The 57,671-nt window shown below is 64.0% G+C and carries 36 protein-coding genes, 1 tRNA gene, 1 other RNA gene and 3 pseudogenes (2 of these 41 cut by a window edge); 32 read left to right on the top strand and 9 right to left on the bottom strand.

Features of this window, described 5'->3' with window-relative positions; genetic code table 11:
* Both nrdD and nrdG read left to right on the top strand, forming a co-directional pair.
* Positions 1–1,812, top strand: partial view of an anaerobic ribonucleoside-triphosphate reductase gene (nrdD, locus tag CLV65_RS02600; RefSeq protein ID WP_094691800.1) — the 3' portion only. It extends 597 nt beyond the left edge of the window; the window shows 1,812 of its 2,409 coding nt (coding positions 598–2,409); the start codon falls outside the window, past its left edge; its stop codon occupies positions 1,810–1,812.
* Positions 1,813–1,820: 8 nt separating this feature from the next.
* Positions 1,821–2,648: an anaerobic ribonucleoside-triphosphate reductase activating protein gene (nrdG, locus tag CLV65_RS02595; RefSeq protein WP_244569218.1), complete on the top strand. Its 828-nt coding sequence runs from the start codon at positions 1,821–1,823 to the stop codon at positions 2,646–2,648.
* 166 nt (positions 2,649–2,814) lie between these two features.
* On the opposite strand, the gene CLV65_RS02590 is transcribed toward nrdG, so the two are convergent.
* Complete coding sequence (locus tag CLV65_RS02590; protein WP_094691799.1) at positions 2,815–3,990, bottom strand: LysR family transcriptional regulator; 1,176 nt, start codon at positions 3,988–3,990, stop codon at positions 2,815–2,817.
* A 585-nt stretch (positions 3,991–4,575) separates the two neighbouring features.
* On the opposite strand from CLV65_RS02590, the gene CLV65_RS02585 reads away from it, so the two are divergent.
* Positions 4,576–5,688, top strand: a complete 1,113-nt coding sequence (locus CLV65_RS02585; protein ID WP_157847198.1) for a TetR/AcrR family transcriptional regulator — start codon at positions 4,576–4,578, stop codon at positions 5,686–5,688.
* A gap of 143 nt (positions 5,689–5,831) precedes the next feature.
* On the opposite strand, the gene CLV65_RS02580 is transcribed toward CLV65_RS02585, so the two are convergent.
* Positions 5,832–5,904, bottom strand: a tRNA-Gly gene (locus tag CLV65_RS02580).
* Positions 5,905–6,221: 317 nt separating this feature from the next.
* Here CLV65_RS02580 and CLV65_RS02575 point away from each other — a divergent pair.
* The 10 genes from CLV65_RS02575 to CLV65_RS09000 all read left to right on the top strand — a co-directional run bounded on the left by CLV65_RS02575 (position 6,222) and on the right by CLV65_RS09000 (position 17,710).
* Positions 6,222–6,782 carry a DUF3592 domain-containing protein gene (locus CLV65_RS02575; protein WP_094691797.1) on the top strand — a complete coding sequence of 187 codons (561 nt, stop codon included), beginning with the start codon at positions 6,222–6,224 and terminating at the stop codon, positions 6,780–6,782.
* A 73-nt stretch (positions 6,783–6,855) separates the two neighbouring features.
* Positions 6,856–8,322 (top strand): tRNA (N6-isopentenyl adenosine(37)-C2)-methylthiotransferase MiaB, encoded by a 1,467-nt coding sequence (gene miaB, locus CLV65_RS02570; RefSeq protein ID WP_169713397.1) that lies wholly within the window; start codon positions 6,856–6,858, stop codon positions 8,320–8,322.
* The gene (gene miaA, locus CLV65_RS02565; protein WP_094691796.1) at positions 8,306–9,385 is read left to right on the top strand and encodes a tRNA (adenosine(37)-N6)-dimethylallyltransferase MiaA; all 1,080 of its coding nucleotides are present in this window, start codon (positions 8,306–8,308) and stop codon (positions 9,383–9,385) included. Before miaB ends, miaA begins: the two co-directional genes overlap by 17 nt.
* An 89-nt stretch (positions 9,386–9,474) precedes the next feature.
* Positions 9,475–12,510 carry an FtsK/SpoIIIE family DNA translocase gene (locus CLV65_RS02560; protein WP_094691795.1) on the top strand — a complete coding sequence of 1,012 codons (3,036 nt, stop codon included), beginning with the start codon at positions 9,475–9,477 and terminating at the stop codon, positions 12,508–12,510.
* Positions 12,511–12,747: 237 nt separating this feature from the next.
* Entirely contained in the window at positions 12,748–13,392 is a 645-nt protein-coding gene (gene pgsA, locus CLV65_RS02555) for a CDP-diacylglycerol--glycerol-3-phosphate 3-phosphatidyltransferase (protein WP_094691794.1), read from the top strand.
* 12 nt (positions 13,393–13,404) lie between these two features.
* The gene (locus CLV65_RS02550; protein WP_244569216.1) at positions 13,405–13,962 is read left to right on the top strand and encodes a CinA family protein; all 558 of its coding nucleotides are present in this window, start codon (positions 13,405–13,407) and stop codon (positions 13,960–13,962) included.
* Positions 13,963–14,281: 319 nt separating this feature from the next.
* A complete protein-coding gene (locus tag CLV65_RS02545; protein ID WP_094691793.1) occupies positions 14,282–14,857 on the top strand; it encodes a helix-turn-helix domain-containing protein in 576 nt (191 codons plus the stop codon).
* Positions 14,858–14,866: 9 nt separating this feature from the next.
* Positions 14,867–15,100: a DUF3046 domain-containing protein gene (locus tag CLV65_RS02540; protein ID WP_094691862.1), complete on the top strand. Its 234-nt coding sequence runs from the start codon at positions 14,867–14,869 to the stop codon at positions 15,098–15,100.
* 332 nt (positions 15,101–15,432) lie between these two features.
* Positions 15,433–16,659 carry a recombinase RecA gene (gene recA, locus CLV65_RS02535; RefSeq protein ID WP_094691792.1) on the top strand — a complete coding sequence of 409 codons (1,227 nt, stop codon included), beginning with the start codon at positions 15,433–15,435 and terminating at the stop codon, positions 16,657–16,659.
* 40 nt (positions 16,660–16,699) lie between these two features.
* Positions 16,700–17,710, top strand: coding sequence for a regulatory protein RecX (locus CLV65_RS09000; RefSeq protein ID WP_244569215.1), 1,011 nt, complete (start codon positions 16,700–16,702; stop codon positions 17,708–17,710).
* Between the two features lie 161 nt (positions 17,711–17,871).
* On the opposite strand, the gene rnpB is transcribed toward CLV65_RS09000, so the two are convergent.
* Positions 17,872–18,219: RNase P RNA component class A (rnpB, locus tag CLV65_RS02525), an RNA gene on the bottom strand.
* A gap of 223 nt (positions 18,220–18,442) precedes the next feature.
* Between rnpB and hpf the strand changes: the two genes are divergently transcribed.
* From hpf to CLV65_RS02505, 5 genes and pseudogenes are all read left to right on the top strand, one after another.
* Complete coding sequence (gene hpf / locus CLV65_RS02520) at positions 18,443–19,102, top strand: ribosome hibernation-promoting factor, HPF/YfiA family (protein WP_094691791.1); 660 nt, start codon at positions 18,443–18,445, stop codon at positions 19,100–19,102.
* A gap of 280 nt (positions 19,103–19,382) precedes the next feature.
* A pseudogene (secA, locus tag CLV65_RS02515) lies at positions 19,383–21,999 on the top strand (preprotein translocase subunit SecA); the annotation flags it as partial.
* A gap of 221 nt (positions 22,000–22,220) precedes the next feature.
* A pseudogene (locus CLV65_RS09260) lies at positions 22,221–22,409 on the top strand (SEC-C metal-binding domain-containing protein); the annotation flags it as partial.
* A gap of 320 nt (positions 22,410–22,729) precedes the next feature.
* Positions 22,730–23,800, top strand: coding sequence for an anthranilate phosphoribosyltransferase (trpD, locus tag CLV65_RS02510; RefSeq protein WP_094691789.1), 1,071 nt, complete (start codon positions 22,730–22,732; stop codon positions 23,798–23,800).
* Positions 23,801–23,960: 160 nt separating this feature from the next.
* Positions 23,961–24,908, top strand: a complete 948-nt coding sequence (locus tag CLV65_RS02505; RefSeq protein WP_094691788.1) for an ROK family glucokinase — start codon at positions 23,961–23,963, stop codon at positions 24,906–24,908.
* A gap of 191 nt (positions 24,909–25,099) precedes the next feature.
* Here the strand turns inward: CLV65_RS02505 and CLV65_RS02500 are convergent, their stop codons facing one another.
* Positions 25,100–25,618: a hypothetical protein gene (locus CLV65_RS02500; RefSeq protein ID WP_094691787.1), complete on the bottom strand. Its 519-nt coding sequence runs from the start codon at positions 25,616–25,618 to the stop codon at positions 25,100–25,102.
* 84 nt (positions 25,619–25,702) lie between these two features.
* On the opposite strand from CLV65_RS02500, the gene CLV65_RS02495 reads away from it, so the two are divergent.
* The gene (locus tag CLV65_RS02495; protein ID WP_094691786.1) at positions 25,703–26,425 is read left to right on the top strand and encodes a lysophospholipid acyltransferase family protein; all 723 of its coding nucleotides are present in this window, start codon (positions 25,703–25,705) and stop codon (positions 26,423–26,425) included.
* Positions 26,426–26,543: 118 nt separating this feature from the next.
* On the opposite strand, the gene CLV65_RS08900 is transcribed toward CLV65_RS02495, so the two are convergent.
* Positions 26,544–28,937, bottom strand: a complete 2,394-nt coding sequence (locus tag CLV65_RS08900; protein ID WP_211278441.1) for a protein kinase domain-containing protein — start codon at positions 28,935–28,937, stop codon at positions 26,544–26,546.
* Positions 28,938–28,963: 26 nt separating this feature from the next.
* Positions 28,964–30,112: a polyprenyl synthetase family protein gene (locus CLV65_RS02480; protein WP_244569211.1), complete on the bottom strand. Its 1,149-nt coding sequence runs from the start codon at positions 30,110–30,112 to the stop codon at positions 28,964–28,966.
* 174 nt (positions 30,113–30,286) lie between these two features.
* Here CLV65_RS02480 and CLV65_RS02475 point away from each other — a divergent pair, with 174 nt between their 5' ends.
* The 5 genes and pseudogenes from CLV65_RS02475 (at position 30,287) to CLV65_RS02455 (ending at position 38,570) form a co-directional block, all read left to right on the top strand.
* On the top strand, positions 30,287–31,192 hold the full coding sequence (locus tag CLV65_RS02475; protein WP_094691784.1) for a hypothetical protein: 906 nt from the start codon (positions 30,287–30,289) through the stop codon (positions 31,190–31,192).
* Between the two features lie 127 nt (positions 31,193–31,319).
* Positions 31,320–32,915: pseudogene (locus CLV65_RS02470) on the top strand (RNA polymerase sigma factor); the annotation flags it as partial.
* Positions 32,916–32,989: 74 nt separating this feature from the next.
* Positions 32,990–35,362, top strand: a complete 2,373-nt coding sequence (locus CLV65_RS02465) for a DNA gyrase/topoisomerase IV subunit B (protein WP_094691782.1) — start codon at positions 32,990–32,992, stop codon at positions 35,360–35,362.
* A 216-nt stretch (positions 35,363–35,578) separates the two neighbouring features.
* Positions 35,579–36,325: a histidine phosphatase family protein gene (locus tag CLV65_RS02460; protein ID WP_094691781.1), complete on the top strand. Its 747-nt coding sequence runs from the start codon at positions 35,579–35,581 to the stop codon at positions 36,323–36,325.
* A gap of 235 nt (positions 36,326–36,560) precedes the next feature.
* Positions 36,561–38,570, top strand: coding sequence for an SEL1-like repeat protein (locus CLV65_RS02455; RefSeq protein ID WP_244569241.1), 2,010 nt, complete (start codon positions 36,561–36,563; stop codon positions 38,568–38,570).
* A gap of 180 nt (positions 38,571–38,750) precedes the next feature.
* On the opposite strand, the gene CLV65_RS02450 is transcribed toward CLV65_RS02455, so the two are convergent.
* Positions 38,751–41,474, bottom strand: a complete 2,724-nt coding sequence (locus CLV65_RS02450; protein ID WP_094691779.1) for a DNA gyrase/topoisomerase IV subunit A — start codon at positions 41,472–41,474, stop codon at positions 38,751–38,753.
* A 114-nt stretch (positions 41,475–41,588) separates the two neighbouring features.
* Between CLV65_RS02450 and CLV65_RS02445 the strand changes: the two genes are divergently transcribed.
* Entirely contained in the window at positions 41,589–42,884 is a 1,296-nt protein-coding gene (locus CLV65_RS02445; protein WP_094691778.1) for an alkaline phosphatase family protein, read from the top strand.
* Positions 42,885–43,106: 222 nt separating this feature from the next.
* On the opposite strand, the gene sepH is transcribed toward CLV65_RS02445, so the two are convergent.
* Positions 43,107–44,189, bottom strand: a complete 1,083-nt coding sequence (gene sepH, locus CLV65_RS02440) for a septation protein SepH (protein WP_094691777.1) — start codon at positions 44,187–44,189, stop codon at positions 43,107–43,109.
* 176 nt (positions 44,190–44,365) lie between these two features.
* Here sepH and CLV65_RS02435 point away from each other — a divergent pair, with 176 nt between their 5' ends.
* The 3 genes from CLV65_RS02435 (at position 44,366) to CLV65_RS02425 (ending at position 47,712) form a co-directional block, all read left to right on the top strand.
* Entirely contained in the window at positions 44,366–44,659 is a 294-nt protein-coding gene (locus CLV65_RS02435; protein ID WP_094691776.1) for a DUF4193 domain-containing protein, read from the top strand.
* Positions 44,656–45,147: a dUTP diphosphatase gene (gene dut / locus CLV65_RS02430; RefSeq protein WP_094691859.1), complete on the top strand. Its 492-nt coding sequence runs from the start codon at positions 44,656–44,658 to the stop codon at positions 45,145–45,147. The genes CLV65_RS02435 and dut overlap by 4 nt, the downstream gene beginning before the upstream one ends.
* Before the next feature lie 195 nt (positions 45,148–45,342).
* Positions 45,343–47,712, top strand: coding sequence for a RelA/SpoT family protein (locus CLV65_RS02425; RefSeq protein WP_094691858.1), 2,370 nt, complete (start codon positions 45,343–45,345; stop codon positions 47,710–47,712).
* Positions 47,713–47,953: 241 nt separating this feature from the next.
* Here CLV65_RS02425 and CLV65_RS02420 read toward each other — a convergent pair whose 3' ends face one another.
* Positions 47,954–49,360 (bottom strand): DUF349 domain-containing protein, encoded by a 1,407-nt coding sequence (locus CLV65_RS02420; protein WP_094691775.1) that lies wholly within the window; start codon positions 49,358–49,360, stop codon positions 47,954–47,956.
* A 133-nt stretch (positions 49,361–49,493) separates the two neighbouring features.
* On the opposite strand from CLV65_RS02420, the gene hisS reads away from it, so the two are divergent.
* The 4 genes from hisS to CLV65_RS02400 all read left to right on the top strand — a co-directional run.
* Positions 49,494–50,894, top strand: coding sequence for a histidine--tRNA ligase (hisS, locus tag CLV65_RS02415; RefSeq protein ID WP_094691774.1), 1,401 nt, complete (start codon positions 49,494–49,496; stop codon positions 50,892–50,894).
* A gap of 240 nt (positions 50,895–51,134) precedes the next feature.
* Entirely contained in the window at positions 51,135–52,940 is a 1,806-nt protein-coding gene (aspS, locus tag CLV65_RS02410; RefSeq protein WP_094691773.1) for an aspartate--tRNA ligase, read from the top strand.
* 1,522 nt (positions 52,941–54,462) lie between these two features.
* Positions 54,463–57,147 (top strand): DEAD/DEAH box helicase, encoded by a 2,685-nt coding sequence (locus CLV65_RS02405; RefSeq protein WP_094691857.1) that lies wholly within the window; start codon positions 54,463–54,465, stop codon positions 57,145–57,147.
* Between the two features lie 28 nt (positions 57,148–57,175).
* On the top strand, positions 57,176–57,671 hold the 5' portion of the coding sequence (locus tag CLV65_RS02400; protein WP_157847197.1) for a class I SAM-dependent methyltransferase. It continues 353 nt past the right edge of the window; the window shows 496 of its 849 coding nt (coding positions 1–496); the start codon lies at positions 57,176–57,178; its stop codon lies off the right edge, out of view.

Genomic DNA, 57,671 nt, shown 5'->3' with positions numbered 1-57,671 from the left:
TCGCTGCCTGACTTCGGCGACATGCTCGAGCACGGCTTCGCGCTGGGCAACGCGATGATGGATTCCCCCAAGTCCATCATGACCGCATCCACGCAGATCACCCAGATCATCAAGGACATTGCCAGCTCCCAGTACGGCGGCCAGACCGTCAACCGTTGCGATGAGATGATGAGCCGCTACGCCGAGATCGACTACCGCAAGAACCTCGACATGGCCAGCCTCGTCATGCCGGACGGAATGCCGCTCGACGCCGCGCAGCGCCTCGTCGACGCCCTGCGCGAGCGCGAACCCAAGGCGCTGCATCTCGAGGACGGCAAGACCATCGCTCCCGACGTGCCGTTCGACACAACCGTCTCACAGCTCGACCAGATGCGTCAGATCTACGCCAAGTTGCTCACCCGCAAGGCCATCTACGACGCCATGCAGACGATGGAATACCAGATCAACTCCAACCGTGTCTCCAACGGCCAGACGCCGTTCGTCACCGTTGGCTTCGGCCTGGGCACCTCGTGGTTCGCCCGCGAGATCCAGCGCGCCATCCTGCTCGTGCGCATTCGCGGCCTGGGCAAGGACCGTCACACGGCCATCTTCCCCAAGCTCGTGTTCACGATCCGCCACGGCGTGAACGCCGATCCCGGCGACCCGAACTACGACATCAAGCAGCTTGCGCTGGAATGCTCCACGAAGCGCATGTATCCGGATGTGCTCTTCTACGAGAACATCATCAAGATCACCGGTTCCTTCAAGGCGCCGATGGGCTGCCGTTCGTTCCTCCAGGGATGGACCGACCCCAAGACCGGCAAGGACGTCGAGGACGGCCGCATGAACCTGGGCGTCGTCACTGTCAACATCCCGCGCATCGCCTTGGAATCCCATGGCGACAAGGACCGCTTCTGGAAGCTGTTCGACGAGCGCATGGCCGTGGCGCACCACGCCCTGCAGTTCCGCATCATGCGCTGCAAGCAGGCGACCCCGATCAACGCCCCGACGCTGTTCGAATACGGCGCCTTCGGCAGGCTCAAGCCCACCGATTCCGTCGACACGCTGTTCCGCAATGAGCGCGCAACCGTCTCCCTGGGCTACATCGGCCTGTATGAGGCCACGAGCGTGTTTTACGGCAAGGATTGGATGACCGACCACACGTGGGATCCGGACGGCAAGGAATTCGCCCTTGAGATCGTGCGCCGCATGAACAAGCTGTGCAAGAAGTGGGCCAAGGAGGAGGGATATCACTATTCGGTGTATTCCACCCCGGCCGAAAGCCTCACCGACCGCTTCTGCCGCATGGACCAGCAGAAGTTCGGCAAGGTGCCCGGCGTGACCGACCATGACTTCTACACGAACAGCTTCCACTACCCGGTGTGGCTGCGCCCCACCCCGATGGAGAAGCTCGACTATGAGAAGGACTTCCCGTACTACGCGGCAGGCGGCTTCATCAACTACTGCGAGTTCCCCAGCCTCCAGCAGAACCCCAAGGCCCTCGAAGCCGTGTGGGATTACGCCTACCAGATCGGCATCGGTTACTTGGGCACCAACACGCCCATCGACCACTGCTTCGTGTGCGGTTACGAAGGCGACTTCGAACCCACCGAGGACGGCTTCAAGTGCCCTGAGTGCGGCAACTGCGATCCTGACAAGTGCAACGTGACCAAGCGCACCTGCGGCTATCTGGGCAACCCGGTGCAGCGCCCGATGGTGCACGGCCGCCACGAAGAGATCGCGCATCGCGCCAAGCACATGCAGGGCGAGACCGGTCGCGTGACCCTCTCCGACGGCACCAGCCGCACGTGGTGGGACGACAAGGCGGAGTGACGACTCGCATGGATTCCACTTCAGATTCCACTCAACCCGCCATGCAGGGTGACGCCGACGCCGCACAATCGGGAAGGGCGGCCTCCGACACCTTCCACAAGACTGGGGCGGGCTCGGCGTCACGCGCCGAGGCACGGCACAGGGCATCGTGGCATGACTTCGCCGAAGGCGAGGTCGGCCGCGGCCCGTGCGTGCCTTTCGCCCACAGCAACAACCCGGCGGCGGGCCAGTGGGACGGACTCAAGCTCAGCCACGACATCGTGGCGGATTACAAGCGCATGGTCGTCACGGACGGCGAAGGAATCCGCAACTCCGTGTACGTCGCCGGCTGCCCATTCCGATGCGAAGGGTGCTACAACTCGTCCATCTGGGATTTCCAAGCCGGGCATCCCTACACAGACGAGTTGGAGGATGCCATCGTCGCCGACCTGGCGCCCGCCTATATTCAGGGACTTACGCTTCTGGGCGGCGAGCCGTTCCTTAACACCCCCATGCTCCTGCGTCTTGTGCGCCGCGTGCGTGAGGAATACGGTCACTCGAAAGACATTTGGAGCTGGACCGGTTACACGTGGGAGGAGCTCATGAGGCCGGGGGAGACCCCGGACAAGCGTGAGTTGCTCGATGAGATAGACGTGTTGGTGGACGGCCGTTACATCGCCGGTCTCAAGGATTCGCTCCTGCAGTTCCGCGGCTCGTCCAACCAGCGTGTCATTGATGTGCAGGCTTCGCTGGCGCAAGGCACGCCTGTGATTTGGAAGAAACTGCACGACCAGCATCGTTTCATTCCCGACATCTACGGCAAGGATCGCGCGGCAGGCGAGGGGGATGCCTCCTAACAAGGCAGGCAAGGCACGCCCCTCGCCGGCTGGCGGCCGGCACGGCGGGGTCTGCGTGGCACTGTCACGCTGGCACTGCCACGCTGGCACTGTCGCATGGGTGCGTGGGTATGCATGGGCGCGTGCCCTTATTGCGTGGTGCAGTCTGATTGCGTGGTGCGGTCCGTCACACCTTTGTGTCGGTGAGGAGTTGCTCGAGAATTCTGCTGTATTCGCTTGTCGCGGGCTGGGAGTCGGATTTAAGCGTCACCAGATGGAATTCTCGGACCACCGGTCCGTTCTTGTCGACAAGCGGAACTCGGCGGATTATTGCGCCCTGAGGGTTGATTGGTTCGCTTGATTCAAAGAGCGTGTAGCCGCGGCCTATCGCCGTGAGCGCGTGCACCTGACGGGAAGTGCTTGCGTAGACAACGGGCGAGGTGAGCCCGAACAGTTCATGCATGCACTGGTTGAGCACTGATTGGATCATCGTGCGGGTGGGTTCGGGGCGTAGGCGTTCATCCATGTCGGGGGAGGAGGGGATGACGCTGCGCATATTGCTGACGAGCGCGTTCGTGCCGTCGGCGAGCTGCCTGGTGTGCATGGGCGCGTCATCGGACGCGTGATGCGCGGCTTGGGGAAATCGCGAAGGATACGTCATGGAAAGCGATTCGACACCTGCAGGTTCCATGGCTGTTTGCTCGGATGCCCCCTCGTCCTGTGATGTGCCCGACAGCGGTGTCGCGGGCGGTTGCAGGATGCACGGCACGTCGGACAGCGCGGTGCTGGTCACCTCTTCCAAAGGAGGCATGAGCGTGGCGGACGGCAGGGCGGCGAGCACGCTGCGTGCCGTTTCGACGCCGATGTATGTGCGCCGCACGGTGTGCGTCTGGTAGTAGTCGGCGAAGTGCACGGAATTGTCCGCGAAGGCGATGTCAATGCTGTGATTGAGCAGAGACTGTTGCAGCTGCTGGTTGGTGCCATACAGCACGGCGATGTTGGACTGCGGGTGGCGCTGCAGGAATATCTGAGCGGCCGCAACCGGCTCCCAGAACGTCGTCGCGGCGATCATGCCGATTGTGAAGCGGGGCAGTTCCTGCCCGGCGGCGGCCTTGCGCACATCCTTCACCGCTTGCTCGGATGCCGAGAGGATGGCGTTGGCATATTCATACAGTTTCGTTCCCGCGGCGGTGGCGGTGAATTCCCGGCCGTTGCGATGGAGCAGCGGCACTCCCATCTCTGTTTCGAGGGCCTTGATTTTTTGCGATACCGCCGATTGCGAGACATGGTTGTTGCGCGCGGCGGCGGTGAAGCTGTGCAATCGCAGCACGTCGTAGAAGTACTGCAGCTGTTTGAGTTCCATGGCGCGCTCCTTCCGGCAGACGGATACCTCGGGCAGAGGCCGCTAAAGAAAAAAGAGGGGGCGCCCTAGGGATAGGGGGCGCCCCGGATTTCTCGGGGGTGTGTCCAGCATGAAGCATGGACTTGGGCTCGGTGAGTCGGGGATAGATGGGAAGAGAATCGCCTCACGGAACCCGCACGTACCCGGTGTCAGACGGCGTTGGTGAGGGAGAGAAAGGAACCAATCAGATTCGCCGCTGATCACACCACCATTTTATTCAAGGGCGTGGTCAATTGCAAAGCGATTGTCGAAAAGAATGGCGCTCTCGGTGTGTCGTGCGCGCATGCCGTGCTCATATGTGGGCAAGTTGTGCATGTATGCATTCAGGTAACTTTATGCCGCGTGTCACGTTATATCATGGTGGCACGCAAGAGCTTGGCGCGATGTTGCGTTCCCCCTGAATGCTCCGCATATGCAGGTGTTTTGCATGATGCGAAAATCACGGCGTCGCTGTATCTGGGATGGGTTCCGGACAGCATGGAGTGCGCCGGACAACATGGAGTGCGCCAAACCACATGGAGTGCGCCAAACCGGGAGATGGATGGTATGGAGTTTGCACAGATGAATGCACTGCCGTATCACGGCGATGCGGGGCGCTATGCAGCAATGGATGTGACACAGCCGGATCGGGGAGCGGCATCGGTCTTTCCGCTATTGTTCGGTCTGGGCGATGATGAGCCAAAGGAGGGATGCGGCGGTCTTTCCGCTGGGGTGTGGAATTCACTGGGCAGCAATGAAAGACGACGACGGCAAATCGCGCATCGCAAGGAAGGCGGCACGGCAAATCGCAACGCATTGCGTTCGGTCAACATGATCACCGATGCATTCGCGCATCTGATTCGCGAGCAATCGTTCTCACGCATCACCGTGACGGAAGTGATGCGTCGCGCCAACCTCGCGCGCAACACGTTCTATGCGCATTATTCCTCCACCGACGAGCTGCTCAAAGACTTCGTATCGGTGGTCGTGCGGCGCGTGCGTTCCAACTTGCGTGAGATCAGTCCCTATGCAGATCCGCGCAATCCTCACACATACCTGCTGCTGCTCATGGGCAAGGTGGATGACGATTCCCGCCTGCTGCTCGAACGCATCTTTGTGCCCAATGACGCCAACAGGCGCAGCCTAATGGCCGTCATGCGCAACAATTCCGTGCCTGTGCTCTATGAACAGGTGGCACGCACGACGGGTTGCAGCAACGAAGCGTTGCGCCGCTACGTGGACTTCACCAGTGAACTGACGATGACGGTGATTTCCGACTACCTGACCCACAGGCTGCGCGGGAACGAGGAATCCACAGCCGATCGCCTCACCCAGATCTACCAAGCGGCGTATGGGCTGTATTTGGAGCCTGATGAGTCGATCGATGCCAGTGGTATGAGTGACGAAGTGTCTGGCGTCGATGCGGGCGGGGATGTCTTGGATGACGGCGCGGACGATGACGCGGATGCCGGAATTGGCGTGGGTGTCGCAGGCGGCACGGGTGCGAGGGACGGTGACGCCAGTGGCAATGCCAGTGATGCCGATGGTAATGCCGACACTGATGCCGGTGCCGCGGCACAGGGCACGGCGGCTGCACGGTCACATCGGGAGCCGGCCGCTCGGGCGCACGGGGATACCTCGTCGCGCGATCAAGTCAGCCCGCCCGATTGGTTCGACTGATCGACCCTTGCCGAAGTTCGCCTGAGTTTGCCAAGCTTTCGGAACTGCCCGGGGCTTGACTGTCCGGGGCTTGCAGGGGCTGCCTATGCGGGGTTCCTGAGAAAAGAAAAGGCCTTGCGAACCATATCGCAAGGCCGTAGGGGAGCGGACAACGGGACTCGAACCCGCGGTCTCGACCTTGGCAAGGTCGCGCTTTACCAACTAAGCTATGTCCGCGATGCGCATCAGCGCAACGAGAAGAAAGCATAGCATGGATTGCCGATTGCGCAAAACTCGGCGAGTCCCGCGTGTCGCTGCATTGTCTCGTGCATCCGGCATGCCTCGCTCCAATCGTGCAAACACAAGCGAATCCATGCCTGTTATCTGCGTTTTCACTCATCGGGAAACCTGCTGAACCGTGATTCCTTGGACTTCCTGAGCGTGTAACGTGGACTTGCGCATAAGGTGATGCGCAGGCGCGCACGTCGGGCCGCCCATCGCATCGGTGGCATCCGTCATCGCCGCCTCCCCGTAACGCCAACGAAAGGCATGCCATGACTCCCAGCGTCTTCCTGCTGTCCTTGGCGGGCATACTGCTTGCCGCGTCCATCATTTCGTTCATTCCCGCCGTTTACATGCGACGCAGGGATTCCCAGCTTCGAGCGCAGTGCACGAGCCGGGCGCAGGGCCGCGTGAGCGGATACTCCACGAGCAAACAGGTGACGGGTTCCACGTTCCTTCCCGTCGTCGCTTACCGCGTGGACGGCGCCGAATACACCGTCACCGGTCCGACGTTCGCCTCCTACCGGGCGCGCACCCTGAGCGGCGACTGCGCCCACGGGCATCCGCTGACCAACATCACGGACATCCATGACCTTCCCGAGGACCTGTGCGTCTACGAAATCGCCGACGACCCCCATGCCGCGGGCAACGCGATGCGCGAACCGTTCCCAGTCGGCACCGGCGTGGACGTCCACTACGACCCTGCCAAGCCATCGCGCTCCTACGTGATCCGGGTGCCCGCCACGTCGTCGTTCGCGAAGGTCTTCCTGTTCCTTGGAGTGATCGAGCTCGTGGCGTCGGCCATCTTCGCTTTCATCTCGCTGCTGTGGTAAGCGTTCGTGGCGCCGGCGCGAAGCCCCGCGGGCTCTGGCGTTCCGCCGTGAGGTATCGGTATCATCGGGAGACATGAACGAAGACATGATGACCGGTGCCGAACGCACAGGGATTTTCCCCCAGAGCCACGGCGTCCACAATGGCAGCGACAGAGGCAAGGGCGTGTTCTCCATCCACACGCTGGGCTGCCAGATGAACGTGCATGATTCCGAACGAATAGCCGGCGTCCTTGAGGCAGACGGCTATGTGCCGGCCACCGCCGAGCAGGCCGCCCGCAAGGACGTGGACCTGATTGTGCTCAACACGTGCGCCGTGCGCGAAAACGCCACCGAACGCATGTATGGCACGATCGGCCTGTGGGCGCAGCTCAAGCGCACCAATCCCAGGCTTCAGATCGCGGTCGGCGGCTGCATGGCGCAAAAGGACCGCGAGCGCATCGTGCGCCGCGCCCCTTGGGTCGACGCGGTGTTCGGCACGAAGAACATCGCCCAGCTGCCGGGCATGCTCGACGCCGCGAGAGAAGGCGCCGGCTCCCAAGTCGAGGTGTATTCCGACCTGGATTCCGTGCAATATTTCCCCTCCGACCTGCCGGTGGAGCGCGGTTCGCGCATCAGCTCGTGGGTGGCCATATCCGTCGGCTGCAACAACACGTGCACGTTCTGCATCGTCCCGTCGGTGCGCGGCAGGGAACGCGACCGTCGCCCCGGCGATGTGCTGGCGGAGATCCGCCGCTGCGTGGATGCCGGCGCCAAGGAAGTGACGCTTCTGGGGCAGAATGTCAACTCGTATGGCTACGCCAGCGGAGACCGATACGCGTTCTCCAAGCTGCTGCGCGCCTGCGGTTCGATCGAAGGGCTGGAGCGCGTGCGCTTCACGTCCCCGCATCCCGCGGCGTTCACCGATGACGTCATCGACGCGATGGCGAGCACCCCCAACGTCATGCACCAGCTGCACATGCCGCTGCAATCCGGCTCCGACCGCATACTCCGGGCAATGCGCCGCAGCTACCGTTCCGAACGGTTCCTGTCGATTCTCGAGAAAGTGCGCACCGCCATGCCGGACGCCCAGATCAGCACCGACATCATCGTGGGGTTCCCCGGCGAGACCGAGGAGGATTTCCAACGCACGCTGGACGTCGTGCGCCAGGCGCAGTTCTCCAGTGCCTACACGTTCATCTATTCCCCGCGCCCCGGCACCCCCGCCGCTTCGATGGAGCAAGTGCCGCATGATGTGGTGCAGGACCGTTTCGACCGCCTCCATGAAGTGCAGGAATCCATCACCGCCGCGCGCATGAAGGAATTCGAAGGCAAGGACGTGGAAGTGCTCGTCACCGGCCAAAGCGGCAAGAAAGATTCGCAGACCCACCGTGTCACCGGGCGTGAGAAAACCGGCGTGCTGGTGCACGTGGGCGTGCCGGATGGCCAGCCCATCCCGAAGGTCGGCGATTTCGTGACCGCCACCGTCACCCATGCCGCCGCGCACGACCTCATCGCCGATCCGGATCCGTCGAAGGGGCAGACGTATGCCGTCCGTCACTGATGCGAATCCAATCACGGCAGTTGGTTCGGCAGCCTCCGCCGGACCGTCCGGCCGCCGGGTCGTCTCCATCGTCGGCCCCACCGCGAGCGGCAAGACGAGCCTGGGCATCGCGCTCGCCAAGGCGCTGGAACAGGCCGATGGCACGCCTTGCGAAATCGTTAACGCCGACGCCTACCAGATGTACCGCGGCATGGACATCGGCACGGCCAAGCCCACCGCCGCCGAACGTGCCCAAGTGTCCCATCATCTTCTCGATTGCATGGACCCGCAGGACACCATGTCCGTTGCGCTGTTCCAACAGATGGCGCGCCAATGCATCAGCCAGCTGCAAGACAGGGGAGTGCGGCCGATTCTCGTGGGAGGCTCCGGGCTCTATGCCCGCGCCGCCATCGACGACATCAGCTTCCCGCCCACCGACCCGCAGGTGAGGGAACGCCTTGAACGGCAGGCCGACGAGATAGGCGGGCAGGCGATGTTCGACGAGCTGCAGCGGCGAGACCCTGAGGCAGCCGAGCACATGGACCCGCACAACACGCGTCGCACGGTGCGGGCGCTGGAAGTCATCGAACTGACCGGCCGGCCGTATTCCTCCATGCTGCCGCGTTACCGGTATGTGATTCCCTCCGTGCAAATCGGGCTGGACATGCCCCGCGAGCAGCTGGACGAACGCATCGACGCCCGCACCCAGCAGATGCGTGACGAGGGTTTCGTCGACGAGGTCGTCCGCATGCGCCCGCGGCTGGGGCCCACCGCCGCCCGTGCGCTCGGATACCAGCAGATTGCTGATTACCTTGACGGATTGATGAGCGAGGACGAGGCGTTCGCCGACATCGCCCAGCACACCAAGCGCCTTGCGCGCAAGCAGATGGGATGGTTCGGGCGCGACCCCCGCATCCATTGGCTGACCGCGGCGAGCGAAGGGCTGGTGGAACGCGCGGTGCAGATTGTGCATCACGCCGACGCGGGCGATTACGACGCCATCGACTCCCAAGCGGACGAATACGTGCAGCATCACCTGGGCCAGCTGCATACGACGCGTCTGCAGGCGCGTGTGCAATCGTAATAAGGGATGCGTTTGTAAAGATTCGCGTCAGCACGGCCGCGCGGGGTGCCCTCCACAACGGCTCGGGGGTTTGGTATCCTTGAGCCGTTATGGCACGTAGTTCATCTTCCCGCAGGCCGGGGGAATCCGCCCCCAGGCGCTCGTCAAACGCTTCATCCGCTGAGTCCTCGCAGGCTTCGACGCCCAGGTCGGGCGGGCGAAGCTCGCGTCGAGACCCTGCCGAGGACGAGGAGATGACCTATGTCGAACCGTGGTGGCGCAAGGCGCTGCTGGCGGTTCCGCGCGCCCTCGGCTACACGGTCCGCTCCCTGACAGGAGTGGGGGAGTACGACGAGAGCTACCGTCGTGACGGCCTGTGCTTCATGCTGCTGGTGTTCGCCGTGCTGTTCATCGCGTCGGAATGGTTCCGCGTGGACGGCTGGCTGGGACGCGCCCTCCACTATTGCTCGTCAGCGCTGTTCGGCGTCATGTCGGTGGTGCTTCCGGTCCTGTTCGTCATCGTGGCGTTGAGGCTGTTTCGTAACGCGGGCCGTAATTCCAACAATCCACGGGTCCTGTGCGGCTGGGGCCTGCTCATGTGGTCCATCTGCTCCATACTGGATGCGGCGATGGCTTCCGGAGACCGCGAGTTCCATATCGAGACGCTTCAGAAAGCGGGCGGGCTCTTCGGCTTCATCCTGGGCAGTCCCTTGAGCTGGGGGCTGTCGAAACCGTTCGCCATCATCGTGTTCGTCGTGATCGGGCTGTTCGCGATCCTCATGATCGCCAATACCCATGTCGAGGAGCTTCCTGACAAGTTCAGCCAGCTCAAGACCGCGTTCATCGGCGACTCCACGGATGGAGCGGCCGATGGTGACGCTGACGACGGTGAGCAATTCCCCAACGAAGTGCGCGTGGGCGACGGGACGATGCAGTTCGCAGAAGGCGTGCCTTCCCATGACGGCACTGATGAGGACGGCGCCGGCGAGAGCACCCCTGCCCGTCGCGAACCGTTCTGGAAGAAGTGGTTCCGTCGCCGTGGCAAGGACTCGGCGGACGATTCCCTGGATTCCTATGCTGCCGATCAAGCTTTCGACCATGCGGCGGATGCTGACGACATTGACAGGCGCCAGAGTGTGGCTCCGCGACGTGCCGTTGCAGCGGGCGATGATGTACAGGATGTGAGCGGCGAGGATCCCTGGCAGGAATTCGGCGACGGGACTCCGACGGCACAGGGGACAACGGACGAGGACTATGACGACGCCACGCATCCGATGGTGATCCGGGACCAAGGCGTCGAAGGCAGCGCGCGGCCTATCGCCGCCGTTGCGCAGCGCGCTCAGCAAGCCCAGCAGGCGCCGCAGGGTCAGGCGGGGTCCCCGGAACACACGGGAGGCGCATACGGCTCCGACGAAGAGACGAACGCTGACGATGCCGCCGGCCAGGCTGCCGGCATCGTCCAGGCGAACGCCGAATCGGGGAATGGCGCCTCGGTTCCCGAGCATATGCTGCCGCCTTATGTGCTGCCTGATCCGGAGATTTTGGAGCATGGCAAGCCACACGCCGCCCGCACCCAGGAGAACGATCGCATCATCGCCGCGCTCAATTCCACGTTCGAACAGTTCGACGTGGATGCGAAGGTCGTCGGATTCCTCCGCGGACCCTCCGTCACGCAATACGAGGTCGAGCTCGGTCCCGGCGTCAAGGTCGAGAAGGTCACGAGCCTGCGCAAGAACATCGCTTATTCGGTCGCCAGCTCGGATGTGCGCATCATCTCGCCGATCCCCGGGAAATCCGCGATCGGCGTCGAAATCCCCAACGCAGACCGCGAGATCGTGCATCTGGGGGATGTGCTGCGCAGCGACATCATGCGCAACGACCCCAACCCCATGCTGTGCGGCGTCGGCAAAGACATCGAAGGCCGTTTCGTCAAATGCGACCTGACGAAAATGCCTCATCTGCTGGTGGCAGGCGCCACGGGATCGGGTAAGTCGAGCTTCATCAACTCCATGCTCGTCTCGCTCATCATGCGCGCCACCCCCGAGCAGGTGCGCCTGATCCTTGTGGACCCCAAGCGCGTGGAACTGTCGGCGTACGCGGGCATCCCACATCTGCTCACGCCCATCATCACCTCGCCCAAGCGGGCCTCCCAGGCGCTCGAATGGGTGGTCAAGGAGATGGAGTCGCGTTACGACGACCTGAGCTTCTTCGGCTACCGTCATATCAAGGACTTTAACGAGGCGGTGCGCGCCGGAAAGGTGCATGCGCCCGCCGGTTCCAAGCGCAAGGTCGCACCGTACCCGTATTTGGTCGTCGTGGTCGACGAGATGGCCGACCTCATGATGGTCGCCAAGAACGAGGTCGAGGACTCCATCCAGCGCATCACCCAGCTCGCCCGAGCCGCAGGCATCCATCTCGTGCTCGCCACGCAAAGGCCGTCCGTGAACGTCGTGACGGGCCTCATCAAGGCCAACATCCCGTCCCGCCTTGCCTTCGCGACGTCCTCCGCCACGGATTCGCGCGTCATCCTCGACTCCATCGGCGCCGAGACGCTCATCGGCCAGGGCGATGCTCTGTTCCTGCCGATGGGAGCCAGCAAACCCACCCGCGTGCAAGGATCGTGGGTCTCGGAATCCGAGATCCGCAAGGTCGTGGACTTCGTGCGCCACCAGCGCAAGCCCGCATACCGGCAGGACATCACCCAGATGGCCGAACAGGCCGACAAGAAGGAAGCGCAGGCGCAGGCGACCGAGGACATCGGCGGCGACATGGACGAGCTGCTCGAAGCCGCCCGCCTTGTGGTGACCTCGGGATTCGGCTCCACGTCCATGCTCCAGCGCAAGCTGCATCTGGGATTCGCCAGGGCGGGGCGCATCATGGACCTGCTGGAATCCCGCGGTGTCGTGGGTCCCTCCGAAGGCTCGAAGGCGCGTGAGGTGCTCGTCAAGCCCGACGATCTGCCCCAGGTGCTCGCGTTCATACGCGGCGAATCGGATTCGCTGGAGGGCGATGACAGCAGCGCCGACGCCTCGGTGGGCTCGGCTGACGGTTTCGGCGGTGCATCAGGACGGCCGGATGACGAGGAGCCACCGGCGGACGCGTACGCGGACTACGGGTCCTATGGCGGGGCGGATGCGGATTACTGAGTCCTCTTTGCATGCGCGTGGCCGATATGCGTAGTCGCGTGACAGCGTTGCATGGTGGCATGTGACAGCATCGCGTGACAGCGTTGCGCTCTGAAGGTGATAGTGTCTAATCGGTGGTGAAACGACCGCACGGGATTCGAAGAAGAAACCTTCACGAAGAGGAAACCTTCACGAAGAGGAAACCTCGGCCGCTTCGCTCAGGCAGGTTCTCACGGATTTCGCAGGCAGGAGACAACGATGGCACAGCAGCAATCAAATCGTCCGTCCTTGTTGGACGGATGGCGCACCGTTCCCAATTTCGTCACGATGGGCAGGATAGCGCTCGTCGTCGTGTTCCTCATCATGCTGGGGATCGGTGGCCCGGACGGCTCGCGCGGCATCGGTGCGCGGTGGGCTGCGTTCGTGCTGTTCGTCCTCGCGGCAATCAGCGACAAGCTTGACGGGTATCTGGCTCGCAAATACAACAAGGTGACCGAACTGGGCAAGCTGCTCGACCCGATCGCCGACAAGCTGCTTGTGTGCGGTGCGCTGGTGATGCTCGCCGCCTTCGGCGAACTCAACCCGGGAGGCTGGGTCATCACCGCGCTGTTCCTCATCAGGGAGCTGGGCATCACCATCATGCGCTTCTTCGTCATCGATACCGGCGGCTCGGTCATCGCAGCCAACCATGCCGGCAAGCTCAAGACCCTGTTCGAATGCATCGGCCTGGGCATGGTCATCTTCCCCATGTGGAGCCTGGTGGGAGGCAACACGGGATTCGAAGGGTTCTATTACTGGCTGTCGTATGCGGTCGTGCTCGTCGCACTCGTGCTGTGCCTGTATTCAGGCGGCGTATATGTGGCGCAAGTGAAGCGGGCGGGCGGTTTCGGCCGAAAGGCGTGAAAGGAAGGGTCTATGTCACTAGAGCATGAGGACGAGGCGCAATCCATGGAATCACAACGCGCCGAATGCGACGATCTGGCCAAGCGAATCGAAGACGCCTGCCGCACCCGAGGCCTGTTCATCTGCAGCGCCGAATCGTTGACAGGCGGTCTGCTGGCCGATGCCTTCGTGCGGATCCCGGGAGCGTCCGACGTGTTCCTGGGTTCCGCCGTCACCTATGCGATCGCCGCCAAGGCACACATCCTGGGCGTGGATTCCGCGCTGCTGGAACGGGAGGGCGCGGTGCATCCCGACGTCGCCAAGCAGATGGCAGTGGGTGCGGTCGCCGCGTATTCCGTGCCGGCCTCGCGACGCGGTTGTGTCATCGGCCTGTCGACCACCGGTGTGGCCGGCCCGGGGCCGGATGGGAACAAACCCGCCGGCCTGGTCTATGTAGGGTTCGCGCTGCCAGAGCCCCATGGCCTGGATGCCCAGGCGGAAGAGCTTCATCTCAGCGGCACGCGTGAACAGGTGCGACGCGGCGTGGTGCTCCATGTGCTGGAGTCGCTTGCCGGGCGCTTGGGGCTGTGAAGCCCGATCCGCATGCGCATTGCGTGCGCCCATGCCAGCGTGGAACTGGAAGCACAGGGGAAATGTGAGTTTGCTCGCATTTCCCCATATGTTTGCATAACGGCATGGTGTGTCGCGCCGGTATGTGATATGGTAACCAAATACAAAAACTTGCTATATCGACACTCAAGTTTTGATACTGACACTCAAGTTTTGGTATACTGTGTAGCGACAAGAAAAAGCTTGGAAGGAGCTTACGAGAACGCATAACGACAATGCCGGCCTGGTGACGCGGCCGGTGCGAACAATCACGGATACAACGAAAGGAACGGGGGTACACATGATGAATACGCTCAATGTGATGCAGACGAGGAATGCACAGCAGGAGGAAGCCATGCGCGCTGCTGCGGCGAAGGAGTCCGTCGCCGCCAGCCGCATGACCCGTGAGCTCACCCCCGAGCAGAGGCGCGCTATTGAAATGCGCCGCCAGCAGATTCTCCTCGCCCAGCGCAACCGCCGCATCAGGGAGGAGCGCGAGCAGGCGAGGCTCAACTGGGAGAAGGGCGTGAACGCCGAGGCGACGGAGACGGCGCCGCAGGTGCAGGCGCGTTCCGTCGCGGAGCCGGCGCCGTCCGACTCCATGTTCTCGCTGCGCAAGATCCAAGGCGAGGTGCTGCGCGAGCTGCGCACGTCCGACCACAAGACGCTTCGCGAGGTCTCCCAGAAGGCCGGCGTGTCGCTTGGATACCTGTCGGAAGTCGAGCGCGGCCAGAAGGAGGCCAGCTCCGAGTTGCTCGTCTCCATCACCCAGGCGCTGGGAGTCAAGCTTTCCGAAGTGCTCACGATGATTGCCGAGCGTGTCGCCCGTGCCGAGCAGTCCGGCGCCGCCCATGTCGATTCCTCGGCTCGGCGTTGATTCATGTCGATGCGCGAACGGGAGTTCTGGGAACTTCTCGAAGAGGTTTTCGGAAGAAGCTACGGCAGGTCGCTGTCACGGGACCAGCGTCTGTTCAAGCTGAATGACCGCACGGTGGTGGAGGCCCTTGCCGACGGGGAAGAGCCGCGAGTCGTGTGGAACGTGCTGTGCGATCAGATGGACATCCCGGATTCCCGGCGCTGGGGCAAGGACCACAATGCTCCGCCCATGCCCGCACGCTGACCCGCTGGTCGGTCTCGTGCATGCCCTCCGACGGTGGCATGCACACCGGCGGTGGATGTGATGTGCGGTGAGATGCATGAGACATACCGATGCCTGATGGTGCCTTGGTGCCATCAGGCTTTGATTTTTCTTCGGCGTGTCGATTGGATTCGAACAACTGTTCGACTATACTTGTGCGCAGTTGGTTCGCAGGTGCGCACCGAGACCCGATTTTATCCCCATTTGCCATAAAGGCCGTGCGGTGAAGCCGGATGAGCGTACCCTGTCCATTACCGTCTTCGGCGATGGACCGGAGCGGCTAACCACCGCATGAAACAGGAATAGGAGACCCAATGGCTGCACAGGCTGCAAAATCCGCGCCCAAGGTTGCGCAAACCGCCAAGAAGAGCGGCGGAAAGCCTCAGGACAATCGCGCGGCGGCTCTCGCCACGGCGCTTCAGCAAGTGGAGAAAAGCTACGGCAAAGGCGCTGTCATGCGTCTGGGGGATCACCCGCACCAGCAGGTAGACGTCATCCCCACCGGATCCATCGCGTTGGATCTTGCCTTGGGCATCGGCGGCTTGCCCCGCGGAAGGGTCGTGGAGATCTACGGTCCGGAATCGTCCGGCAAGACCACCCTTGCGCTGCATGTCGTCGCCAATGCCCAGCGAGGCGGTGGTGTGGCGGCGTTCATTGACGCTGAGCACGCCCTTGATCCCGAGTATGCACGCAAGCTGGGCGTTGACACCGATCAGCTCATCGTGTCCCAGCCGGACAACGGCGAACAAGCACTCGAGATCGCCGACATGCTCGTGCGTTCCGGTGCGCTTGACGTCATCGTCATCGATTCCGTCGCGGCGCTCGTCCCCAAGGCCGAGATCGAAGGCGACATGGGAGACAGCCACGTGGGCCTGCAGGCGCGACTCATGAGCCAGGCTTTGCGCAAGCTCACGCCGGCGCTCGCCCAGACCAACACGATGGCCATTTTCATCAACCAGCTTCGTGAGAAGATCGGCGTGTTCTTCGGCAACCCCGAGACGACGACCGGCGGCATGGCTTTGAAGTTCTACTCGTCCGTGCGCATGGACATCCGTCGCATCCAGACGATCAAGGACGGCGATTCGGCCATCGGTAGCCGCACCCGTGTCAAGGTCGTCAAGAACAAGATGGCTCCTCCCTTCAAGTCCGCCGAATTCGACGTGCTGTATGGCGAGGGCATCAGCCGCGAAGGCAGCATCCTCGACATGGGGTTGGAATGCGACCTCATTCGCAAGTCTGGTTCGTGGTTCACGCTCGCCAACGGTGACCAGCTGGGGCAGGGCCGTGAGAAGTGCCGCCTCTATCTCAAGGAGAATCCTCAGATCTGCGATGATCTGGAGCGTCAGATTCGCGTCGCCTACGGTCTCATCTCCGAGCCCGAGGCTGAGGATGCCGATTCACCGAAGAAGGACGGAGACGCGGCCTCCGCGGCCAAAGCCAACGCGGCTACCGCCGGTACCACCAGCAAGGGACAGGATGCGGGGGCTGCGGCTGCAAAGCCCGCTGGCGCAGATTCCGCAGCCAAGGCCGCCGAAGCATGATCCGGCGTGATCCCATCATTGGCGTGATTTTGACACTGGCATGATTTCAGCAGAGGAATTTCTTCGCGGCAGGGGAGTAGACCCTCGGGTATGCGACCCTGCCGTGCCCTTAACGGATACGGCAGTCACCGGCAAAGAAAGTGCTGCCGCGAGAGACTGTGATGACAGGCCGGGCATCGAGAGGGTCAACCCTGAGAAGGCTAATTCCGAGGAAGCCTATTCCGAGGGAACTGACTTCAAGGAGGCTGATTCCAAGGAACCCGGCGCTGGGGAATCCGGCACAGGGGAATTTGGCACTGTGGAATCCAGTGCCGGGGAAGCCGATGGCGAAGGCAGTGACTGTGAGGCGTCTGCTGCGCAGCCGAGCAGGAGCCTGTTGCGCTCGAGGGGTTCCTTTGGAGGGTCCGCCACAAAGGAATGGGCGCGGCCGTCGGCGGACTCATCGCGAGGCTGGCGCCAGGGGCGAGGCGGGCATACCCGTCGCCGTCGCGGCGCTGGTTCTTGGCAAGGCGCAGAAAACCGCATGACGGGCGGTCACGATACGGATGGAGCTCCGCGTACCCTCGGCAAGAGTGAAGACCGCGCGCATGATTTGGATAAATGCCAGGAGGCGGCGCTGAGGCTTCTCGATGCGTCGGCTCGCTCGGTGCGCGATATGCAGGAGCGTCTTCTGGGCAAAGGCTATGACCCGTCTGTTGTCGAAAGGGTCGTGGGCAATTTGATTCGTGTCGGATTGCTTGACGACCAAGCTTATGCGCGCGGATTGGTGGAGCATTGCCTGGGGCGTTTGCTGGGGGCCAGAGGCACGGAGCGCGAGTTGCTGCGCAAAGGCGTTCCTCGGCGCATCGCCCATGATGCGGTGCAGGATGCTGAGGATGCCGGACGTTTTGCCGTGGCGGCGGATGAGCTTGCACAGAAGACAGCTCGCCGCACGCAAGGATTGGACCGTGAGACGCGTCTGCGCAGGTTTTGGTCGGCAGGCGGGCGGAAGGGGCATTCGCCACAGGATCTTCGCGCGGCGGCCGACCGCTACTTGATCGACGAATCCTGACGCAGCCCGGTTGCCACAGCATCACGGGAATGTGCATCAGCATCACAGAAATGCACGCCGGCATCACATGTCGCGGAATCCCGGTGTCACCAATGCCTGTGTCGCGGAATGCCGATGCCGCCGAAGGGCGATATTGCCGAATGCTCATCGCGGAATAGAAGTGGAAGAGACCCCGCATACCCCGGGTTCTGTCGTCTGCTGGGCAGACGGATGGCCATCCATCTCGACCTGACGTCACCGCCAGGCTCTAGCGGCCTACCCGAAGGCTGTGCGAGCAGCACGTAACGCCTTCTGCTTGACCTTGCTCCCGATGAGGCTTGCCATGCGACCCGCCGTTACCGGGGGTCCGGTGGTCTCTTGCACCGCCGTTTCACCCTTGCTCGCCGAAGCGGGCGGTCTGTTCTCTGCTGCGCTATCTCTCAGGTCACCCTGGGCGGACGTTATCCGCCATCGTGCTCTGCGGAGCCCGGAAGTTCCTCAGCTTTCGCCGCGGCCATCGCGGGGTCTCTGCGTTCACCCTACGGGAAGGTGCAGACCGACCGTGGGTGACGCGAGGCGAGAATCCCAGAATGAGCGGCGCCAGCCCGGTTCAATAAGCCACGCCCGAGATTGAACGTAAAGTGACATTCGTGAAATTTGGGTTATTATGGGGGTTACAGGTTGGCAAAGAGGCCGATCGCTAAATGTCCGAAGCGACCTTCGGGTCGCTACCCTACACAAAGGAGGTCCATCATGGAAATCGTCGTTACCGGTCGCCACACGCAGGTGAAGCAGAAGTTCCGTGACGTTGTTGAGACCAAGATGAACCGTGTCACTGCCATCGCCCCGGATGCGGAGCGTGCGCAGATCGTGCTGTCCCATGAGGGCAACCCGCGCCAGGCCGATACCGCCAAGCGCGTGGAAATCACCGTGATTGCCGGCCGTACCGTTGTGCGCGCCGAAGCTTCGAGCAGCGATGAGTTCAGCGCACTCGACATCGCCCTGGACAAGCTCACCCTCCGTCTGCGCCGTATGCGCGATCGCCGCAAGGACCATCGCCGCGGCTACACCGAGATCGTCGATGAGGGTCCGGTCGAAGCGGCGCCCGTTGTCGAAGAACCGGAAGCAGAGCCGAACAACAGTGCCGATGACGCTGTCGCCGGCGACCTTGGCCCCGGCGAGTCCGTCGAAGTCAAGGTGGGCGATACCCCGATCGTCATCCGCCGCAAGCTGCATCTGGCAGAGCCCATGTCCATCGACGAGGCGCTGTACGAGATGGAACTCATCGGACATGATTTCTTCCTGTTCGTGAACAAGGAGACGAACCGTCCGTCCGTTGTCTACCATCGTCACGGCTGGAGCTACGGCGTGTTCGAGATCGACACCCCGGAGAACGTCGCCAAGAAGAAGTGAATCCCACCGATTCCCATTAAGGCACAGGGCTCGGGGCGTGCGAATGAACCCCATGCCATGGACCCGTGCCACGATCTTTGAATGAGATGAGATGATTTGAATGCGATGCCCCGCTTCGTGCGGGGCATCGTCATGTCTAGGCAAATGCGTTTTGCAGGATTGCGCTTATGGCTATTTTGTAGGTGTTTTCTTGTCGGGCGCGTATTATGAAATAAGTTTGTGTAAACCAAGGCACCGGCGCCGCAACGCCGGGGCAGCTTGCTAGTCCGAGGAGTAAGACGTGACAATTCTGGACAAGGTCCTGCGTGTGGGTGAAGGCGCTCAGCTTCGCAAGCTCAAGGGGGTGGCTGACGAGACTGACAAGCTCGAACCCGAAATCAAGAAGCTTGACGATGATGAGCTTCGTGGGCAGACGGGCAAGTTGCGCGAACGCCTGGAGAAGGGCGAGGACATCGACAAGCTCATGCCCGAGGCATTCGCAACGGTGCGAGAGGCATCCAACCGCGTGCTGGGCCTGCGTCACTTCGATGTGCAGCTCATGGGCGGCGCAGCGCTTCACTGGGGCAACATCGCCGAGATGAAGACCGGTGAAGGCAAGACGCTTGTCGCCACGCTTCCCGCGTACCTTAATGCACTGAGTGGCGAAGGCGTGCACGTCGTGACCGTCAACGACTACCTGGCGAGCTACCAGTCCGACCTCATGGGCCGCGTCTTCCGCTTCCTGGGCATGACCACCGGCTGCATCATCACCGGCCAGAAGCCCGCGGAACGCCGCAAGCAATACGATTGCGACATCACCTACGGCACCAACAACGAATTCGGCTTCGACTACCTGCGCGACAACATGGCGTGGGACAAGTCCGAACTCGTGCAGCGCGGCCACCATTACGCCATCGTCGATGAGGTCGACTCCATCCTCATTGATGAAGCCCGCACCCCGTTGATCATCTCCGGCCCCGCCGAAGGCGGCGTCACCCGCTGGTACCGTCAGTTCGCCCGCCTCGTGCCCAAGCTCAAGCGAGACGAGGATTACGAGGTCGATGAGAAGAAGAAGACCATCGGCATCCTCGATGCAGGCATCGCCAAGGTCGAGGACTACCTGGGCATCGACAACCTGTATGAGCCGAGCAACACCGCTCTCATCGGCTACCTGAACAACGCCATCAAGGCCAAGGAGCTGTTCCTGCGCGACAAGGATTACGTCGTCACCAACGGCGAGGTCCTCATCGTCGACGAACACACAGGCCGTGTGCTCCCGGGCCGCCGCTACAACGAAGGCCTGCACCAGGCGATCGAGGCGAAGGAAGGCGTCGAGGTCAAGCCCGAGAACCAGACGTTCGCCACCATCACGCTGCAGAACTACTTCCGCATGTACGACAAGCTTGCAGGCATGACCGGCACCGCAGAAACCGAAGCGGCCGAGTTCATGAACACCTATAAGCTGGGCGTCATCCCGATCCCAACGAATAGGCCGATGATCCGCAAGGACCAGGACGACCTCGTGTACCGCACGAAGAAGGAAAAGCTCAACGCCATCGTCCATGACGTCAAGAAGCGTTACGAAAAGGGACAGCCGGTGCTGCTCGGCACCGCGTCCGTCGAATCCTCCGAACTCGTGAGCAACCTGCTCACCGCGGTCAACGTGCCCCATCAGGTGCTCAACGCCAAGCACCATGAGAAGGAAGCCGCCATCGTCGCCGTCGCCGGCCGCAAGGGCGCCGTCACCGTCGCCACGAACATGGCAGGCCGCGGTACCGATATCATGCTCGGCGGCAACGTCGAGTTCCTCGCCGACCAGAAGCTGCGCGAAGAAGGCCTGTCGCCCGATCAGGACGAATACGAGGCCAAGTGGAAGTCCACCCTCGCCCAGATCGAGGAGCAGGCCAAGGAAGAGAAGGAAGAGGTGCGCAAGCTCGGCGGTCTGTACGTGCTTGGCACCGAACGCCACGAATCCCGCCGCATCGACAACCAGCTGCGCGGTCGTTCCGGCCGTCAGGGCGATCCGGGCGAATCCCGCTTCTACCTGTCGCTGGAAGACAACCTGATGCGCCTGTTCAACACGCAGCTCGTCGCACGCGTCATGCAGAAGGGCTATCCGGAAGGCGAGCCCATCGAGTCCAAGACCGTGTCCAAGGGCGTGCGCAATGCGCAGAAGGCCGTCGAATCGCGCAACTTCGAAATCCGAAAGAACGTGCTCAAGTACGACGATGTGATGAACAAGCAGCGCACCGTCATCTACGACGAGCGCCAGATCGTGCTCAAGGGCGCGGATCTGTCGGAAGACATCCAGCTGTTCATCGAAGAGACGATTCGCACGTACGTGCGCGAGGCGACCAAGGGCTCCGACAAGCCTCAGGATTGGAACCTCGCTGAGCTGCATTCCAACCTTGCCAAGATCTGCTCCGTCGAAGGCGTGGACCTCGACGACATCTACGCGGCCCTCGGCATCAAGTCCGCCGACGACGCTGCTGCGAAAACGGCCGATGATGCGGATGATGCGAAGGACGCACAGGACGCTGATACGACTGCTGAAGCCGAGGACAAGAAGGACGACGACTCCCAGAAGTCCAAGCATGCCAAGGCCCTCAAGGGTGACAAGGCGCGTCGTTTCATCGCCGACACCTACATCGAGAACGCCAAGGACGTCTACGACCAGATCGAAGCGACCGTGGGTTCCGACGCCCTGCGCGAAGCCGAACGCAAGGTCGTGCTCGCCACGCTCGACCGCAAGTGGCGCGAACACCTCTACGAGATGGATTACCTCAAGGACGGCATCGGCCTGCGTGGCATGGGCCAGCGCGACCCGCTGGTCGAATACCAGCGCGAAGGCTACACCATGTACAACCACATGGTCGAGGCCATCAAGGAAGAGTCCATCGAGCTGCTGTTCCACATGACCACCGAGCAGATTGAGCGCCTGTTCGAAGAGTCCAAGCATAGCGGCGACGTGCAGTACTCTGCGCCGGACGACCCCGATTCCAACAACGCCGACAAGTCCGAGGCCGACACCGCCGACGACCTGTCCGACGGCCAGATCGACGGCGAGGAGCCGGACGGCATGGAACCGAAGTCCGTGGGCGAGTCTAATTCCGACGAATACTCCGCACCGCGCGGCCAGGTCGGCTACGAGCCGCTCAGCCACGCCGACTCGGCGCTTCCGACGAACAAGCGCCCCAAGAGCGTCGAGGCCCACTCCCCGTGGGAGGACGGTCGCACGTTCCCGGGCACGAAGCCGAACGAGAAGTGCCCGTGCGGTTCGGGCCGCAAGTACAAGATGTGCCACGGCCGCAACGAAACCAAGGAGTAAGCCGACCAATGCAATCGGCTGAGGTTCGCTGATCAGAAGGCGGTGCCGGGATGATGTCCGGTGCCGCCTTTTTGCATTCATTGGCTTGGCATATGCCAGTCGTGTGCATTCGACTGTCCCGCGCATTCGTCCATCCCTTGCATTCGCTGCACCCAATGCTCCCAATGCACCCCGCTCTTTCATTCGCCCATCCCGTATGTATCCGCAGGGACAAGCCCGTAACGGTGCCGCAATGTGGTCATGTAACAAGACCGACGCATTCGGGCTGCCTAGTATGGACCTGTCACTGAACAAAACCACTATCTACAAGGAGGAAGACCGTGGCCGACTACACATGGAAGTCGATCCTGAACCAGCTCGTCGTCAAGCACGAGCATCTCACGCAGGAGCAAAGCGAGTGGTACGTCGACGAGCTCATGGATGGCAATGCCGATGCCGCCGCGGTCGGCGCGGTGCTCGCCACTCAGCAGCAGCTGGGGCTCACGGCGGACGAAGTGGCAGGAGCCGCCCACGCGATGGTGGAGCATGCGCTGCCGTTGCCGCTTTCTGGGGAGACCACCGACTTGGTGGGAACCGGCGGTGATGGATTCGCCACCGTTAACATCTCCACGACCGCCGCGGTCATCGCAGCCGCCGCGGGAGTCAAGATCGCCAAGCACGGCAACCGCGCCGCATCCAGCAAGTCCGGTGCCGCCGATTGCCTCGAAGCGCTCGGCCTTCCGCTTGACCTGACGCCGGAGCAGGCCGCACAGGTGGGGGAGAAGGTGGGCATCACGTTCGCCTTCGCCCGCGTGTTCCATCCCGCCATGCGCTTCGTCGGCCCGATCCGCGCTCAGTTGGGCGTGCCGTGCGTATTCAACGTGCTGGGCCCGATCACGAATCCGGCGCATCCCAAGCATTGCGTCATCGGCTGCGCGGATCCCTCCCTGGGTTCCATCATGGCGGACGTGCTGCACAAGCAGGGCGCCACCGGCATGGTGTTCACGTCGAACGAAGGCATGGATGAGCTTGCGCCCACCGGTCCCGTCACGCTGTGGCACATCGAAGATGATGGCGTGACCGAAAGCACCTTCGATCCCATCACGCAGCTGGGTCTGGCAAAGGTCGAGGTCTCCGACCTCAAGGGCGACACCCCTGAATACAACGCTCAGGTGGCGCGCGACGTCATCGCCGGCCGCGAACTGCCGTGCACGAGCACGATCCTGCTCAACGCGGCAGCCGCCATCGCAGTCAACACGCAGCTGCTGAGCGAACCCGATGCCCCGCTTTCCCAGCGCATTGGCGAAGCGTACGGCATCGCCAAGAAGACCGTGGAATCCGGCGCCGCCACCGACAAGCTCAACGAATGGATCGAGACCGCGAAGGCCGTCAAGGCAGGTTCTGCGGCCTGACATCCGACATCTGTGTCGAATAGGTCACATTGTGACTATTACCAAGCCCGTCGTAGTGCGCTGCGGCGGGCTTCATGGTAAGGTGAACTGTGTGTCGCGGCAGCCCAAGGATGAGCGGCCGCGCAAGTCGAAGTCGAACCCGGTCAATTCAGGAGGGAACATGCATAAGCTTGCTGTGGATATCGGTGGCACGAAGATCGCCGTCGGTGTGTGTGATGAGGATGATACGATCGTCAGGTCCTGGACCGTCCCGACCGAAAGCGACGCTGACCGCATCAATGAGAACGTTGCCGAACTGTACAAGAAGGCATGCGAGTCGTTCGATGACATCAGCGCCATCGGCATTTCCGCCGCAGGCAACATCAAGCAGGACCGCCGCACCGTCAACTTCTCCGCGAACATCCCCGCATGGATCAACTACGACCTGTCCGGTCACATCGAGGAGCTCATCGGCGCTGACATCCCTGTCGTCGTCGAGAATGATGCGAACTGCGCAGGCTGGGGCGAATACGTGCATGGCGCCGGCAAAGGCAGCCGCAACATGGTGATGCTCACCGTCGGCACCGGTCTGGGCGGCGCCATTGTGCTCAATGGCGAACTGTACCGCGGCTCGTTCGGTATGGCGGGCGAGCTGGGCCACCTGCCGATGGTGCCGGACGGCGACACCTGCGGCTGCGGCCTGCGCGGCTGCGCCGAGCGTTACGTCTCCGGATCCGCCCTTGAACGTTTCGCCAAGGCCGCGGTGCGCCGCCGCCCCCAGGATGCGACGCGCCTCATGGAGCTGTGCAACGGTCACATCGAGGATCTGCGCGGTCCGATGATTTCCAAGGCGGCACAGGAAGGCGATGTGCTCGGCCTGTATTCCTTCAACAAGATTGGCGAATGGCTCGGTCGCACGATGGCAGCCATTTCCGCGGTGCTTGACCCCGACATCTATGTGATCGGCGGCGGCGTCATCGCCGTGGGCGATATCCTGCTCGAGCCGGCGCGTCAGGCGTATGAGCGCTTTCTCCAGGCGAGCGCATATCGCCCGATCGCCAAGATCGTGCCGGCGAGCGCTGGCCAGGACGCGGGCCTCATCGGCGCCGCGAACCTGTCGCTGCGTTAGGCGTTAGGCGCTAGGCGCGGCAGGCGGCCGCTTGCCTGCGGTCGCCATGTTGCATGATGGGGCTGCTCCACGTTGGTGGGGCAGCCCCATTGCTGTGTCCTGAATGTTGTGTATTCCGGCGTGGGTACCGTTTGTACAGGGCTACTGTTGGTGCAGGTTCAGCGTTTGCACAGGTGACCCGTTTGTGCAGGTCACCGTTTGCGCATGATGAGCGCGAGGATGCCGATGAGCAGCAGCATGCCGCCGGTGGATTCAAACGCCGCTGAGAGTCGGGGAAACACGAATCCGAGCACGACAAGCACAAGCCCCGAGACGAGCAGCATGAGATAGACACGCGTGTAATGGTCCATGCTCGCGTCTGAATTGGTGGGTGGCGTGAAGTGGTCGTCCGGCGCATCATCGAGGATGCTTGTCTCGAAATCACGCGGCCCCTGACCCTGCTCGGACTGTGCCATCTGCTTGAACTGCCTCTCGGCTTCCTTGCGTTGGCGTTCATGGCGCAGCCTGTCCTGCTTGGCGGCCTCTCTCTCAAAGCGTTTCGCCGTGCGGGACGCATCGAGCGCCGACACGTCGTCGGCATGCTCGGAGAGGAACTCGCTCCACTGGGAATCCAGATTGTCGTTCCCCGCCGTGTCGCCGGCAGGAACGCCGCCGTTCGTACCATCGCGTGACGTTTCTTCGGACGCACTGCTATTGTTGAAGTCGCTCATGGTAACACTGTATCGCCTGGAGCGCCGCGGCATGCGAAAATCCTCGCGCCGCGCGGCACGCCATGCGTGGTTCGGAGGAACGCAATGCTGTACTGGTTCTTCGTCAAAACGCTCAGCCCGATTGCCCGTCGACGTTTCAATCCGACGTGCGTGGGCGTGGAGAACATCCCCAGGACCGGTGGCGCCATCATCGCCGCAAATCACCTTGCCGTCATCGACGACGCGGTGATTCCCATGACGTCGCCGCGCATGGTGCATTTCATGGGCAAGGCCGAATACTTCGAAGGCAAGGGAATCAAAGGCCGTTTCAAGAAGTGGTGGTTCACGCAGGCAGGCGTGTTCCCGGTCGACCGTTCCGGCGGCAGCAAGTCGCTGGGGGCTATGGAAACCGCTCGCAAGATCATCGAGGACGGGCATGTGTTCGGCATCCACCCCGAGGGCACGCGCAGCCCGGACGGCAGGCTGTACCGCGGCCATACCGGCGTTGCGCGCCTTGCGATGGAAACAGGCGCTCCGATCATCCCCACCGCGCTCATCGGCACCCGCGACATCCAGGCGCCCGGACAGGTGATGCCGGGCAAAGGTAAGGTCACCGTCATCTACGGCACGCCGATCGAGGTGGAACGCCGCGAGCCGGACGCCATCACCCATGAGGCGATCCGCGAGCTCACCGACGAGATGATGCACCGCATCCAGCAGATGAGCGGCCAGGAATACGTCGACATTTACGCCCAGGTCTACAAGAAGATGCTCAAGGAGCAGGGCGGCAACCCGTCCCAGACGCAGGCTGAGCCGTCGCAGGCATAGGTTTCGCCGCAGGCACAGGTTGAGCCAGGCATAGTCTGAGTTCAGGCATAGTCTGAGCCGCCATTCGTCTTGGTGCGGCTGCGCGTCTCAAGGGTCGCGCAGCCGCACCGTGCAGTTTTCACACGACGGTGAGGGTGATGACCGTGGGCGTGCCATCCGTGTTGTGGATGCGCACCGACGTGCCGGCGTCCACGGATTGCTGACGCACTTGGTCCGTCCAATTGCCCAGGATCGTCGTCTTCTTCTCAACCTTGAAGCCAAGGGCCGTGAGTGTCTTTTCAGCGTCGTCGTAGCTGCTGCCGACCACATCGGGCACGGTGGCCATCTGCGGCCCCTTCGACACGGTGATCGTCACGCTGTCACCCCAATGGAGAGCGTCGCCTGCAGCCGCGGAAGCAGAAATCACCGTGCCTTCCTCAACAGAGTCGGAATATTCCTGCTTCCACGTGATGGTCAGGTTGTCGGGCGCCAGCGTGGATTCGGCTTCAGTGCGCGTCTTTCCCACCACGTCGGGGAAGGTGATGGGCTTGAGGCCCTTGGACAGCACCACGGTGACGGTGGTGTTGTGGTCGACGGTGCTTCCCGGGGCGGGTGTCACCGAGATCGCCGCCCCTTGCGGGACCGTGAGCGAATACTGGTCGGCGGATTCATCATGCTGCACATTGGTGAAACCGGTTGCCGCGAGCGCCGCCAACGGGTCCTTTCCATCGGCTGTGCTCGCATCCAGCAGATCGGAGGGCACCGTCAGCTGGACGGCGCCTTGCGAGACGACGACATCGACGATGCCGCCGCGAATCGACACATGGCTGCCCACAAGCGAGGGGGATGTCGAGATGATGCTGCCGGCGGGCACGGAATCGTCGTTGCGTTCCGTCACCTGATAGGCGATTCCCTCATCGTCCAGAAGCGCACGGTAGTTGTCCCAATTCGCGTTCGTGAGTGTGCAAGAGGCGGTCGACGCGTCGCAGGGAACGTCCTGTGCGGCGGGGAGCACGCGGTAGCTTCCCGGTCCGGAGAAAAACCACCAGACCGCGGAGCAGCCCGCCAGCAGCACAAGCACCAGCAGGACGGTCACCACAAGACGGCGTGCGGAATGCCGCCGGTCATGTGCGGGGGTTGCCGGCGGAAGGGGAGGCGTCGCAGGGGTGGTCTCAAGGGTGTTCGCAGGGGCGGTCGCGCTGTCGGAGGCATCGTCGCGGATCGCCATCGTGGGCAAATCGTCCTGCGGCAGCAATGCCGTGGCATTCATCCCGTCATCGCGCATGATGGGCACCGTCGTTGTTGCAAGAGGCACTGTTGCATCCGCGTCGTCGACCGATGCGTCGTGTGCCGTCGCCGAATCTGTTGATGCTGTTGATGCTGTTGATGCTGTGTCTGCAGCTGTGTTTGCTCTGCCGGTCGGGTTCGCGCTGCCGGCCGTGTCTGCGCCGCCGATGCCGTTGCCCTCCGCGGCGTCTGTGCCTGCTGCATTGTCTGCATTGTCTGCGTCTGAACCGGTGGCGCCGATGGGGGAAGCGATGCGGGCGCGTTGGGCGACCTGCCCTAGTTTCGTCGTTCCCGCCAAGGCCTCGGGGGACGGGGCTTCCTGCGCCCGCCATCCCAGCTGTTCGGCAGAGAGGCTCTCGCGCATCTGCTCGAATTCAGCGAGCGCCGCGGCCGCGTCAGCCGGACGCCGTTCCATGTCGCGCATCGTCAGGTGCCGTATGAAATCGTTCACCGGCGCGGGAACGTCCGGGTAGATGCTCGCCACGTCGGGCACGTCCTCGTTGACGTGCTTGAACACCATGGTCATCGAATTGTCGCAGTCGAAGGGCACGACGCCGCACAGCAGCTCCCACGCCATGATCCCCACCGAATACAGGTCGCCTTGCGGCGTGGCAAGGTTCGACTCGATCATTTCGGGGGCCAGGTAGGCCGCCGTCCCCAGCAGCATGCCTGTCGTCGCCATCGTTGTCTGCGAGGCCGCCTTCGCCAGGCCGAAATCCGTGATCTGCACATGGCCGCGGGTGTTGATGAGGATGTTCTCGGGCTTGATGTCGCGGTGGACCACGCCCTGCCCATGCGCCGCGGTGAGCCCGTCCAGGGTCTCGCCGATGACATGCAGGGTCTGGTCGACCGTGAAACGGCCGCGTTCATGCAGCACATGCCGCAGGTTGCAGCCATCCACGTATTCCATGACGAGAAAGTCCAGCCCGTGCCACTGCCCGAAGTCGTACACCTGCACGATGTGGGGGTTCGCGATGCGTGCCGCGGACTGGGCCTCGCGGCGGAAATGCCGCATGAATGCCTCGCGGTTGGGGCCCTGTGCCAGCCGCGTGTGCATGACCTTGAGCGCGACCGTGCGGTCCAGCCGCACGTCCTGAGCCTCATAGACCGTCGCCATGCCGCCGTCGGCGATGCGGCGGCGAATGGAATAGCGTCCGTCGACGAGGTCGCCTTCCGGCGGCTCGGTCGGTTCAGGCGTTCCGGCAGCTTCGGGGTCCGCGGGTTTTTCTGGATCCACAGGGTTCATATATGACATCGTATTACCGTCTCCGATCACCCGATGCCCGGGACGAACAGGCTGCATTGGCGTTCGAGGGCAGCGGTGCCCTCGGCGTCGAATCCCAGTGCGGCGCAGTGCGATGCCAAGGCCTGGCGTGCCTGCGCCCACAGGGAACGGATGCGCCGGCGGGATGCGTCCACGGCGCCCGTGGTGCGGAAGATCTCGATGATGCGCGGCACATCGCGGTCCGATTCGTCGTCGGCCCCATACGATGCGATGAGAAAGCGCCGGGTGGGTTCGTCCGCCGCCATCAGCGCGTCCGCCAGAAGCAGGGTGCGTTTGCCTTCGCGGATGTCGCCGCCCACGGGTTTGCCCGTCGTGGAGCTGGTGCCGATCACGTCGATGAGGTCATCGTTGATCTGGAAGGCGATCCCCAGTGGTTCGCCGACCGCTTCGGCTGCCTCATGGGCAGCGTCGGGATTCACGCCGGCGCACAGCAGGCCCAGCAGCAGCGGCGCGACCGTCGTGTAGCTGGCGGTCTTCAGCCGGTAGGTGCGCTGGGCGGCGAGAGCGAGCTGGCCGGGGGCGTCCAAGGGGAGCGTTTCCACGGCTTCGTCCATGATCTGGCCGATCTCGACGGCGCGGTGCATGCGCAGGAACGCCGACACCACAGCATCGGGATGCGGTGCCTTGAGCGCCGCGCGGTGCATGACGTCGACCGACCCGGTGGCGAGCAGGTCGCCGAGCATGATCGCAAGCCCGTTGCCTTGGGAAGGCGAATGCAGCGCATCCGACAGCGCCCGGTGGGCGGATGGCGCACCCCGCCGCAAGTCGGAGTCGTCGATGATGTCGTCATGCACCAGCGCGGCGGTCTGGAAGATTTCGATCGCGCATGCGATGTCCTGCGCCGTGGGCAGCAGGGAAGGGGACCCATGGGCGCTGTCGAACGCCTGGAGCAGCAGCAGCGCGCGCAGCCTCTTGCCTCCGCGCGAGGATGCGACCGCTTGGTCGGCGACGAGGGACGCCACCTGAAGAACGGGATCCGGCCCGTCCTTGTGCGCCATGCCGTCGGTGGCATCCATGCCGTCGGTGGCATCCGTGCCGTCGGCGGTATCCAAGGCGCAGTAATCCGCCACGAGGCGTTCGATGCGTGTGTCTATCTGTTCGCGGGTCATCTGGGTCACGCGTCCATCGTAGCCCATGGCTCGGTCGCGACCGCCTTCACACGATGTTCGAAAAAGGTTGTCCACAGGGGCGTTCCGCACAAGGGCAGACGGTCCACATTGGTCGAAAACCCATGGGTGAGCCGCCCAGATGTGGCAGCGTTGAGCCCACACGGCGCCATCCCGGGGCGCCCTTGGTGAAAGGACACCTTCATGTCGCAGCAGTCGAAGCAGCAGCCCTTGCCGACGGGCGAATCGCATCATCATGTATCATCGCGTCCGCGCACCCCGCACTCGCGCAACTCGCGTCCGCAGGATTCGCGTTCGTATGGTTCGCGCCCGCAGGATTCACAGGCACACGATCCGCAGACGGCGCAGCGGGCGGCCGAGGCATGCGAGACGGCAGGCTGCGCCGGCGGGATGGACCAGGCCCCGACGCTTTCCCTGATGATGCAGCATGTGAAGGAATGCGCGGGCGTTGCCCGCGGCGTTCAGCACATGACGCTTGACGAGCCGGCGATCAAGCGTGCGGCGCAGGATTTCCATTCGCAGCGCTTGGAGAAGGGCTTGGTGGAGGCCGACGGGGCGTGGTTCGCGCCTGCCGTGGACGAGTGGATGGATGCGCTCGCCGGCGGGGAGGCGCGTCTGAGCGAGGAATCCCTGCTGCATATCGTGGCGGGCACGAGGGAGACGCTGTCGATGCGCGACGCGATGCTCGTCTCGGTCCTGTGCCCGCTCACGCGCAGGTCGATGAAGCTGCTGGCGAGCGACCCCCACGACGTCAACAGCGCCAAGACGGTCTATGACGCGCTCAACGGCGTGTTCCGCGACCCGGGGACGTTCCCCGATGCCACGCGGTGCGCCACCGGGCTCCGGCTGTTCTCCGTGGTGGTGGAGGCGGTGCCTCGCAAGGACCGGGCGCATCCGCTGGCGTGCGTCGCGTACATCTGCTGGTGGATGGGGTTCCTCGACGAATCAAGGCGCTGCTCTGACGAGGCCCTGCGGATCGACCCGGGGTGTTCGCTGGCGAGCATCATCCTCACCGCCGCGGAGTTCAATGTGCTGCCTGCGTGGGCCGATTCCGCTGTCGATGAAAGGAACGCCGGGGACCGGCAATGAGGTCGCACGGTACTGTATAGTGGTCAACTGTTGAGTTGCGCTTGCCATAACTGTGCCCAAAGTGACGTAGGGCACCGCAGGCGCCGTGCGAGGAGGGTTTGTGGCCACCACGAAGACCAATGCGAAGACCGCTGCCAAGCCGACAGCCAAGACCGCTGACGAAGCCAAGGCAGGCGTGGAGACGAAGGCGGCGTCCAAGGTTTCCGCCGGCAGTGCGAAGACGACGAAGAAGAGGACGTCCGCCAAATCCTCCACCGCGAAGTCCACGGCCGCGAAATCAACAGCGGCTAAATCATCAGCTGCGAAATCAGCAGCGAAGACGGGTGCGAAGAAGACGACGCGCAAGTCCACGACACGGTCCACCGCCAAGTCATCCGACGCCAAGACCGCCGCGAAAGCCCCGAAGCGGTCGTCGCGGTCGTCCAAGCCCCAGGACGAAGAGCCGACGAAGCAGCTGCTCAAAGAAAACGATGACGCCAAGGCTGCAGACGATGAGCTCGAGGAGGACATCTCCGACGAGCTGACCGACGAGCAGAATGACCTGGGCGACGATTTCGACGACATCGAGGACGAGTTCGGCGACACTGACGAGGACGCGGACGACGATGAGGAGGACGAGGATTCCGAGGATGACCTTGCCGACGATGCGCGCGACGAGGAGTCCGAGGAGGACGAGGCCGAGAAGAAGCGTCAGCTCGCCCAGTCCGTCAGTGCGAAAGGCGCGTTCATCGTCTCGGACCGCGACGACGATGACGACGACAACCTCACGCCCGCCGGCAACCCCAAGCGCCGCGTCGTCGCGACAGGCGCCACCGCCGACCCGGTCAAGGACTACCTCAAGCAGATCGGCCGCGTCAACCTCCTGACCGCAGAGCAGGAGGTCGACCTGTCGGAACGCATCGAGGCAGGGCTGTACGCCCAGCATCTGCTCGACACGGAAAGCGGCACGCTCAGCTTCAAGCGCCGCCGTGAGCTCAAGTGGGCGGCCAACGACGGGCAGAAGGCGAAGTCCCATCTGCTCGAGGCCAACCTGCGACTCGTCGTGTCCCTCGCCAAGCGCTACACCGGCCGCGGCATGCTGTTCCTCGACCTCATCCAGGAAGGCAACCTCGGTTTGATCCGCGCGGTCGAGAAATTCGACTGGAAGAAAGGCTTCAAGTTCTCCACCTACGCCACATGGTGGATCCGACAGGCCATTACGCGAGCCATGGCTGACCAGGCGCGCACGATTCGCGTGCCCGTGCACATGGTGGAGGTCATCAACAAGCTTTCCCGCGTGCAGCGCCAGATGCTCCAGGACCTGGGCCGCGAACCCACGCCGGACGAGCTCGCCCGCGAACTCGACATGCCGGTCGAGAAGGTGCAGGAGGTGCAGAAGTACGGACGTGAGCCCATTTCGCTGCACACCCCGCTGGGCGAGGACGGAGACTCCGAATTCGGCGACCTCATCGAGGACACCGACGCCATCGCGCCTTCCGACGCAGTGGCCTTCTCGCTGCTGCAGGAGCAGCTCAAGCAGGTGCTCGAGACGCTCAGCCCCCGTGAGGCCGGCGTCATCGAAATGCGCTATGGCCTCAAGGACGGCCAGGCGAAGACGCTCGACGACATCGGCAGGGTGTATGGCGTGACGCGCGAACGCATCCGCCAGATCGAATCCAAGACGATGTCGAAGCTGCGTCATCCGTCCCGTTCCCAGACACTCAGGGACTTCCTGAGCAAGTAGACACACAGCCCGCTTCGGCGGGCTTTTCCATCGGCGGCGCGCTGCAGCGGCGCGCGGCATGAGGAAGGAAGCACGTGGCACAGGCACAATCGAAGCAGGCCAAGCACAAGGAACCGGAATACAACGCGGCGGACCTCACCGTCCTCGAAGGTCTCGACGCCGTGCGCAAACGCCCCGGCATGTACATAGGAACGACCGACACCCAGGGGCTCATGCACTGCCTGTGGGAGATCATCGACAATTCCGTCGACGAGGCGCTCGCCGGCGCATGCGACCGCATCACCGTGACGCTGCACCGCGACGGTTCCATCACCGTGGAGGACAATGGCCGCGGCATCCCCGTCGACGTCGAGCCCAAGACAGGGCTGTCCGGCGTGGAAGTGGTGCTCACGAAGCTCCACGCCGGCGGCAAGTTCGGAAACAGCGCCTACAACGCGGTCGGAGGCCTGCACGGCGTGGGCTCCTCCGTGGTCAACGCCCTGAGCACCCGCCTGGACGTGGAAGTGGACCGCGACGGCAAGACATACCGCATGGAATTCCACCAAGGCCATCCCGGCGTGTACACGGATGCCGACCCCGAGGCGCCGTCCCCCGACTCCCCGTTCAAGAAGACGCGCAAAGGCCGGCCGACGCAGCTGCGCGTCGTCGGCACATACCGCGGCAAGCACACCGGCACGCGCATACGCTATTGGTCCGATCCCGAGATCTTCAACGACACCGCGCGCTTCCAATACGACCAGCTCATCGACCGTGTGCGCCAGACCACGTTCCTCGTGCCGGGGCTGCGCATCATTGTCATCGACGAAAACGTCGACCCGACCGGGGACGTCGCCAAGGATGACCGTCTGGAAGTGGACGGGGACGCCACGCCGACGCTCGCAGCACAGGCGATCGAGGCGACCGAAGGGGAACAGGACGCCGCTGATGCAGCCAATGCCAATGCCGATGTCTCCGCTGGCGATGCCGACGCAGAGGCTGATGCCTCCGCCGACGCGCAGGACGTAGCGGACGCCGATGGGGTTGACGCCCCGCAGCAGGCCGACGCCGCGGTCGCCCCGCACCCGCGCGTGCAGGAATTCCTGCACGAAGGAGGCGTCGTCGACTTCGTGGACTTCCTTTCGCACGGCGCGCCCGTGTGCGACGTGTGGCACGTGCACGGCGAGGACACCTACGAGGAGGAGACCCAGGCGGTGGACGCCAGCGGCGACCTTCACGCCACGATGGTGACGCGCACGTGCGGTGTCGACATCGCCTTCCGCTGGGTGGATGACTACGACACGACGATCCGCAGCTTCGTCAACGTCGTCGAGACACCGGGCGGCGGCATGCATCTGGACGGCTTCCTCAACTCCCTCGTCAAGCAGGTGCGCAAGTATGTGGAGGCCAACGCCCGCAAGCTCAAGGTCAACCTCAAGGATTCCTCGACGAAGGTCGAACGCGACGACGTGACCACCGGCCTGGTGGCGGTCGTCACCGTGCGCATAGCCGAACCTCAGTTCCAAGGCCAGGTCAAGGACGCCTTGGGCACCGCGCAGGTCAAGCCGATCATCACCCGCATGTGCGACGAACAGATAGGGCAGATGCTCTCGGGCAGCAAGCGCGGCTACAAGGAGCAATCCTCCCGCGTGCTCGAGAAGATCGCCGGCGAGATGCACGCGCGCATCCAGGCGCGCAAGACCAAGGAGGTCACCCGCCGCAAGAACGCCCTTGAATCCGCATCCATGCCTTCCAAGCTCTCGGACTGTCAGCCGGGCAACGACGACATCGCCGAGCTCTTCATCGTCGAGGGCGACTCCGCCCTCGGCACTGCCAAGGCGGCGCGCAACTCCATGTTCCAGGCGCTGCTGCCGATCCGCGGCAAGATCCTCAACGTGCAGAAGGCATCCACCGCGCAGATCCTTGCCAACAAGGAATGCTCGGCGATCATACAGGTCGTGGGCGCCGGTTCCGGAGCCACGTTCGACATCACGCAGGCGCGCTACAACAAGGTCATCATGATGACGGACGCCGATGTGGACGGCGCGCACATCCGCACGCTGCTGCTCACGCTGTTCTACCGCTACATGCGCCCCCTGGTGCAGGCCGGGCACGTGTATGCCGCCGTGCCGCCGTTGCACCGCATAGCGCTCGCGGGACGGCACAAAGGCGAGTTCGTATACACGTATTCCGAGGAGGAACTGCAGACGAAGCTCGAGGACCTGAGGCGCAAAGGCATCGACTTCAACCCCGATGTGCAGCGTTACAAGGGCCTTGGCGAGATGGACGCCGACCAGCTGGCGGACACGACGATGGACCCGCGCACCCGCACGCTGCGCAGGATCCGCCTCGAGGACGCCGCCCGCGCCTCGCAGGTGTTCGAACTGCTCATGGGAGACGACGTGCCTCCGCGCCGTCGGTTCATCATCGACAATGCAGAGGACTTCGACCGTTCGAACATCGACGCATGACATCCGCCCGCGCACACGCGGCGCAAGGCGGGGAAGGAGACCCGGCCGCCCAGCGGCGGCCACACCGGCAGGCTGCCGCTGGGCGGCCACGCCGGCAGGCTGCCGGTGCATCCAACAGGGAACGACATGGCCATCAGAAAACGACATGGCCGTCGGAAATGACGCAGAAGGAATGACACAAAAGGCGTTAGGCAGACGCCAGGAAGGAAGGCCACCATGGTCCGCCAGATAATCCTCGTGCGGCACGGAAGGACCGCGTACAACGCACAGAACCGGTTCCAAGGCCAGATCGACATTCCGCTGGACGCCGTGGGCATGTGGCAGGCGGAACGCACCGGTGAGGCGCTGCGCCAGCTGCTTGAGGCCGACGAACGCATAGCCCCAGCCAGCGGCGCACCCATCGCCGGCGACGGCCCTGCGTTCGACCCCGCGGCGGACGTCCTCGTCGTGGCGTCCGACCTATCGCGCGCCGCCAGCACCGCCCACAGCTTCGCCGACCCGTGGGGGCTCGACGTGCATCTCGACCCCCGGCTGCGCGAACGCTCGTTCGGGCAATGGGAGGGCGTGCGCCTCGAGGACGCCAAGCACGACTACCCGCGCGATTACGCGGACTGGAGGGACGGCAAAGGCGGTGAACTCAGGCATGGCGCCGAATCACGCGACAGCCTGGGCACACGCGGAATGCAAGCGATCAACGACTGGGCTGCACGCGCAGGCGAGGACCAGACGATCGTTTTCTTCTCGCACGGGGCGTGCATCGCCGAAACAATCGACCACATGCTCGAACCAGTGGGCACGACGGGCGGCATAGCGAATTTCTCGACGATGCGCAACGACCATTGGGCGCAGCTCGTGCCATACGAACCCAACGGCGGCGACCCCCGGTGGCGGCTCATGTATTACAACAGGGGACCGGCGCTCGCGATGACGCCCCAGTGGGAGAACCCCTTCGCCGGGCGTTGAGACGCCTGGCGGCTGGTCGTCCGACCACTGCATTGGTTATGCCGCGGCGATGGCTTACAATGAAACGAAAGTGTGGAACGGCGGGAGAGCGTGCCGTAGCATGGTGCCGCAGCATAGTGCCGTCACATGGTGCCGACACACGATGCCGACACACGATGCCATAGTGCAGAGAACACAATTCGCCGTGGAGATCGCACGTCACGCGCAAGCGTGCGAAGGAAGGGACTTGAAGATCGTGGAACAAGGTCAATCCGACAGCAGCATGACGGATGAGCCGACCAATGGGGCAACGCCTCCGTCGGGGACGGAGAACGCCGTCTCGGCCGATGCTGATGCCGCCCGCTCGGATTCTCAGTCACCGTCGGATTCGCAGGCACCGTCGGATTCCACCATTCCCACGCAAGACAGCCGTCACGTCCATGAAAGCCGCTTGGAGACCGGATTGAGCGTGCTGGGCTTGGCATCCGACGCGCTGTCGCGCCACGACGAGGACGAGAACCAGCGCATCACCCCGCAGCACGCCCGGATATCCCGCGACACGATGGCATTCCCGGCTTTCGACTTCGCCCGCGAATACGCCATCCCCGCCGATCTCATGCCGGCAGAGCTGTGGGTGCCCGACCCTGAGGACGATCCCAACGACCCCGAGGTCATTGCCACAGACGAGAAAGACGGCGCGGCAGGCGGCGAAGAACTCCAGCCGAAGGCAGGGCAGTCCACAGCAGAGCAGCCAACCGCGGGACAGCGTTCCGGAACGCAGGATTGCCCGAACCCTTCGGATGTTGTTGCCACGGAAGAGCAGAAGGACCCCAGCGAGGGCAATGACGGCGTGTCCATGCTCACGGCGCGCATACAGGATGTGACGCGTGCCGTCAGGGCGGTGCAGGTCGCGGAATCATACCGCCAGCCTGCGCAGGACGGGGATGACAAGGCGCAGGTGACGCTCGCCGACATGCTGGCGCTGGGCGTGGGCGTCACGCAGGACGACCACAGCGCCTTGCAGTGGTATCGCAAGGCGGCGGACCAGCACAATGCGGCTGCACAGAACGCGTTGGCGATCATGCTGTTTAGAGGAGACGGAGGCGTTGACCCCAATCCGCGCCAGGCGGCGATACTGTTCCACAGCGCCGCGGAATCCGGCGACGCGTGCGCCCAGGCGAACCTGGGATTGCTTTATGATGCCGGCAAGGGCGTGCGGCGGGATGTGAAGAAGGCCGCGCACTGGTTCACCAAAGCGGCGAGCGCTGGCATCGCCGTAGCCGAACTGGGAATCGGCACGCTGCTGTTCAACGGCAATGCTGGCGAACAGGACCTGGACAAAGCCGCCGAATACTTCACGCGCGCCGCCAAACGCGGCAATGCCATCGCCCAGTTCAAAATCGGCATCATGCTGTACACCGGCATCGGGCGCGAGCATGATTACAAGGGAGCCGTCCGCTGGTTCCGCAAATCCGCCCAGCAGGGCCTTCCTCACGGCGAGACCGCTTTGGGGCGCGCCTACTACGAAGGCAGGGGCGTCAAGCGTGACTTCCGCAAGGCCGGTTACTGGTTCTGGGAAGCGGCTCAGCAGGGATTCGCCATCGCGCAGGGCGCGCTGGGCGACATCTACCGGCTGGGCTACGGAGTGCCGAAGAACCCCGCGCAGGCGGCGGCATGGTATTCCAAGGCCGCGGAGCAGGGCGACACCGACGCACAGTTCAACCTCGCCGTGCTGTATGAGCGGGGCAATGGCGTGCGACAGGATTTCGGGCAGGCCATGGACCTGTATCAGGAGGCCGCGTCGCATGGCGACGGGCGTGCCCAGACGAACCTGGGAATGATGTACGCCTTCGGCGACGGGGTGGAACGCGACTATGGCATGGCGTTCGACTGGTTTGCCAGCGCCGCCGAACTGGGAGACCCCAAGGCACAGACGAACCTCGGCGTGCTTTATGAGCAGGGCATGGGAATCGAGCAGAACCTTGACCATGCCAAGGACCTGTACACCGAGGCCGCGGCGCATGGCGACCGCACCGCACAGTGGCGCCTGGGCGCCATGTACGTCGACGGGCGGGGCGTGCCGCAGGATTACACGAAGGGCGCGGATCTGCTTGCCAAGGCGTCGTCATCCGGCGAAGTGCATGCGATGATGCGCCTGGCGGACCTGTATGACGAGGGTTTGGGTGTGCCGCAGGACGCGCAGATGGCGAACGTGCTGCGCGAGGCCGCGGTGTACGAAAGCACGAAGGAGATCTCCCGCCACTGACGGCAGGCATCAGAAGCGATCGTGAGGGGGGCGCCGCGTGGCATGCCGCTGCCAGCCATCGCCGTTGGAACAATGGCAACGAACGCCCATATGAAAATGCCGCCGGAGATATTGAACCTCCGGCGGCATTCTCATTGTCGGCCGTCAGCTGAGCTTGGTCAGCTGACGGCCGACAACGCCTCATGACACGAAGACGATGGGCGTGGCAAGGTCCGTGCCCGAACCATCGCGGCGCATGTCCACGGGCGGCAGGTCTACCGCGGCGCCCGATTGCGATGACGCGAAGAGCGGCCATGCGCCCACATGGGCGAGCAGCACGGCGTTCTGTCCCTTGAGGAAGCGTTGCGAGCGCACGCCGCCCGTGCCGCGTCCCTTCGTGGGGTACTGTTCGAGGGGCGTGATCTTGGCGGCTCCCGGATCCATGCCGGGCAGCGCGTCGCTGTCACCGGCGACCGTGAGCACCACGGCGCCCGAACCGTTGCTCAGGCCTTCGTCGTTCGTTTCGTACGACCACGCGACCTCGTTCGCCGGCACGGCGGCGAAAGCGACCACATGGGTGCCGTCTGCAAGTCGGATGCCGTTCATGCCGCCCGCTGTGCGTCCCTGCGGCCGCACGGCCGCGGCGTCGAACGACAGGAGGTTGGCGTCGGACGAAATGAAGACGAGGCGCGCGTCATCCGGCGCATCGGCGGCGGACACGACCTCGTCGCCGTCCTTGAGGTCGATGACCGACCACGAGTCCATCGTGGTCGGGGATTCCCGGTTCCACCTCTTGACCACGCCGTTGCGGGTTCCCAACGCCAGCGGGGGCAGCGGCGCCGGTTCCGCCTTGGACGCATCCTGCGCGGCGGAGGCATTGCCCGCGCCGTCCGTGTCTTTCGTGCCGTCCGTGTCGTGAGCCGGCACGTGGTACGGGGCGAGCGCCACCACGCAGATGGCGCGTTCGCCTTCGACGGGATCCGTGCTCTGTGTGGCCCCCAGCAGGTCATCGGCCTTCACGCCGCCCGCCACGCTCACGGCACCGGAATCCTCGGGAGCCTTGAGCGCCGGCAGGTCGGCGGCGTGCGCCACCACCAGACGGCCCGCGGACGTGATGATTCCGAATGTCGACAGCGTGGTCGTGCGCACCGTCGAGGTGATTGTGTCACCGGGGATGCGCGGCGTCGAAGAGGAGCGGGCGTGCAGTGCGTCCCACGCCGCTATCGGGGCGCGTGCCACGAGTCCGTCGCCGCCCATCATCACGACGCACGGGTCGTCGTCGAGCTGTGCGGAGCCAAGGGCGTCCTCTCGTGTCACCGTTGCCGAAGCGGATGCCGCCACCGTGGCCAGCGCCGCTCCCGCTGCCTTCGCCGGCGACCCCTCCGCCTTCGAGACGACGGGTGTCATGGAACCGTCCTCGTTCATGTCGAGCAGCACGGTGCGCCGCGGCGTGCCGTAACGGGCGGCCACTTCGTCCATCTCCTGTTCGACCACGGCGTCGCGCTTGGACTGCGACCCCAGTATCCCGTTGAGCTCGTTGATGCGGGCGCGCAGGTCGTCGCGCTCGGATTCGAGCTCGATGCGGCTCATTTTCGTCAGGCGCCTCAGACGGAGGTCGAGGATGTACTGCGCCTGCGTGTCGTCGAGGTCGAACGTGTCGATGAGCCGGCGTCGCGCCTGTTCTGCGTCGTCGGACGTGCGGATGACGGCGATCACCTGGTCGATGTCCACCAGCGCGAGCAGCAGGCCCTCCACCAAGTGCAGGCGTTCCTGTGCTTTGCGCAGACGGCATTCGCTGCGCCTGGTGATGACGTCGCGGCGATGCTCCACCCACACGTCGAGCAGCTCCTTGAGGCCCATCGTGTGAGGTCGGCCGCCCACGAGCGCCACGTTGTTGATGGCGAACGAATCCTCGAGCGGGGTGTGGCGGAACAGCTGCGCGAGCACCGCCTGCGGGTCGAAGCCCGTCTTGATCTCGATGACAAGACGCGTGCCGTTGTGCCGGTCCGTCAGGTCGATGGCGCTGGAAATCCCGTCGAGCTTCTTGTTCTTGACGCCTTCGGAGATCTTCTCGAGCACCTTCTCCGGGCCCACCATGAACGGCAGCTCGGTGACGACGATGGCCTTCTTGCGCGCCGTGACGTTCTCCACGTGCGTGCGCGCGCGGGTGATGAACATGCCGCGGCCGGATTCATACGCCTGCCGGATCCCGTCGCGACCCATGACGATGCCTCCGCCGGGCAGGTCGGGGCCGGGCACGTATTCCATGAGCTCGTCCACCGTGGCGTCGGGATGGTGCATCAGATGCTTGGCTGCGGCGATCACCTCGGCGAGGTTGTGCGTGGGCATGTTCGTCGCCATGCCCACGGCGATGCCGGACGCGCCGTTGACCAGAAGGTTGGGCAGGGCGGAAGGCAGGACGGTGGGTTCCTGCAGCTTGTTGTCGTAGTTGGGCGTGAAGTCGACGGTGTCTTCGTCGATGGCAGCGTTCATCGCCAGCGCCGCCGGTCCCAGGCGCGCCTCCGTGTAACGGGATGCGGCCGGCCCATCGTCAAGGGAGCCGAAGTTGCCGTGCCCGTCCACCAAAGGCAGCCGCATGGCGAAAGGCTGCGCCAGGCGCACCATCGCCTCGTAGATGGCGGAATCCCCGTGCGGATGCAGCTTGCCCATGACCTCGCCCACCACGCGCGCGGACTTCATGTAAGGACGGTCGGGGGTGAGGTTCATCTGGCCCATCTGATAGATGATGCGGCGCTGCACCGGCTTCATGCCGTCGCGGGCGTCCGGCAGGGCGCGCGCATAGATCACCGAATACGCGTATTCGAGGAACGACGTGCTCATCTCCTCGCTCAACGGTGTGTCGATGATATGCTCGTCGACCTTCCTGGGGTCGTATGCCGATGCTTTCTTGGTGCGCTGTGCCATGCTGCTCCTTCAAGGTTCCAACCCAAAAAACTACCACACTCATGCGCCCATGCGGCGGGTTACGCCGCCGCATGAGGAGCGCGATGGGCAGGCGCGGTGCTTCAATGGGGAACCATGGACAGCCAGATCGACAGTGAGAACGAGGGACTTTATGAACTGCGGCCCGTCGCGCGATACGACGACGCAAGCCGCGCCAACGCCGCGACGACAGGGCAGACCGTGGGCAATGCAGCCACGGAACAAGGCAAGCGGCATGGATTGACACGATACGTGGGAGCCCGGCACCTCGGGTGCGTGCTCCCGGCGGTCAGCGCCGCGCTGGGAGCGCCCGTGCCGACCCGCATCCACCCCGATCCGGAACGGCTGCGGGTCGAGCTCGGCCTTCCCCACGCCCGCGCCGCCATCGTGGTGCTCGTGGACGGCCTGGGCTTCTGGAACCTCACGCTGCGCCGCGGCCACGCAGCATACCTGAGGAACCTTCTGGACGACAGCGCCGGCAGCCGCCCCATCAGCACCTGCTTTCCCGCCACCACCGTCGCGGCAATGGGCACGTTCGGCACCGGCACATGCCCCGGTCTCACCGGCATGACCGGGTATTCGCAGCTCAACCCGCGCAACGGCAAAATCTGCCAGCTCATCGCCTTCCGTGACGCGATGAGCCCCCAGGAGCTGCAGACGCAACCCACCATGTTTTCGGCGCTCGCCGGCACCGGCATGCGCGTCACGTCGATCGGACTGCCTAAGTTCGCCGGATCGGCTTTGACGGAGGCCGCATTCCACGGGGCGGACTACCACGGCATGCGGTCGATGGACGACCGTGTGCGCGCCGCCGCCGAGGCAAGCCGCGAACCGGGGATCACCTACCTGTATTTCAACGAGTGCGACAAAGCCGGCCACAACTACGGGTGGGAGTCGGAGCAGTGGATCGCGGCGTTCGAGAAAGTCGACGGATGCTTGGGGCTTCTGCGGCGCGAAGTGCCGCGGGACACGCTCATCGTCGTCGTGGCGGATCACGGCATGGTGCAGACCGACCCGCAGCAGCGCATTGACATCGCCGCCACGCCGCAGCTTTCCCAGGGGGTCGCCTTGGTGGGAGGGGAGCCGCGCGCCCCCATGCTGTATGTGAATCCTGACGTGGACCCCCGCGACGTCGCCGACCGCTGGCGCGACTATCTGGGCGAGCGAGCGTGGGTCGGGACACGCCGCCAGGCGATTGACGCCGGGCTGTATGGCATGGTGCGTCCCGAGGTGGAGCCGATGATCGGCGACGTGATCGCAGCCGCGAACGACAGGGTCACGATCGTGGATTCCCGATTCCAGACGGACAGGGCGACGCGACTGCCCAGCGTGCACGGTTCGGCCACCGTCATGGAGACGGACGTGCCGTTCCTCATCGATTACATCGACTGACGGGGATCGCTCGGACTGACGGGAACCGCTCGGACTGACGGGAACCGCTCGGACTGACGGGAACCGCTTGGACTGCGGGATTCTCCCTACCGGCGGGCGCCGGCAATGCTGATGGGCGCCGTAATGCTGTTGCCATCTGACAACGGCACTGCGGCGCCCATCAGCGTCAGGATGCGTGCGGCTCCCTGCAGGCGGTTCGCTCGTCCGGTTCACTCACCCGGTTCACTCACCAAAGATGATGTCGTCCCATTTGCGGAACACCGGGCGCTGTTTCTTGGGCTGCGCCTGCTGAGCCTGCTGCGACGGGGCGGCGGCACCGGTTGCCTCTGAGTCTGCTGCACTTGCTGTGGCAGGGATGGGGGAGGCGGGGTTCTCGCCGGTCGCGGGGATGCGCTCTGTCTGAGCGTCATCCGTCGTCTGCGAAGACGCTTGCGAAGACCTCGGGCGTGCCCCCTGTGCAACGGACGCCGAGTGCGCATCGGATATCGGGGCGGATGCTTCCGCGGCGGTGTCCTGTGCGGCGAGACGGCCGCCGCGACGGACGATGTCGTCCTCCACGGGGGCGTGGGGCGTGCCCATGGAAGCGCCGTCATGCGGCGCCGCGCTGCCCGCGCCCTGTGCCTGCGCGGCGCCGGCAGCGCGGGACGGGGCGTCGTCATCGTGCTCCGCCGATGCCTGCACGGCGCTTTCCTCCTCCGTGGGGGCGGCGGTCGCCTGCGTGCGGCTGAACAGTCTCTTGGACACTTGGTCGAGGCATGTGATGTTGCCGTGGATCGTGTCGAACGACCATTCGGCGGTGTATGTGCGTCCCGACTGCGGGAAGCTCGCCTGGATGCGCCATGGGTCGCGCCCGTGACGGGTCGCGCTCCACGCCACGTCGGTGAAACGCACACCCGATTGCAACAGCTGCGACTGAAGCGCGGACTCCACCGTCTCATGGGGGATCGTGGAGCCGGGCATGTGGCTGTGGCGGAACTGGTCTATCTGGTATTTCTTCTCGATTTCCACCGGCTTGGCGAAGCGCCGCACGAGAGGCTCGCCGATGTTGTATTCCTTGGCCACGTCGGCGGGGTCCTCCCCGGCGCGCAGCAGCGTCTGAATCGTGGAGATGGGCAGCGCCTTCTCGGAATGGGGCGACGGCGTCCCCTTGAGCTCGGCGACGATCTGTTTCGACTCGATGATGCCGCGTTCGAGCTCATCCGTGACCTCGACGCAGATCAACCGTCCGTCGTCGACGCGGAACTCGAGGAGCCCGTTCTCGTCCGTGCGAACGAAGCTTGCGCGTTGCAACGAATCTTCGGCCATGCCTTTGCACCAACTTTCCGTGAAATTCTTATCTCATATTATCCATTGCGAACCGGTTTTTTCGCATTTGTGGCCGAATTGGGGTGCAAAAGGCGAAATGTTGCGTGTGCATGTCCGCAAATCGTGTATTCTATGCCGCGTATATGTGATACAGACCATACATCGAAAGGACTGGCATGGCTCAGGATTACGATGCTCCCCGCAACAAGGACGACGATCAGGAAGCCGTCGAGGCGCTGAGCGGAGACAGCCAGAATCAGGCGACCGACATGGACGATGACGAGAACGCCATCGCCGAAAGCTATGAGCTGCCGGGCGAGGACCTGAGCAACGAGGACACATCCGTGACCGTCGTGCCGATGCAGGGCGACGAGTTCGTGTGCTCCGAATGCTTCCTCGTCAAGCACCGCACCCAGCTTGCATACACGACGCCTGACGGGCAGATGGTGTGCAAGGAGTGCGCCGCCTGATGTACGACGACACCTATTGCGAGCCCGAGAACGTGGAGGTCCTCGTCAAGGACCTGTCCGCGGCAGGCGACGGCGAAGGCGGCGCGGACAACGCCCGTCTGTGTTACGCGCACGCCGGTGACGCAGGCGTGGACCTGCGCGCCGCCGAGGATTTCTCCCTTGCCCCGTTTGAACGCCGCCTCGTGCCCACCGGCATCGCCATCGCGCTGCCCGCCGGCTACGTGGCGCTCGTGCACCCGCGTTCCGGCCTCGCAGCCAAGCAGGGAGTGACGGTCCTCAACGCTCCGGGCACCGTGGACGCGGGCTACCGTGGCGAAATCAAGGTGCCGCTCATCAACCTCGACCCGCACACCACCGCGGTGTTCCACAAGGGCGACCGCATCGCCCAGATGGTCATCCAACGCTACGTGGAGGCGCGTTTCGTTCCGGCGACCACCTTGCCTGGCTCCGACCGGGCGGAACGGGGATTCGGCTCGACAGGGCTGTAAACGGCTATGTTGCGCCATGGCCGTCGCCTTCCGGGACGCGGCGGGTGCAGCGGCTGGTTATGATGGAGTGAAACGGCGGGGCGGATGCCCCGCCGCGGCGTTTCGATTACCGGAAGGGACATCGACATGGACGAGGAGAAGCACACGGAGGCCACGGGCGCGGCGGAGGATGCCGCCCCGATGCGCAAGGCGGCCATGGACGCGCGGGCACAAGGCAGGGGAGCGCAGAGCGACCCGGGCACGAGCATCGCTTCGAGCAAACTCGGCTGCGAGATCAGCGCCGACCCCACCGACCCGCTGCTTCCCATCTGGCAGATGTGCCGCGAACACCATCCCAACGTCGACCTTTCCATACTGCGCCGGGCCTATGCGCGCGCCGTCAAGCAGCACAGCTCGCAGCGACGCAAATCCGGCGAGCCCTACATCATCCACCCCCTCGCCGTCGCGCAGACGCTCGCCGACCTGGGCATGAGCCCCACCGTCGTCGCCGCCGGACTGCTCCACGACACGGTGGAGGACACCGATTACACGCTCGACCAATGCCGCGAGGAATTCGGCGACACCGTCGCGGGGCTCGTGGATGGCGTCACCAAGCTCACGAAGATGGACGTGGGGGAGTCCGCGCAGGCCGAGACGATCCGCAAGATGGTCGTCGCCATGAGCCGCGACGTGCGCGTCCTCGTGGTCAAGCTCGCCGACCGCGTGCACAACGCCCGCACATGGCGCTACGTCAAGACCTCGAGCGCCCAGCGCAAGGCCCGCGAGACCCTCGACGTGTATGCGCCCCTGGCCAACCGTCTGGGCATGAACGCCATCAAGACCGAGCTGGAGGAACTGAGCTTCAAGACACTCGAGCCGAAGATCTACAACGAGATCGTGCTGCTCGTCAAGCATCGCGCCGGTCAGCGCGAGGTCTATCTCAAGCAGGTCATCGACGAGATCGAAGAGGACCTCAAGGCACAAGGCATCGACGCCTACGTCACCGGCAGGCCGAAGGACTATTACAGCATCTACCAGAAGATGGTCGTGCGCGGCATCGAGTTCGAGAACATCTACGACCTGCTGGGCGTGCGCATCATCGTCAATTCGATCCGCGACTGCTATGCCGCGCTTGGCGCCGTGCATGCGCGCTGGAGCCCGGTGCCGGGGCGTTTCAAGGATTACATCGCCATGCCCAAGCTCAACATGTACCAGTCGTTGCACACGACCGTCGTGGGGCCGGGCGGCAAGCCCGTCGAGATCCAGATCCGCACGTGGGAGATGCACCGCCGCAGCGAATTCGGCATCGCCGCGCATTGGAAGTACAAGGAGAACGGCCAGGCCGGGCGTGCGCTGAGCAAGCCGGACAACTCGGACCGCCAGCGTGAGAAGGAACTGCAGTCCGCGGATTCCGCGTCCCGCGAGGAGCTCAGCGAGGCGGACAACCTCAAGTGGATCCAGCAGCTGGCGGACTGGACGAGCGAGACGCCGGACTCGGATGAGTTCCTTGGCACACTCAAGGAGGACCTTGGCTCCGCGCAGGTGTATGTGTTCACGCCCAAGGGCAAGATTGTCCCGCTGCCGGCGCACGCCACGCCGGTCGATTTCGCCTACGCCGTGCACACCGAGGTGGGCCACCACACGATGGGCGCGCGCGTCAACGGCAGGCTCGTGCCGCTCGACACGGAACTGCAGAACGGCGACACCGTCGAGGTGCTCACGTCGAAGGCGGAGAACGCCGGACCGTCGCATGACTGGCTCAGCTTCGTCAAGAGCCCCAAGGCGCGCAACAAGATCCGCCAGTGGTTCACGAAGGAACGCCGCACCGAGATGATCGACGCCGGTCGCGACGACCTCACGCACGCGATGCGCAAGCGCAACATGCCGGTGAACATCCTCATGGCGCCCGCCTCCGTGGCGCGCGTTGCCGAGGAACTGGGATTCCCCGACTCCGACACCATGCTGGCCAACATTGGCGAGGGCGCCATCTCCGCGCAGAACGTCATCGCCCACATGGTCAAGGACTCCAGCTCCGAAGAGGCTGTCAAGGAGGTCGAGCACACCGTGCTGCCCTCCACGCCGCGTCATTCGCACAAGGGCGACGTGGGGGTCTCCGTCAAGGGCGTCGAAGGCGTGTGGGTCAAGCTCGCCCGCTGCTGCATGCCCGTTCCCGGTGACAAGATCGTCGGCTTCATCACGCGCATGCAGGGCGTGTCGGTGCATCGCGCCGACTGCGTCAACATCCTCAACCTTGAGGCGACGCAACCCGACCGCATCGTAGAAGTGGCGTGGACGGGCGACAAGGGCAACTTCCTCGTCAAGATCCAGACCGAGGCCCTTGACCGCGGCCATCTGCTCAGCGACATCACGAAGGTGCTCTCCGACCATGGCGTCAACATCCTCTCCGGCTCACAATCCACCGGCGAGGACCGTGTGGCCATCTCGCAGTTCACGTTCGAGATGGCCGACCCCAAGAACCTCGAACGGCTGCTCGCCGACATTCGCAAGATCGACGGCGTGTTCGACTGCTACCGGCTCACCGGCCAGTCGTCCCAGGATTCCTTGAAGATCCGCAACATCCGTTAAGGCGCGCGAGCCGCCACACGTGCCGGTTGGCGCACATGGAGGGTGCCGCGCATGCGGTTCTGCGCATGCCGGTGCCGGATGGCGCCGGGCGGACGGCAGTGCATCGACAAAAGAAAGCCTCCCGCATCCTTTGACAAGACACAGGATGCGGGAGGCTTATTCATGCGTTGGCGGGAGCCCGACAGGGGAGTGACCTGCCGGGGAATTTTCCCTGCCGGGAACTTCCTCGGCAGGTGTCACGTCACTTGACGACGGACAGCCACTTCTCCTTCGTCGCCTTCTCGGCCTCGAGGTCGGCCTTCTTCTTCGGATCGGTCTCGGCGGCGATCTTCTTGTCAAGCTCGGCGAGCTGGTCCTCGAGCTGGCGTTCGAAGTCGGACTTGCGCGCCTCGGTCTCCGGATCCGTCTTCTTCCATTCGGCCTCTTCAACCGACTTGATCTGGCGGTCGACGTCGTCGAGGGCGGACTCGATGCGATGCACGTCGGAACGCGGCACGAAGCCGACCTGGTCCCACTGCTCCTGGATCTTGCTCAGCGCCTGGCGGGCCTGCTTGGCTTCCTTCGCGGACTTGACCGGCACAAGGGCCTGCGCCTGCTTGAGCAGCTCCTCCTTCTTGGCGAGGTTCTCCTTTTCGCCTTCGTTCATCTTGTCGCGATCGGCCTGGCGGGCGTTGAAGAACGTGTCAGCGGCGGCGCGGAAGCGCGCCCACAGGGCGTCGTCCTCCTGGCGGCCGGTGTGGCCCGAACGCTTCCAACGGTCCATCAGCTCGTTGAACTTGTGCGACGTCTCGCCCCAATCCGTGGAGTCCTTGATCTCCTCGGCCTCCTTGATGATCTGCTCCTTGGCGGCCTTCGCCTCGGCGCGCTGCGCGTCACGCGCCTGGCTCCACTTGCGGCGGCGCGTGGCGAACGTGGAGCGAGCGGCGGAGAAACGCTTCCACAGGGCGTCGGCGTCGGACTTGTTGAGGCGCATCGTCGTCTTCTGGTGGTGCTGCCATTCCTCGAACACCTTCTGCAGCTTGTCGCCGGTGTCGCGCCAGTTCGTGTTGTCGCCAAGGCCTGCCACGATCTGCTCGGCCTCCTCGACGATCTTCGTGCGCTCGGCAAGGGCCTTCGCATAGGCCTCCTTGCGCTGCTTCTCGAGTTCCTGCTTGCGCTGTTCGCCGGCGACCTTCAGTTCGCCGAACTGCTTGCGCAGGGCCTCGAGATCGCCCACCACCTGCGGCTCGGCGACCTCGGACTGCAGCTGCTGCAGCGTCTTGCCGATCTCGCCGGGCTTGATGGCGGAGGATGCGAGGCGCGCGGCGAACTGGTCGAGCTTGGTCTTGAGCTCCAGATAGCGCTTGGCGTAAGGCTCCAGCGCCTTCTCCTTCTCGGCGTCCGGATACTGGCCGACGGCACGCTCGTCGTCCCCGTCCTTGACGAACACCGTCCCGTCGTCCGCCACGCGGCCGAACTTCTCGGCATCTCGCACATCCTCGTCGGAGAACGTCGTCGACACCGGTTTCACCGTTGCCGAGGCCGCCTTCTTGGCAAACGCAGCAGGGGATGGATGGGGCCCCGGCTTGGCTGCCGTCGCCTTGGGAGCGGCGGGCTTGGGGGTGGAGGCGGATTCATTATCGGGCGTGGTGACAGTCTGTTCGGACATAGTCATCTCCTTGGAGGTAGGTGAGGGAGGAAATACCATGAGGCCGGCGGGCCTTTCCCGGCGCCTCAAGCTTGGTGTCTGAAGGGTGGGCGGGGCCACGGTTTTTCCACAACATAACTTATTATATGGATTCGTGGCTAAAGGTGCATCAATATCAGGATTCCCGGAGTGGCTGCCCGCCGAACGAGTCGTCGAGCAGCGGGTCATCGACACGCTCCGCAGGATTTTCGAACTCAATGGATTCATCGGTATCGAGACGCGCGCGGTGGAGACCGGTGCCAGTCTGCTCAAGAAAGGCGAGACCAGCAAGGAGATTTACCTGCTGTCGCGTCTGCAGGAGGTGACCGCGGGGCAGGAGAACGACACGCCCCTTCCCGAGCGCCTGGGGTTGCACTTCGATCTGACGGTGCCGCTCAGTCGTTACGTCGTGGAGCATTCCGGCGACCTCGCCTTCCCGTTCAAGCGCTGGCAGATCCAGAAGGTATGGCGCGGCGAACGCCCCCAGGAGGGCCGCTTCCGTGAATTCGTGCAAGCCGACATCGATGTGGTGGGCAACGGCACGCTTCCCGAGCATTACGAGGTGGAGCTGCCTCTGGTCATGGTGACCGCCCTCGAGCAGCTGCGTGCCTTCGGCCTGCCCAAGGCGACCGTGCACGCCAACAACCGCAAGCTGTCCGAAGGCTTCTACCGTGGCCTGGGACTGACCGACATCGAGGGCGTGCTGCGCGAAATCGACAAGCTTGACAAGATCGGCCCCGATGAGGTCGCCAAGCTGCTCGTCTCTGAATGCGGCGCAGACGCCGGACAAGCGGCGGCATGCCTCGAACTGGCCGACATGACGGCGGCCAACGGCGACGAGCTGCGCAGCAAGTTCGACGCACTGTGCGACGAACACCGCATCCCCAAGGACTCCGACGCCTACGCGCTCGCGTCCCAGGGCGTGGCGACGCTTGCGATGATCGTGGACGAAGCCGCCGTGATCCTCCCCGGCGCCGTCATCGCCGACCTCAAGATCGCCCGTGGACTCGACTATTACACGGGTTCCGTGTACGAGACGTTCCTTGATAGCGCGTCCGCACTGGGATCCATCTGCTCGGGCGGCCGTTACGACAACCTCGCCTCCCACGGCAACCGCACGTACCCGGGCGTTGGCCTGTCCATCGGACTGTCCCGTCTCGTCTCGTACATGCTCCATACCGCGCACGCCACGGCGACGCGCGTGTCTCCCGCCGCCGTGCTCGTGGCGGTGTGGGATGAGGAACGCCGCGGTGAATCCAACCGCATCGCCGCAGCATTGCGCTCCCGTGGCATCGCCGCCGACGTCGCCCCCACCGCCGCCAAGCTTGGCAAGCAGATCAAATACGCCGACAAGCTGGGGATTCCCTACGTGTGGTTCCCCGAAGGCGCCGACGGCCAGGAAGGCGCGCCCGACGAAGTGAAGAACATCGTCACCGGCGAGCAGACCCAGGCAGACCGCGCCACATGGACGCCTGCCGACGGCTACGCGCTGCAAGACGTGAAGCTTGGCGACTGATAAGGCTGATACGGGCGCGTCTGCCCGGCGCGGCGCATGACATGGACCGCGCACCTCGCCCTTGCGCCGGTCAATTCAACGGCATGGGGTAGGGTGGTGCGCGGTTGTTTTCGGGCCCCGCCTCGGGCGGAGCGCGTGGAATGCGGACAATACGGGGCATTCCGGCAAACATCACAATCCGGCACAAACGCCGGCGCGGCTCGACCGATCGCTGGCGGCAAAGGATGGAATAGAGGAACGATGAGCCATCAGACGGCTTACAGAACACATCATGTAAACGAGGTGACCGAGGACGTCGTCGGTCAGACCGTCACCATCAGCGGCTGGGTGGACCGTCGCCGTGACCACGGCGGCGTGGCATTCCTGGACGTGCGCGACGCATCCGGCCTCGTGCAGGTAGTCGTGTACGACGAGGAGGTCGCCCGCCCGCTGCGCAGCGAATACGTGGTGCAGGTGACCGGCGACGTGCGCCTGCGCCCCGAAGGCAACGAGAACTCGCACCTGGCCACCGGCAAGGTCGAGATCGTGGCCAGCAAGATCGACGTGCTCGCCAAGTCCGCGGCGCTGCCGTTCCAGGTCTCCACCGCGCTCGCGAACGAGACCGAGCAGCAGCTTCCCGGCGAGGAGACCCGCCTGAAGTACCGCTACCTCGACCTGCGCCGCCCGCAGATGCAGGCCAACCTCAAGCTGCGCAGCGACATGACGCGCGCCGCCCGCCACGCCCTTGAAGAGATGGACTTCACCGAGGTGGAGACGCCTACGTTCATCAAGTCCACTCCGGAAGGCGCCCGCGACTTCCTCGTGCCCGCGCGCCTCGTGCCGGGCTCTTGGTACGCGCTGCCGCAGTCCCCGCAGCTGCTCAAGCAGCTCCTCATGGTCTCCGGCGTCGAACGCTACTACCAGCTCGCCCGCTGCTACCGCGACGAGGACTTCCGCGCCGACCGCCAGCCTGAGTTCACGCAGCTCGACATGGAGATGAGCTTCGTCGACCAGGAGGACGTGATGGCGATGGCCGAGAAGGTCATCGCGGCCATCTGGAAGGTGCGCGGCTACGACGTGAAGCTCCCGATCCAGCGCATCAGCTGGAAGGACGCGATGGACAAGTACGGTTCCGACAAGCCCGACCTGCGTTTCGGCAACCAGCTCGTGGACCTCACCGAATACTTCAAGGACACGCCGTTCCGCGTGTTCCAGGCCCCATACGTGGGCGCAGTGCTCTACAAGGGCGCCGCGGACCTGCCGCGCCGCCAGTTCGACGCATGGCAGGAGTGGGCTCGCCAGCGTGGCGCCAAGGGCCTGGCCTACGTGCAGTTCACCTCCGACGGCGTGCTCAAGGGCCCCGTCGCCAAGAACCTGTCTGACGCGGAGCGCGAAGGCCTCAAGGAGGCCGTGCACGCCGAGGATGGCGACGCGGTGTTCTTCGCCGCCGGCGCCAAGGAATCCTCCCAGCTGCTGCTGGGTGCCGCCCGCGTTGAGATCGCACGCCGTGAAGGCTTGCTCGACCCCAAGAAGTTCGCCTTCACGTGGGTCGTGGACTTCCCGCTGTTCAAGCCCACCGACGACCCCGATGACGATGACGTGGCAGTGGGCCACTCCAAGTGGACCTCCATGCACCACCCCTTCACGATGCCGAGCAAGGACTGGATCGACACGTTCGACCAGGATCCGGAGCATGCGATGAGCGACTCCTACGACATCGTGTGCAACGGCGAGGAGATGGGTGGCGGCTCGGTGCGTATCCACCGCGACGACATCCAGGACCGTGTGCTCAAGGTGTTGGGCATCTCCAAGGAAGAGGCCGATGAGAAGTTCGGCTTCCTGCTCGAGGCCTTCAAGTATGGCGCGCCGCCGCACGCGGGCATCGCGCTCGGCTGGGACCGCACCGTGTCGCTGCTCGCCGGCACCGACACCATCCGCGACGTCATCGCCTTCCCGAAGGCCGGCGGCGGCCGCGATCCGCTGACCGGGGCCCCGGCTCCGATCTCGGACGAGCAGCGTGCCGAGACCGGCGTCGATTACGATCCGGATGAAGAGGACGAGGACTAGGAGCAGTAGGGCCGGGGCCGGGGTCTGGCTCTGGCTGGGCTAGGTTTCGGCTGGGCTGGCTGAGCTTTGGCTGGGCTGGCTGAGCTTTGGCCGGCTAAGGGCTCTGGCCTTGGCTTTGGCTGGGGTCTGACTGGGGCCGTGGTCTTGGCTGGCCTGGGGCTCGGCTGGCTCTGGTCTTGGCTTTGGCTGGCCTTTGCCTCGACTGGGGCTCGGCTGTATCGGGACTTTGACTAAACTCTTTGTCCAACTCTCCGTGCCGAGTGATGGTTCTCACCGCACCCAGATTGTCAGGGCGCTTCACTGTGTACATCGCACAGTGAAGCGCCCTTTTGCATGCCAGGATGCGAGGTTGCCTGGTTTCAGTGCGCCCCGCCTGTGCGGTTGATCGGTGCAGCGTGCCCCACCTGTGCAGCGCAGGGCGTGGGCAGACCTGTGTGGCGCAGATGTGCGGTGGGACCGGTGCTGTGCGGTGGTGCGCAGGGGCGGGAGATGATCGTCTTGCCCCGGCGGCAGGACAGCCGGCGTCGAGGGTGCGCTGGAGTGTGCCTTCGATGTGGGTCGGGTGCTGTTGGGGTGGTGTTGGTGGATGTGAGCCCCGCCGAGGGTGCACATTTGTGTGCCCCCCGATGGGGATTGGCCTGTGTTGGAGCGGCGACAGCAGTGATATCTGCTGTCGGGGGAACATTGGTGTGCACCTTGGGCATGGATTAGGTGCCTTTGGAACTGGTCGGGTGGCGGTAAATCATGTCGAGGCTACACAGTTGTGCGCCTTCGATGGGGTTGGCGTGTGTTGGGGGTGGTGTTGGCGGTGCTATTTACTCCCGCGGGTGTGCTGGCGTGCACCCTCGATGCGGGTCGGCATCCTTTGGGGCTGGCTGGGTGGTGGTAAGTCGTGCCGAGGGTGCACGGTTGTGTGCCCTTGGCACGGAATGGTCCGTGTTGAGGCGATGTTGGCGGTGATATTCGTTGTCGAGGGTGCGGTGGCGTGCACCCTCGATGCAGGTTGGGTGCCGTTTTGGTGTTGTGGGTGAAGGCAAGTTGTGTCGAGTGGGCACAGTTGTGCACCCTCGGCATGTGATGGCCTGTGCCTGACTGGTGTTGTGTGGGGCATTTGCTGTCGGGGGTGCATTGTTGTGCACCTTGGGCATGGATTAGGTGCCTTTGGAACTGGTCGGGTGGCGGTAAATCATATTGAGGGTACATGGCTGTGAGCCTTGAGTGGAGGTTGGCTTGTGTTGTGCGGCGCTATGCGGGGGTATTTGCTCCCGAGGGTGTATTGGTGTACACCTTGGGCAGAGCTGGGTGCCGTTGGGACGGTGCTGGCGGCGCTATTTGCCGTCGGGGGTGTGCTGGCGTGCACCCTCGATGCGGGTCGGCGTCCTCCGGGGCTGGCTGGGTGGTGGTAAGTCGTGCCGAGGGTGGACAGTGGTGCACCTTGGGTGGGGGATGGTGCTGAAGAAAGCGCGGTGCCGTGGGTCGCCAGTGGGAAGGGTGCGGCCGTACACTGGGAGTCATGACTGACATGGACCAGATCGACGACGGCCGTTTCGCGGCTTTCGACAATGCGGCGAAGCGCCGGTACGAAGACGAGGACGGCGACGGATGGGTCACGCCGCCGGACGCGGCGACCGGCACCATCGTGAACTACCTGCCCGACGAGGGCGAGAGCCTGAGCGATGAGGAGATCTTCGAACGATTCTTCGACTGGGTAGCCGACACCAAGCACATCGAGCCGTGGGAACACCAGCAGGAAGCCGCCCTTGACCTGCTGGCCGGCGATCACGTGGTCGTCAACACACCGACCGGCTCGGGCAAGTCCCTGATTGCGCTCGCCATGCACTTCCAGGCCATGTGCCAGGGCAAGACGTCGTATTACACTGCCCCCATCAAGGCGCTGGTCAACGAGAAGTTCTTCGACCTCATGGAGGTGTTCGGTGCGCGCAACGTCGGCATGGTCACCGGCGATTCGAGCATCAACCCGCATGCGCCCATCATCTGCTGCACGGCCGAGATTGTGGCGAACAAGGCGCTGCGCGACGGCGAGCACGCTGACATCGGCATGGTCGCCATGGATGAGTTCCATTATTACGGCGACCCTGAGCGCGGCTGGGCATGGCAGGTGCCGCTCATCGCGCTGCCGCACACGCAGTTCCTGCTCATGAGCGCCACGCTGGGCGATGTGTCGCACCTGGCGCAGTCTCTCGAACGGCGCACCGGACGCGCCGTCGACGTCATCGCCGATGCACCCCGCCCCGTGCCCTTGAGCTACGAATACGTCGACACCCCGCTCGTCGACACGGTGTCCGACGAGCTGTCGAAGGGACACGCGCCCATCTATGTCGTTCACTTCTCGCAGGACGCCGCCCTCGAGACCGCCGAGAACCTCAGCGCCGCCGGCGTGACCACGCGCGAACAGCGCGACGCCATCAAGGAAGCCATGAAAGGCACGAAGTTCACCACCGCATTCGGCAAGATTCTGCACCGCCTGCTCACCACCGGCGTGGGAGTGCACCACGCGGGCATGCTGCCACGCTACCGTCGTCTCGTCGAACAGCTCGCCCAACAGGGCCTGCTTCCCGTCATCTGCGGCACCGACACGCTTGGCGTGGGCATCAACGTGCCCATTCACACGGTGATCCTCACGGCGCTCACCAAATACGATGGCACGCGCATGCGCCGCCTCAAGGCACGCGAATTCCACCAAATCGCCGGCCGCGCTGGTCGCTCCGGCTTCGACACGGAGGGACTCGTCATCGCCGAAGCCCCCGAATACGAGATCGAGAACCGTCGGGCGCTCGCCAAGGCAGGCAACGATCCCAAGAAACTCAAGAAAATCAAGCGCAAGAAGCCACCGGAGAACTTCGTCAACTGGAGCGACGCCACGTTCCGCAAGCTCATCGACGCACAGCCCGAGACCCTCGTGCCGCAGATGCGCATCACCCACTCCATGGTGCTCGCCGAAGTGGCGCAGGGCGGCGACGCGTGGCATCGCGTGCGCACGCTCATCGACGAATCCGATGAAAGCGACGAGCGCAAGGAACGCCTCTTCCAGCGTGCCGCCGAGATCTTCCAGACCCTCATGGACTCCGGCGTCGTGGAGAAATGGGAGCTGGATGACGGAAGCATGGATTACACGACGACGATGGACCTGCCCGAGGATTTCGCCCTCGACCAGCCGCTGTCGCCGTTCCTGCTCGCCGCCATCGAACTGCTCGACCCTGAGTCGCCCGGATACACGCTCGACCTGGTATCCATGGTGGAATCCACCCTCGAGGACCCCAAGCAGGTGCTCAAGGCACAGCGCCGCCAGGCCCGCGACCAAGCCATGGGACGCATGAAGGAGGAAGGCCTCGACTACGAGGAGCGCATGGAACGCCTCGAGGAGGTCACGTATCCCATGCCGCTCAAGGAACTCCTCGACGAAGCCTTCGACCGCTACAAGAAGGACGTGCCGTGGGCCAACGACTATGAGCTAAGCCCCAAATCCGTCGTGCGCGACATGATCGAGACCGCCTCTGATTTCACCGGGTACATCGCCCGCTACGGAATCGCGCGCAGCGAGGGCACGCTGCTGCGCTACCTGTCGGACGCGTATCGTGCGCTCTCCCGCACCATTCCCGACGACAAGCTCAACGACGACCTGCGCGACATCATCTCATGGCTGCGCGTCATGGTACGCTCCATCGACTCCAGTCTCGTGGACGAATGGGAGAGCGCCGTCAACGGCACGCCGCGCAGTGCAGGGGAGGATCCTGCGGCCGGCACGCAGGCGCCGCCTGTGCCCAAGGACCAGGTGGTTTCCGACCGCCGAGGCCTGACGGTGCTCGTGCGCAACGCCTTGTTCCGCCGCGTGCAGCTCATCGCGAACGACGATCCCGAGACGCTCGGCGAACTCGACAAGGACTGGGGCATGGGCGTGCATGCGTGGGAGGACGCGCTCGACATGTTCTACGACGCCCACGAGGGTCTTGACACCGACATGGATGCGCGCAGCGCCAAGTATGTGCTGATCGACGACACGCGCGAACGTTCCGGCCATGTGTGGCATGTGCGGCAGATCCTCGCCGATTGGGAAGGCGACCATGACTGGGCGATCGACGCCTACGTGGACCTTGACGCCACGCAGGAAGGCGCCGACGTCGTGTTCGCCGACTACCGCGTGGGATCCGTCGAACAGCTCGGGCCCTTCGAGACAACGGCACAGTAACGAGACAACAGCGCAGAAGGAGGATCGGATGTTCGGAGCGTATTTCGACGAAGGGTCGCGCGACCCCGCACGCCAGGCGCATCGTTTCGACCGCATCGCCGGCCGCTATGATCTCGTGAACGACGTGGCCTCCCTGGGGTGCAGCCGGCGATGGACGCGCGCCTTCGCCCGCGCCGTCGTGGAGTGTGTAGATGCGGGGCCCGCGGATGCGGAGCGGGCGGATGCGGACGCGACGAGCGTGGACCGCGCGGAAGGGCGCCCCGGTGATTGCCCTGCGCTCGATCGACTTCCGCTCCGGGGTCTGCATATCCTCGACGTCGCCTGCGGCACGGGCACCAGCAGCCGCGCGCTCGCACGGCTGGGGGCAGACGTCATCGGCTGCGACGTGTCCGAAGGCATGGTCGCCGAGGCACGGCGTCGCGAGACGGGGCGCGACGTGGTCGCCGCCCGCGCGGACGGGAGATGCGGCGCCGTCACCTATTGCATCGCGGACGCATGCGACATGGGTTTCGCAGACAACCGTT

Source organism: Pseudoscardovia suis (assembly GCF_002797875.1).
In the GTDB taxonomy this organism is placed as follows: domain Bacteria; phylum Actinomycetota; class Actinomycetes; order Actinomycetales; family Bifidobacteriaceae; genus Pseudoscardovia; species Pseudoscardovia suis.
Note: the sequence above shows the minus strand (reverse complement) of the source record. Positions and strands in the feature narration are given on the sequence as shown.

Excerpts from the sequence above, each read along its gene's own strand:
- nrdG (WP_244569218.1), top strand. The coding sequence starts at position 1,821 with ATGGATTCCACTTCAGATTCCACTCAACCCGCCATGCAGGGTGACGCC.
- CLV65_RS02590 (WP_094691799.1), bottom strand. The coding sequence starts at position 3,990 with ATGGAACTCAAACAGCTGCAGTACTTCTACGACGTGCTGCGATTGCAC.
- CLV65_RS02585 (WP_157847198.1), top strand. The coding sequence starts at position 4,576 with ATGGAGTTTGCACAGATGAATGCACTGCCGTATCACGGCGATGCGGGG.
- CLV65_RS02575 (WP_094691797.1), top strand. The coding sequence starts at position 6,222 with ATGACTCCCAGCGTCTTCCTGCTGTCCTTGGCGGGCATACTGCTTGCC.
- miaB (WP_169713397.1), top strand. The coding sequence starts at position 6,856 with ATGAACGAAGACATGATGACCGGTGCCGAACGCACAGGGATTTTCCCC.
- miaA (WP_094691796.1), top strand. The coding sequence starts at position 8,306 with ATGCCGTCCGTCACTGATGCGAATCCAATCACGGCAGTTGGTTCGGCA.
- CLV65_RS02560 (WP_094691795.1), top strand. The coding sequence starts at position 9,475 with ATGGCACGTAGTTCATCTTCCCGCAGGCCGGGGGAATCCGCCCCCAGG.
- pgsA (WP_094691794.1), top strand. The coding sequence starts at position 12,748 with ATGGCACAGCAGCAATCAAATCGTCCGTCCTTGTTGGACGGATGGCGC.
- CLV65_RS02550 (WP_244569216.1), top strand. The coding sequence starts at position 13,405 with ATGTCACTAGAGCATGAGGACGAGGCGCAATCCATGGAATCACAACGC.
- CLV65_RS02545 (WP_094691793.1), top strand. The coding sequence starts at position 14,282 with ATGATGAATACGCTCAATGTGATGCAGACGAGGAATGCACAGCAGGAG.
- CLV65_RS02540 (WP_094691862.1), top strand. The coding sequence starts at position 14,867 with ATGCGCGAACGGGAGTTCTGGGAACTTCTCGAAGAGGTTTTCGGAAGA.
- recA (WP_094691792.1), top strand. The coding sequence starts at position 15,433 with ATGGCTGCACAGGCTGCAAAATCCGCGCCCAAGGTTGCGCAAACCGCC.
- CLV65_RS09000 (WP_244569215.1), top strand. The coding sequence starts at position 16,700 with ATGATTTCAGCAGAGGAATTTCTTCGCGGCAGGGGAGTAGACCCTCGG.
- hpf (WP_094691791.1), top strand. The coding sequence starts at position 18,443 with ATGGAAATCGTCGTTACCGGTCGCCACACGCAGGTGAAGCAGAAGTTC.
- CLV65_RS02505 (WP_094691788.1), top strand. The coding sequence starts at position 23,961 with ATGCATAAGCTTGCTGTGGATATCGGTGGCACGAAGATCGCCGTCGGT.
- CLV65_RS02500 (WP_094691787.1), bottom strand. The coding sequence starts at position 25,618 with ATGAGCGACTTCAACAATAGCAGTGCGTCCGAAGAAACGTCACGCGAT.
- CLV65_RS02495 (WP_094691786.1), top strand. The coding sequence starts at position 25,703 with ATGCTGTACTGGTTCTTCGTCAAAACGCTCAGCCCGATTGCCCGTCGA.
- CLV65_RS08900 (WP_211278441.1), bottom strand. The coding sequence starts at position 28,937 with ATGAACCCTGTGGATCCAGAAAAACCCGCGGACCCCGAAGCTGCCGGA.
- CLV65_RS02480 (WP_244569211.1), bottom strand. The coding sequence starts at position 30,112 with ATGGGCTACGATGGACGCGTGACCCAGATGACCCGCGAACAGATAGAC.
- CLV65_RS02475 (WP_094691784.1), top strand. The coding sequence starts at position 30,287 with ATGTCGCAGCAGTCGAAGCAGCAGCCCTTGCCGACGGGCGAATCGCAT.
- CLV65_RS02460 (WP_094691781.1), top strand. The coding sequence starts at position 35,579 with ATGGTCCGCCAGATAATCCTCGTGCGGCACGGAAGGACCGCGTACAAC.
- CLV65_RS02450 (WP_094691779.1), bottom strand. The coding sequence starts at position 41,474 with ATGGCACAGCGCACCAAGAAAGCATCGGCATACGACCCCAGGAAGGTC.
- CLV65_RS02445 (WP_094691778.1), top strand. The coding sequence starts at position 41,589 with ATGGACAGCCAGATCGACAGTGAGAACGAGGGACTTTATGAACTGCGG.
- sepH (WP_094691777.1), bottom strand. The coding sequence starts at position 44,189 with ATGGCCGAAGATTCGTTGCAACGCGCAAGCTTCGTTCGCACGGACGAG.
- CLV65_RS02435 (WP_094691776.1), top strand. The coding sequence starts at position 44,366 with ATGGCTCAGGATTACGATGCTCCCCGCAACAAGGACGACGATCAGGAA.
- CLV65_RS02425 (WP_094691858.1), top strand. The coding sequence starts at position 45,343 with ATGGACGCGCGGGCACAAGGCAGGGGAGCGCAGAGCGACCCGGGCACG.
- CLV65_RS02420 (WP_094691775.1), bottom strand. The coding sequence starts at position 49,360 with ATGTCCGAACAGACTGTCACCACGCCCGATAATGAATCCGCCTCCACC.
- aspS (WP_094691773.1), top strand. The coding sequence starts at position 51,135 with ATGAGCCATCAGACGGCTTACAGAACACATCATGTAAACGAGGTGACC.
- CLV65_RS02405 (WP_094691857.1), top strand. The coding sequence starts at position 54,463 with ATGGACCAGATCGACGACGGCCGTTTCGCGGCTTTCGACAATGCGGCG.